The organism is Peribacillus sp. YIM B13472 (assembly GCF_042788005.1).
GTDB classification, from domain to species: domain Bacteria; phylum Bacillota; class Bacilli; order Bacillales; family DSM-1321; genus Peribacillus; species Peribacillus simplex_E.
Map to the genome: position 1 here is coordinate 1 of NZ_JBHZPG010000004.1, position 57671 is coordinate 57671.

Annotated in this window: 49 protein-coding genes and 1 pseudogene; 13 read left to right on the forward strand and 37 right to left on the reverse strand. The window is 40.2% G+C overall.

The window, feature by feature from the left end; all coding sequences use genetic code 11:
* Window positions 1-841 precede the first annotated feature (841 nt).
* On the forward strand, window positions 842-2293 hold the full coding sequence (locus ACFX4I_RS04420; protein WP_377419548.1) for a flavin monoamine oxidase family protein: 1452 nt from the start codon (window positions 842-844) through the stop codon (window positions 2291-2293).
* Window positions 2294-2385: 92 nt separating this feature from the next.
* Here the strand turns inward: ACFX4I_RS04420 and ACFX4I_RS04425 are convergent, their stop codons facing one another.
* Genes ACFX4I_RS04425 through ACFX4I_RS04435 form a run of 3 tightly spaced genes read right to left on the reverse strand, consistent with a single transcriptional unit; the run spans window position 2386 to window position 6015 of the window.
* The gene (locus tag ACFX4I_RS04425) at window positions 2386-3498 is read right to left on the reverse strand and encodes a Ger(x)C family spore germination protein (RefSeq protein ID WP_377419337.1); all 1113 of its coding nucleotides are present in this window, start codon (window positions 3496-3498) and stop codon (window positions 2386-2388) included.
* Window positions 3495-4589, reverse strand: a complete 1095-nt coding sequence (locus ACFX4I_RS04430; RefSeq protein ID WP_230302186.1) for a GerAB/ArcD/ProY family transporter — start codon at window positions 4587-4589, stop codon at window positions 3495-3497. Before ACFX4I_RS04430 ends, ACFX4I_RS04425 begins: the two co-directional genes overlap by 4 nt.
* Window positions 4561-6015 (reverse strand): spore germination protein, encoded by a 1455-nt coding sequence (locus ACFX4I_RS04435; RefSeq protein WP_377419339.1) that lies wholly within the window; start codon window positions 6013-6015, stop codon window positions 4561-4563. Before ACFX4I_RS04435 ends, ACFX4I_RS04430 begins: the two co-directional genes overlap by 29 nt.
* 196 nt (window positions 6016-6211) lie before the next feature.
* On the opposite strand from ACFX4I_RS04435, the gene ACFX4I_RS04440 reads away from it, so the two are divergent.
* Genes ACFX4I_RS04440 through ACFX4I_RS04455 form a run of 4 tightly spaced genes read left to right on the forward strand, consistent with a single transcriptional unit; the run spans window position 6212 to window position 10521 of the window.
* Window positions 6212-7738 (forward strand): spore germination protein, encoded by a 1527-nt coding sequence (locus ACFX4I_RS04440; protein ID WP_377419341.1) that lies wholly within the window; start codon window positions 6212-6214, stop codon window positions 7736-7738.
* Window positions 7739-7756: 18 nt separating this feature from the next.
* Entirely contained in the window at window positions 7757-8848 is a 1092-nt protein-coding gene (locus ACFX4I_RS04445; RefSeq protein WP_377419343.1) for a GerAB/ArcD/ProY family transporter, read from the forward strand.
* The gene (locus tag ACFX4I_RS04450; protein WP_230302182.1) at window positions 8845-9930 is read left to right on the forward strand and encodes a Ger(x)C family spore germination protein; all 1086 of its coding nucleotides are present in this window, start codon (window positions 8845-8847) and stop codon (window positions 9928-9930) included. Before ACFX4I_RS04445 ends, ACFX4I_RS04450 begins: the two co-directional genes overlap by 4 nt.
* A 39-nt stretch (window positions 9931-9969) precedes the next feature.
* On the forward strand, window positions 9970-10521 hold the full coding sequence (locus tag ACFX4I_RS04455) for a Rid family hydrolase (protein WP_230302181.1): 552 nt from the start codon (window positions 9970-9972) through the stop codon (window positions 10519-10521).
* 131 nt (window positions 10522-10652) lie between these two features.
* Here the strand turns inward: ACFX4I_RS04455 and cysI are convergent, their stop codons facing one another.
* Window positions 10653-12371, reverse strand: coding sequence for an assimilatory sulfite reductase (NADPH) hemoprotein subunit (gene cysI / locus ACFX4I_RS04460; RefSeq protein ID WP_377419345.1), 1719 nt, complete (start codon window positions 12369-12371; stop codon window positions 10653-10655).
* A gap of 26 nt (window positions 12372-12397) precedes the next feature.
* On the reverse strand, window positions 12398-14212 hold the full coding sequence (locus ACFX4I_RS04465; RefSeq protein WP_377419347.1) for an assimilatory sulfite reductase (NADPH) flavoprotein subunit: 1815 nt from the start codon (window positions 14210-14212) through the stop codon (window positions 12398-12400).
* A gap of 341 nt (window positions 14213-14553) precedes the next feature.
* Between ACFX4I_RS04465 and ACFX4I_RS04470 the strand changes: the two genes are divergently transcribed.
* Complete coding sequence (locus ACFX4I_RS04470; RefSeq protein ID WP_377419349.1) at window positions 14554-15462, forward strand: LysR family transcriptional regulator; 909 nt, start codon at window positions 14554-14556, stop codon at window positions 15460-15462.
* A gap of 212 nt (window positions 15463-15674) precedes the next feature.
* Window positions 15675-15989 (forward strand): iron-sulfur cluster biosynthesis family protein, encoded by a 315-nt coding sequence (locus ACFX4I_RS04475; protein WP_309519027.1) that lies wholly within the window; start codon window positions 15675-15677, stop codon window positions 15987-15989.
* Between the two features lie 234 nt (window positions 15990-16223).
* On the opposite strand, the gene sigH is transcribed toward ACFX4I_RS04475, so the two are convergent.
* From sigH to cuyA, 3 genes are all read right to left on the reverse strand, one after another.
* Window positions 16224-16874: an RNA polymerase sporulation sigma factor SigH gene (gene sigH / locus ACFX4I_RS04480; protein WP_377419352.1), complete on the reverse strand. Its 651-nt coding sequence runs from the start codon at window positions 16872-16874 to the stop codon at window positions 16224-16226.
* 636 nt (window positions 16875-17510) lie between these two features.
* Entirely contained in the window at window positions 17511-18014 is a 504-nt protein-coding gene (locus ACFX4I_RS04485; protein ID WP_377419354.1) for a DinB family protein, read from the reverse strand.
* Window positions 18015-18123: 109 nt separating this feature from the next.
* A complete protein-coding gene (gene cuyA, locus ACFX4I_RS04490; protein WP_377419356.1) occupies window positions 18124-19122 on the reverse strand; it encodes a D-cysteate sulfo-lyase in 999 nt (332 codons plus the stop codon).
* Window positions 19123-19472: 350 nt separating this feature from the next.
* Here cuyA and ACFX4I_RS04495 point away from each other — a divergent pair, with 350 nt between their 5' ends.
* Both ACFX4I_RS04495 and ACFX4I_RS04500 read left to right on the forward strand, forming a co-directional pair.
* The gene (locus ACFX4I_RS04495; protein ID WP_377419358.1) at window positions 19473-19886 is read left to right on the forward strand and encodes a GntR family transcriptional regulator; all 414 of its coding nucleotides are present in this window, start codon (window positions 19473-19475) and stop codon (window positions 19884-19886) included.
* Window positions 19865-20116 (forward strand): FCD domain-containing protein, encoded by a 252-nt coding sequence (locus ACFX4I_RS04500; protein ID WP_377419550.1) that lies wholly within the window; start codon window positions 19865-19867, stop codon window positions 20114-20116. Before ACFX4I_RS04495 ends, ACFX4I_RS04500 begins: the two co-directional genes overlap by 22 nt.
* Before the next feature lie 385 nt (window positions 20117-20501).
* On the opposite strand, the gene ACFX4I_RS04505 is transcribed toward ACFX4I_RS04500, so the two are convergent.
* The 12 genes from ACFX4I_RS04505 to ACFX4I_RS04560 form a co-directional block, all read right to left on the reverse strand.
* Window positions 20502-21461 carry a VOC family protein gene (locus tag ACFX4I_RS04505; protein WP_377419360.1) on the reverse strand — a complete coding sequence of 320 codons (960 nt, stop codon included), beginning with the start codon at window positions 21459-21461 and terminating at the stop codon, window positions 20502-20504.
* A gap of 39 nt (window positions 21462-21500) precedes the next feature.
* Window positions 21501-22289 (reverse strand): SDR family NAD(P)-dependent oxidoreductase, encoded by a 789-nt coding sequence (locus ACFX4I_RS04510; RefSeq protein ID WP_222619771.1) that lies wholly within the window; start codon window positions 22287-22289, stop codon window positions 21501-21503.
* 34 nt (window positions 22290-22323) lie between these two features.
* On the reverse strand, window positions 22324-22833 hold the full coding sequence (locus ACFX4I_RS04515; protein ID WP_034312295.1) for an aromatic-ring-hydroxylating dioxygenase subunit beta: 510 nt from the start codon (window positions 22831-22833) through the stop codon (window positions 22324-22326).
* A gap of 21 nt (window positions 22834-22854) precedes the next feature.
* The gene (locus ACFX4I_RS04520) at window positions 22855-24156 is read right to left on the reverse strand and encodes an aromatic ring-hydroxylating oxygenase subunit alpha (RefSeq protein ID WP_377419362.1); all 1302 of its coding nucleotides are present in this window, start codon (window positions 24154-24156) and stop codon (window positions 22855-22857) included.
* 37 nt (window positions 24157-24193) lie between these two features.
* Window positions 24194-24979, reverse strand: a complete 786-nt coding sequence (gene nadX / locus ACFX4I_RS04525; protein WP_377419364.1) for an aspartate dehydrogenase — start codon at window positions 24977-24979, stop codon at window positions 24194-24196.
* Between the two features lie 16 nt (window positions 24980-24995).
* Window positions 24996-26441 (reverse strand): aldehyde dehydrogenase family protein, encoded by a 1446-nt coding sequence (locus ACFX4I_RS04530; RefSeq protein ID WP_377419366.1) that lies wholly within the window; start codon window positions 26439-26441, stop codon window positions 24996-24998.
* A gap of 12 nt (window positions 26442-26453) precedes the next feature.
* Window positions 26454-28142, reverse strand: a complete 1689-nt coding sequence (locus ACFX4I_RS04535) for a thiamine pyrophosphate-binding protein (RefSeq protein ID WP_377419368.1) — start codon at window positions 28140-28142, stop codon at window positions 26454-26456.
* Window positions 28143-28172: 30 nt separating this feature from the next.
* The gene (locus ACFX4I_RS04540) at window positions 28173-28964 is read right to left on the reverse strand and encodes an SDR family oxidoreductase (protein ID WP_377419370.1); all 792 of its coding nucleotides are present in this window, start codon (window positions 28962-28964) and stop codon (window positions 28173-28175) included.
* A gap of 101 nt (window positions 28965-29065) precedes the next feature.
* Window positions 29066-30004, reverse strand: a complete 939-nt coding sequence (locus ACFX4I_RS04545) for a VOC family protein (RefSeq protein ID WP_377419372.1) — start codon at window positions 30002-30004, stop codon at window positions 29066-29068.
* A 123-nt stretch (window positions 30005-30127) separates the two neighbouring features.
* A complete protein-coding gene (locus ACFX4I_RS04550) occupies window positions 30128-30661 on the reverse strand; it encodes a cupin domain-containing protein (RefSeq protein WP_098371925.1) in 534 nt (177 codons plus the stop codon).
* A 270-nt stretch (window positions 30662-30931) separates the two neighbouring features.
* A complete protein-coding gene (locus tag ACFX4I_RS04555; RefSeq protein ID WP_137020733.1) occupies window positions 30932-31747 on the reverse strand; it encodes an IclR family transcriptional regulator in 816 nt (271 codons plus the stop codon).
* A 264-nt stretch (window positions 31748-32011) separates the two neighbouring features.
* On the reverse strand, window positions 32012-32152 hold the full coding sequence (locus ACFX4I_RS04560) for a hypothetical protein (RefSeq protein WP_230304276.1): 141 nt from the start codon (window positions 32150-32152) through the stop codon (window positions 32012-32014).
* A 751-nt stretch (window positions 32153-32903) separates the two neighbouring features.
* Between ACFX4I_RS04560 and ACFX4I_RS04565 the strand changes: the two genes are divergently transcribed.
* Both ACFX4I_RS04565 and yppF read left to right on the forward strand, forming a co-directional pair.
* Window positions 32904-34193 carry an MFS transporter gene (locus ACFX4I_RS04565; RefSeq protein ID WP_377419375.1) on the forward strand — a complete coding sequence of 430 codons (1290 nt, stop codon included), beginning with the start codon at window positions 32904-32906 and terminating at the stop codon, window positions 34191-34193.
* A 261-nt stretch (window positions 34194-34454) separates the two neighbouring features.
* Entirely contained in the window at window positions 34455-34637 is a 183-nt protein-coding gene (gene yppF / locus ACFX4I_RS04570) for a YppF family protein (RefSeq protein WP_377419377.1), read from the forward strand.
* Window positions 34638-34850: 213 nt separating this feature from the next.
* Here the strand turns inward: yppF and ACFX4I_RS04575 are convergent, their stop codons facing one another.
* Genes ACFX4I_RS04575 through ACFX4I_RS04600 form a run of 6 tightly spaced genes read right to left on the reverse strand, consistent with a single transcriptional unit; the run spans window position 34851 to window position 40920 of the window.
* A complete protein-coding gene (locus ACFX4I_RS04575; RefSeq protein WP_260286097.1) occupies window positions 34851-36176 on the reverse strand; it encodes a GntP family permease in 1326 nt (441 codons plus the stop codon).
* A gap of 55 nt (window positions 36177-36231) precedes the next feature.
* Window positions 36232-36954, reverse strand: coding sequence for a GntR family transcriptional regulator (locus tag ACFX4I_RS04580; protein ID WP_309519029.1), 723 nt, complete (start codon window positions 36952-36954; stop codon window positions 36232-36234).
* A gap of 17 nt (window positions 36955-36971) precedes the next feature.
* Entirely contained in the window at window positions 36972-37985 is a 1014-nt protein-coding gene (locus tag ACFX4I_RS04585) for a sugar kinase (RefSeq protein ID WP_377419379.1), read from the reverse strand.
* A complete protein-coding gene (dagF, locus tag ACFX4I_RS04590; protein ID WP_377419380.1) occupies window positions 37978-38733 on the reverse strand; it encodes a 2-dehydro-3-deoxy-phosphogluconate aldolase in 756 nt (251 codons plus the stop codon). The genes ACFX4I_RS04585 and dagF overlap by 8 nt, the downstream gene beginning before the upstream one ends.
* Before the next feature lie 2 nt (window positions 38734-38735).
* Window positions 38736-39839, reverse strand: coding sequence for a DgaE family pyridoxal phosphate-dependent ammonia lyase (locus ACFX4I_RS04595; protein WP_377419382.1), 1104 nt, complete (start codon window positions 39837-39839; stop codon window positions 38736-38738).
* Window positions 39817-40920, reverse strand: a complete 1104-nt coding sequence (locus ACFX4I_RS04600) for an amidohydrolase/deacetylase family metallohydrolase (protein WP_230303151.1) — start codon at window positions 40918-40920, stop codon at window positions 39817-39819. The genes ACFX4I_RS04595 and ACFX4I_RS04600 overlap by 23 nt, the downstream gene beginning before the upstream one ends.
* 757 nt (window positions 40921-41677) lie before the next feature.
* Here ACFX4I_RS04600 and ACFX4I_RS04605 point away from each other — a divergent pair.
* On the forward strand, window positions 41678-42181 hold the full coding sequence (locus ACFX4I_RS04605) for a hypothetical protein (protein WP_377419384.1): 504 nt from the start codon (window positions 41678-41680) through the stop codon (window positions 42179-42181).
* 168 nt (window positions 42182-42349) lie between these two features.
* Here the strand turns inward: ACFX4I_RS04605 and ACFX4I_RS04610 are convergent, their stop codons facing one another.
* Both ACFX4I_RS04610 and ACFX4I_RS04615 read right to left on the reverse strand, forming a co-directional pair.
* Window positions 42350-43939 (reverse strand): long-chain-fatty-acid--CoA ligase, encoded by a 1590-nt coding sequence (locus ACFX4I_RS04610; RefSeq protein WP_377419386.1) that lies wholly within the window; start codon window positions 43937-43939, stop codon window positions 42350-42352.
* Between the two features lie 323 nt (window positions 43940-44262).
* A complete protein-coding gene (locus ACFX4I_RS04615) occupies window positions 44263-44709 on the reverse strand; it encodes a MarR family winged helix-turn-helix transcriptional regulator (RefSeq protein WP_230303153.1) in 447 nt (148 codons plus the stop codon).
* 119 nt (window positions 44710-44828) lie between these two features.
* Here ACFX4I_RS04615 and ACFX4I_RS04620 point away from each other — a divergent pair, with 119 nt between their 5' ends.
* The gene (locus ACFX4I_RS04620) at window positions 44829-46016 is read left to right on the forward strand and encodes an MFS transporter (RefSeq protein ID WP_230303154.1); all 1188 of its coding nucleotides are present in this window, start codon (window positions 44829-44831) and stop codon (window positions 46014-46016) included.
* Between the two features lie 534 nt (window positions 46017-46550).
* Here the strand turns inward: ACFX4I_RS04620 and ACFX4I_RS04625 are convergent.
* The 9 genes and pseudogenes from ACFX4I_RS04625 to murQ all read right to left on the reverse strand — a co-directional run bounded on the left by ACFX4I_RS04625 (window position 46551) and on the right by murQ (window position 57500).
* The gene (locus ACFX4I_RS04625; RefSeq protein ID WP_309519118.1) at window positions 46551-47594 is read right to left on the reverse strand and encodes an oxidoreductase; all 1044 of its coding nucleotides are present in this window, start codon (window positions 47592-47594) and stop codon (window positions 46551-46553) included.
* A gap of 61 nt (window positions 47595-47655) precedes the next feature.
* The gene (locus tag ACFX4I_RS04630) at window positions 47656-48084 is read right to left on the reverse strand and encodes a DUF1801 domain-containing protein (RefSeq protein ID WP_377419389.1); all 429 of its coding nucleotides are present in this window, start codon (window positions 48082-48084) and stop codon (window positions 47656-47658) included.
* 358 nt (window positions 48085-48442) lie between these two features.
* Window positions 48443-49918 (reverse strand): N-acetylglucosamine-specific PTS transporter subunit IIBC, encoded by a 1476-nt coding sequence (nagE, locus tag ACFX4I_RS04635; protein WP_377419391.1) that lies wholly within the window; start codon window positions 49916-49918, stop codon window positions 48443-48445.
* A 188-nt stretch (window positions 49919-50106) separates the two neighbouring features.
* Entirely contained in the window at window positions 50107-51345 is a 1239-nt protein-coding gene (locus ACFX4I_RS04640) for an exo-beta-N-acetylmuramidase NamZ family protein (protein WP_377419393.1), read from the reverse strand.
* Between the two features lie 13 nt (window positions 51346-51358).
* A pseudogene (locus ACFX4I_RS04645) lies at window positions 51359-53107 on the reverse strand (glycoside hydrolase family 3 protein).
* Window positions 53108-53312: 205 nt separating this feature from the next.
* Window positions 53313-54323 carry a MupG family TIM beta-alpha barrel fold protein gene (locus ACFX4I_RS04650; RefSeq protein WP_377419395.1) on the reverse strand — a complete coding sequence of 337 codons (1011 nt, stop codon included), beginning with the start codon at window positions 54321-54323 and terminating at the stop codon, window positions 53313-53315.
* A complete protein-coding gene (locus ACFX4I_RS04655) occupies window positions 54320-55690 on the reverse strand; it encodes a PTS transporter subunit EIIC (protein WP_098371911.1) in 1371 nt (456 codons plus the stop codon). Before ACFX4I_RS04655 ends, ACFX4I_RS04650 begins: the two co-directional genes overlap by 4 nt.
* Before the next feature lie 32 nt (window positions 55691-55722).
* Window positions 55723-56580, reverse strand: coding sequence for a MurR/RpiR family transcriptional regulator (locus ACFX4I_RS04660; RefSeq protein WP_230303159.1), 858 nt, complete (start codon window positions 56578-56580; stop codon window positions 55723-55725).
* 11 nt (window positions 56581-56591) lie between these two features.
* Complete coding sequence (gene murQ, locus ACFX4I_RS04665; RefSeq protein WP_377419552.1) at window positions 56592-57500, reverse strand: N-acetylmuramic acid 6-phosphate etherase; 909 nt, start codon at window positions 57498-57500, stop codon at window positions 56592-56594.
* Between the last annotated feature and the right edge of the window lie 171 nt (window positions 57501-57671).

Below are 57671 nucleotides of genomic sequence, written 5' to 3' on the forward strand. Positions count from 1 at the left end.
GGGAAAAGCGCGTCTAGGGGAGACCCCGCAGGCGAAAGCCGAGGAGGCTCCCCGACCGCCCGCGGAAAGCGAGTGCCCTACGTTCCAATCAACGTCCAAATTGTACAAGCCATAAAAATAGACAAACTCGATTTTCATCGAGTTTGTCTACAGTCTGAAAACTCTATCATAGAATAGAGTTTTTTTTATATGTTCAGGAATTAGCACTTTTACGAATGATAATAATAGTGATATCCCCCACCAAGTATAAATAAATTAATTCATAGGTCAGGAGCCTAAAACCTTTTTTAACTAATCAACACTGTTCTATGCGCACTTGCTAAAATATATGAAACTATACTAACTCAAATTGTTATGCTAATTAGCGTTTGGTTTCAAAAGACAAAGAACGATAATTGCCTCAGTTATCCACTTTTTTATTGCTTAATCAACTTTTATTGATATATATAGATTGGTGCGTTTTTCCGAAATAAGGTTGCGAATAGCATTCTTCGTTATTTCATCCCATTGTTCAAAAAAGCTGAACACTGCTACTCTAATTTTCTAAATTAAATTCAGCTCCGTCATAAATCGTAGTTTTAGATAGTTAGCCTCCGAAAAAAATGGCATCAATCAGCTTATTCATCTTCTGAATCTTAAATTATCTAATAATCGAGTATTCCACATAAAGGATAAACCTAAAGGAATATGATAGCAATAATCAATCATGACAAATTATTGAAGATCCTTCATAAATGGTGACCCAATAGGAATAAGATAGCTTAAATCCCATATAGAAAGTGTAACAAGAGAGGAGAAAAACACTTTGTCCTTTTTCAAAGATCCGCTTTCACCCGATCAAATGCTTGCTGTTATCAGAAATGGCCTGGGGCCTTCCCAGATCCCCAAAAAAATCATTATCATTGGTGCCGGCATGTCTGGGTTGGTTGCAGCATCCCTTTTAAAACAAGCGGGGCATGATGTAACGATATTCGAAGCATCCGGGAGGGTCGGAGGGCGTGTTTTGACCATACGGGAACCATTTACAAACGGTTCCTACCTTGAAGCCGGTGCCATGCGCATCCCGAATTATCATTACTTAGTTGCTGAATACATCAAGAAGTATGGTTTACGAGTCAACACTTTTGTGAATGCGACCCCTAATGATCCCATTTATGCCAATGGAATCAAGACGACTGCTGCCATATATCAACGGAACCCGGATATACTGAGGTACCCTGTAGCTCCCCATGAAAGAGGCAAAACAGCTGAAGAATTACTCAACATGGCAATTAAGCCAGTGACTGACTTCATCATTCAAAACCCACGTAGAAATTGGGAAATAGTCATTAAAGAATTTGATAAATACTCCATGAGCTTCTTTTTGCAGTACAATCCTGTAGGGATTAGTCTATCCACGGGGGCGATTGAAAGCATCAAAGTCCTAATGGGTTTAGAAGGATTCCCTGAACTTTCTTTTCCGGCCATTCTTCGGGAGCTTATGCCGCTTTTTAATCCGGACATTAATTTTTATGCAATCGAGGGAGGAAACGACCGGCTACCTTATGCTTTTCTTCCGGAATTGAAGGATAATCTTAACTTCAGATATGAAGTGACAAAGATCGTCCAACATGATAATCAAGTTACCATCCATTCTAAACATACTCAAAGCAATAGACCCTTAACGGTCACCGGTGACCTTGCCATCGTAACTATCCCTCTTCAATTGCTGCAATTTATAGATATTGAACCCCGGAATTCCTTTTCCCATAATAAGTGGAAGGCAATAAGAGAACTCCATTATGCTGCTTCCACAAAAATTGGACTTCAGTTCACACATAGGTTTTGGGAAAAGGAAGGAATCTTCGGCGGTAAACTGACGACCGATTTACCCATTAGATTTTCTTATTACCCCAGCCAAACGAGTAACCAGAGTGAATCAGGCATCATCCTAGCAAGTTATACATGGGAAGATGATGCCACCTTATGGGATATTCTCCCAGAAAGAGATCGTTTACAACAAGCATTGAAAAATTTGGAAGTGGTCCATGGAAAACAAGTATATGATCATTTTTTATCAGGAGCTTCTTATAGCTGGACACTGAATCAGTATGCTTTCGGCGCTTTCTCCATGTTTAAACCTGGTCAGGAAACGGACTTGTTTCCATACATTCCAACCCCTGAAGGAAGGGTCCACTTCGCTGGTGAGCATACATCAACTGTACCAGCATGGATTGAAGGAGCCATTCAATCCGCCATAAGGGTTGCACATGAAGTGACGAATCTTCCTAGAACGTTCGATGGGCCCTTATAAATGAAGGGACTTTTCCTTATTTGACCATGACTCAACTAAAGAGCACTTGACAAAAAACCTTCCCTTTGGAAGGTTTTTCTTCTTTTGACCAATCACTTTATCCCTCCTTTTGAACCGAAGTCTATGACTCTTAAATCCACATCATAATTAATATCGGCTTTACTGAAAACTTCGTCCCATTTCTGCTTATTTTTCTCCCAAAACTTTGGATGCTGATTTTCCACATAACGATACAATCCTGCTACCCCTGTTTTATATTCATGCTGTAATTTGTATACGATTTTCTTGACATCCTTCTTAACTTCATCTTCGGCAACACGCTCAACCTCTTTTAAATAGGCTTCTTCAAATGAATTTTCCTTACCATACCAATCTTCCGAAAGTCTTGCTGTATACCCGACCTCAATATTGATCGTCAAATGATCTCCGTTCAATTCCGTCGTGATTTTCCTCCTTGTCCTATTGATCAATTCAACACTTAAGGGCTTGCCATGTTGGACCGTTTCGATTATTCCACCTTTCACCTTTCCGTTCAACCAATTTAAAGCGGCTATATCCTCAGCATTCATGACTCCGACCAACTTTGAATTGTTGATCACCCCTGCACCCTCCAATATTAATTTCCCTCCTCTAATATCAACGGCCTGAATGGCAAAGCTTCCATCTGATTGCAAACTTGAGGAAGCTTTTCCCATTGTTAAAGGCGGAAGGATCTTATTCGTTCTGTTATCATTATCTTTCAATTCATAGATTACATTCGAAGGGATTTCCCCATCGTCTCCTAGTCCCAAAATTTCTTTTGTCGGTCTCTTTGTTAAAAATACAAGACAGCTTCTCCTAGTGTTATTATCGCGAATTGCCTGATTAATGATCGCTTCCATCGGGATTTCCCTTAATAAATCTTCATTAATGAGCATGATACGCTGATGATTGGTTAAAACCGTATTGGTTATGAGCAAAGAATCCCTTATTGCTTCATGCATCGTTTTGGCACTGACGGTAACATTCTTATATTTTAGTTGAGCTTGATTCTCCTGAACACTGCTTCCTGGAGGTACCAGAATTTGCTGTGTTAACATGATTTCGTCTTTCTTTTTACTATTATCGATTCCCATTCCGACCACAAGGGATAAATCTTCAATATTTCGACTGTCCCAACAGCCTGTAAGTAAAGGAATAAGCAAGATTAACCATAATCTTTTCATCCGCTTCTTCCACTCCTTTTCAATTGAACGATTGCAAATGTAATAATTGGCAAGCCAAACAATATAAAGGGAAATACATAGCCCAGCAAATCGCTCATTTTAAAAATCTCGTTTGTATTTTTAGGGACTTTGGCGAGAAAAAAAACGATTGGAACCAAAACAATAAGGTTCGTTGAATATGAATTGTTGAAAATTTTCGTCAATCCTTCTGCTGCGAAGTAATAGTAAATTGCATGTGTACAAAAGAACTGAAGAATCCAGGTGATTAAGAGAAACAGCTCCAAACGCTCTATAAATATCCCTATTACTTCATACGATTGAATAAAAGAAATGGTAGGCCATGTAACAGCTTTGACTTCAGGAACAGTCAGTGTAGCGACTACCAGAACATATGTAATCACATATAATATCATCGGAATGAAAAAACCGATTAAAACGCCACTTTTTACCTTGTTTTGATTTTTAACGACGCCAAACAAAAAAATGAAAAGTTCAATTCCAAAAAAAGACAAAGTTCCGGAGCCCATTCCTTTCATCACAGGGAGAAATCCTTTTCCAAGAACAGGCTGCAGGTTTTTTATCTCGACTACTTTAATACTGAACAAATAAATGAACAAAACGATGACAATTGTCAGAGGTAGAAAGAAGACGCACACCTTTGCAATGGCTTTAATTTTGCCTGTCAATAGATGGACACTCGCTAAAATCAATGTGAGCATCACTATTTCAACCGGCGTTTCCTCCAACAAATAAAATCGGACCATTTCACTCATCGCAAGCACTTCAAAGCTAGCCACACTTATAAAGTAAAACACGACGATCAATCCAATAATTTTGGAGAGCCACTTTCCATATGCCTCCTCCATGTATGTGTAATAGCTTATAACCTGATGTTTTTTTAACAGTACAACCAATAGGCATATGAAAAGGGCAATAATGAACCCATTTAGAATCAAGACGATCCATCCATCGGATGAATTAACTTTTTCCGTTATCGCCCTTGGAAGCGTAAGCATCCCAACTCCTAACATAGCGCATGAAATGATCGAGGCCAATTCCCCACTAAGAATTTTGCCGTCTGCTTGGCTCAAGAAAGTTCTCCCCCTTTTTCCGCTTCGGTAACCGGAGGAACGCGTCCTTCCAAGTCTTTTTACCTATAAAATCCGTTGGTTGAAAATAAGGTTCTTGAAAGCTGGTCAATTTCGACAAATGGCTGATAACGATGATAAAGAATAAACTGGTTCCATATAGGCCTAGAACGGCGGAAAAAATCATCGCTCCGAACCTTAATGCCCTGAATGCCAGTCCAAAGCTATATTGTGGTACCGTAAAAGAGGTAATCGTCGTAATCGCAACGATTATGACCATGAGAGAACTCACGATATTGGCTTGAACGGCTGCTTGTCCAATAATGACACCACCAACCAACCCAACCGTTTGCCCAATGGGCGCTGGAAGCCGAATGCCTGCTTCACGAAGCAGTTCAATCGTCAATTCCATTATGATCGCTTCAACAAAAGGCGGAAACGGCACGTTCTCCCTTGTACCCGCGATCGTCATTGCTAGTTCCGTCGGCAGCAATCCAGGGTTGTACGAAACCAAGGAGATATAAATTCCTGAAAGAAAAACGGTAATAAATAAGGAAAAGTAACGAAGGACACGTAGAAAAGAACCCGCTACCCACCTTTCATAATAATCATCAGGTGACTGCAGCAGCATCGTAATCGTCGTAGGTGCCATCAACGCAAATGGTGAGCCGTCGACCATGATGACCACCCTTCCCTCCTGCAGTGCCGCCAATACTTTATCCGGACGCTCCGTATTCTGGATCTGTGGGAAAGGGCTAAATGATGTATCCTCAATTAATTCTTCAAGCATCCCCGAGTCTTGGAGATCGGTAGCTTTTACTCCATTTATCCGTTTATTCACTTCTTTTAGCAAAGAATCGCTTGCTTTTCCTTCATAATAGATCAATGCCACTTCCCGCTTTTCAAGCGTCCCTAACTTCTGTTTTTTGACGATAATGTTAGGATGGTTTGAATATTGCCTTATCAAGCCGATATTTTCTTGAAGACTTTCAATAAACCCTAGCTTCGGTCCACGGACAACCCTCTCTGTCGAAGGTTCACCAAGTGTCCTAATTTTCTCCTTTTTCAGATTCAAGACATAACCATTCGCCATTCCATCTATAAATAAAAGCGTTTTTCCATCAAAAATTTGCTCTTTGGCTTTTTCATAATTTTCAACATCCTGTTCCCTGACTGAACAGATTTTGGAAATGACCAGCTTCTCGATGGAAACCGGGTGCGTAGTTTCGACTTGCGCAGCTGATAAATCTAGGACTATATCATTGAATGCTGGATAATTCATCGTTCCATTGACAAAAACGAATAATCCTGAAATTTCATAACCGGGAATGAATATCTCTTTAAAAACGATATCAGCCTGCATATCCAATTCAGATTTCAATTTTTCCTTCTTTTCATCCAATTTTATATGCAAGGGTTTACTTACCATAGTGAACTCCTTTGGTTAAATGAGGTTTATTTTTAGCTTCCTCTTTTTTCAATTTTTTTATTCGAAAAGGAACTGGTGACAGTTTTTAGACCGAGGTTCTTTAGAATGTACGAGCATCCTTAACAATCCAAAATGGTTAATATGTAATTAAATTGCAAATGCTAGGATAACTAGCTTTAGTTTAGAGGTGACAGCATTGTTTGACCGCGGAAAGTTCAAAAAAAAAACCAATCAACCAAACGAAAAAAATGATGAATTAAATAAGGTTTCGGAAGTAAGGGATCTATTCAATACCCTTTCTTCATCCAATGATTTCATAAACCATCAAGGAACATATAATGGTGTAGGCTATTGGCTTTCTTTTTATCGCTCTTTAATTGATGCACAGGAACTTCATAAAAGTGTTCTTTCTGTCATACCCACTCTGGAAGCGATAAATTTGGAGCAAATTAAAGAGAACGTTCCTATAGCAAATACACTAATCACCAGTACCAAGGTTGTAATCGAAGAAAGGATCATGAGAGGCGAAATTGCACTTCGTTTAGATGCGAATCTTGATGAATGCCTATTAATCAATGTTGCGGCCCAACAAGGAAGGCAAGTTGATAAACCTGAACTTGAATTTGGAATCATAAGTGCTCAAGAAGCTTTTGTCGAGGATATTAATATTAATCTGAATCTAGTCAGAAAAAGGCTGCCTATCCCTGGATTGCAAGTAAGTGAAATGACTGTGGGGTCCTTGTCTAAAACGAAAGTGGCAGTGTTATCGATAGAAGGGATCGTTAATCAGGAAAATGTTGATAATGTTATCCAAAGGATCAATGACGTAGAGTTTGATGAAATATTGGACGGGTCACATCTCGCGCAAATGCTATATGATAATTCAAATACCTTATTTCCCCTTTTTCTAAATACGGAAAGGCCTGATCGCATCGCAAGTGCATTGGCTGAAGGTAAAGTAGCCTTGTTAATCGATAGGTCGTCCTCTGCACTTATTACTCCAACCATATTGTTGGAATACTTTATCACCATGGAAGATTATGATATGCCTTGGGTTCCGGCATCTGCTTTCCGTTTATTAAGGATATTCGCGGTCGCTTTTTCCATATTTGCAACACCCATTTATGTAGCCGTGCTGACCTATCATTATGAACTGATTCCTAAAGATTTGTTGGAAACGATCGTCACTTCAAGGAACTTAATACCTTTTCAGCCTTTGATCGAAGCGTTATTCTTAGAGATTTCCATTGAGTTATTACGGGAAGCGGCTGCCAGGCTGCCAACGAAGGTAGGTCAAACATTAGGTATCGTCGGCGGTATCGTTATCGGTCAAGCGGCCGTTGTAGCTGGTTTGACCAGTAATATCTTATTGATCATCGTTGCCCTATCGGCATTGGCATCATTTGTTACGCCAATTTATAAAATGGGTAATGCCATACGGCTACTGCGGTTCCCCTTTTTAGTGGGAGCCCAAATTTGGGGGTTGCTCGGCATTATCATAACGGCCGTGTTTTTGATGACCCACCTTATCAAATTAACGTCAATGGGACAGCCGTACCTTGAACCCATATATCCATTTCGCATCCAAGATTGGAAAGATAGCTTTGTTCGGCTTCCTTATAATCTTTTTAAATCCAGGCCTGAAAATTTACATCCTGATGATATGTCCAGACAGCCAACACCCAAAAAAGCAAGAATCAAAAAAAATGATTTTAATGAATGATTTAAATGAGGGTCCTATATGAACCAAGTAGAAGTTAATGAAAAGTATAAGGTATCCCCGTTCTATGTGTTTTTTTTAGTGCATTCCATGCAAACGGGAGTAGGCGTTTTAAGTTTTCAAAGAGTTTTAGCAAAGTCGGCGGGAACGGATGGCTGGATTTCGATACTACTTGCCGGACTGATCGTTCATATATTGATCTGGATCATATATAAAATATTCAGTATCGTCCCAGGTGATATCATTTCTGCCAATAATCATGCATTCGGAAAATGGATTGGGAATTTTTTCAGTCTATTATTCATTCTTTACTTTTTGATCCTTGGGATGGATATGATTATCAGCTATATAAATGTCATACATGTATGGATGTTTGCAGAGGCAGCTTCTTGGGCGTTTACAGTGGTTTTATTGCTTCTGATCTATTATATAAATACGGGAGGCTTCCGTACAATTACGGGAATTGCCTTTTTAAGCGTCATTTTGTCTTACTGGATTTTCTTTGTCCTATTCTATGCCATGAAATACTCTGATTTCACCAATTTGCTCCCTATGTTCGACCACAATCTATTGGATATACTGAAGGGAACCAGAAGTACTTCCTTAACTTTGCTTGGTTTTGAAATGATCGTGATGTTTTATCCGTTCATCAAAGATGCTAAAACTTCACAAAAATATGCTCATGGAGGGGCCTTAACAACAACCTTATTAACCGTATTCATTTATTTAGTTTCACTGATTTTTTATTCACAAAAACAGTTGGAACTGACTATATGGCCGACACTTACATTGACCAGCATTGTCGAATTGCCCTTTATTCAACGGTTTGAATATATAGAAATTTCTTGGTGGGCCATTATTGTCATACCCAACATGACCATCTGCTTGTGGGCTGCAAGCCGAGGTTTCAAGCGTTTATTCAATGTTCAGCAAAAGTATCCATTATGGGCGATGTCCATTATTATCCTGCTCACCAATATATTTGTTTTTGATGAAGATTCACTATATATATTGAATAAAATAATCAATCCATACGCCGTGCTCTTCCTTGCATTATATTTGCCTCTTCTTTTGGTCGTCATTTATATAAAGAAAAGGAGGAAACGTTTATGAGAAAATTCTTTCTTGTCATCTTGGCCTTTTCCCTCCTTTGCAGCTGTGCCCAGCCAAGAGTGGTTGATGAAGTCAATATGTCCCAAGCCATTGGCTACGATATACGGAAGGATAAAAAAATCGAAGGAATGTTCGTCATCCCTATTTTCCAACAGGACAAGATGGGGATGTATCAAATCTTAACTGGAACATCGACGACAACGAGTGATGTTCAGGCTACCGTATCCAAAAAAGCGGATAAGCCGGTGAAGCTTGGGCAGACACGCATCTTTTTATTTAGCGAGAAAATCGTACATGAAATAGGAATAACAGAACTGACCGATTATCTCTACCGTGAGCCTCAACTTGGAAACAGGGTCTTTTTGGCCATCGTTGAAGGAAAGGTCAAGGATGTAATAAATACGAAACCACCAAATACGAATGTAAATATTGGAATCTTTTTATCAGACTTGATCAATCAACAAATTGAAACAGGGAATGGACCGGATACAAACCTCCATCTTTTTTTAAGAAACTCCATGGAAGATGGCGGAGATTCGTTTCTACCTTTATTTAAAATAATTAATAAAGAAGTTGCAGTTTCAGGAGTGGCCTTGTTTCATGAAAATAAAATGGTCAGTAAAGTTCGAACGGATGATATGTTCATTTTCAAGACATTAGTTCAATTTCATAAACGGGGAATTTACAAATTCAAATTAAAAGACAAGCAGAAAAGTGATATCGTAGTGGAAAGTATCCGAAGTGGTTCAAATTATGAGGTATCTAACTCCGAGCGAAATCCGTCCATTACGATTAAGATCAAAATTAAAGGACAAATCAAGGAATCCATGCGAAGTGACAACCTTACCAATAGAAAGATGATAAAAAAAATTGAAAAGGAAATGGAAAATGATTTAACCAAGAATGCAAACCGTCTTATTAAAGATTTTCAGAAAAAATCCCTTGACCCGATTGGCTTAAAAGAAATATACCACGCCAAAAATAAAAAAATGACCTATGAACATTGGAAAAAGATTTATCCGAAGATGGACATTCATATAGAAACTACAGTTAATATCATCCAAACTGGGGTCTCTGAATAATAAATTTTCAGGAATTCTTTTCGATAAGGAGCTGACTTTATGAAAAAAAACATGAAATCAGTCATTACTACTTCAGTATTAGGTATAAGTTTAATCACAGGAATCACTTTTGCTTCCGCAGGTAACGATAAAAATGAATTGAACTCAGATAAAGTGACCTTCTTTGGCTCCACATCTTCTGCGATTTCCAGTTCAGTTGCTGTACCTCAAAGTTATAACCGGTTATTGTTTAGCGGAACAGTCCCTCCTCTTTTAAACAAGAATGGAAAAACCACTTATGAGAGATATGGCAATACAGAAAGGCAGGCAATCGGAATCTTAGAAAATTTAAAAGCAGATTTGAAAACTAAAGGACTTTCCCTCGCTGATGTAACCTATTTGCGTGTGTATGTCGCACCAGATCCAAACAAAGGAGATAAACCAGATTATCAAGGTTGGTTTGATGCCTATGCTTTGTTCTTTAATACAAAGGAAAATCCAGTAAAAACCGCTCGTTCTACAGTAGGGGTGCAAAGTCTGGTTTCGCCGGATTATCTTATTGAGATTGAAGCAGAGGTAGCCTATAAAAATAACAGCAAGTCAAAAAAATAGACGATGAGAGTGAATGGTCATGTTTCAATACCGGTGTTCCAGGCTTAGTTACCATTCTTATCATTGCACTCCGGAAAACTATTGAATACAAAAAGAGACAGGAAATTATACCTGTCTCTCGCTGCATTTAATCAATCATGAAAATTCATTCCATCCGTCACTTCTTTAACAATGCCCGCATTGATGACAAAGTCTCCGAAATGCTCTCCTTGCTGACGTTCTTTTGCATATCGGGAAAGAAGTACACGCAATTCTTTTAATATCTCTTCTTCACCGATGTTTTCACGGTACATTTTGCTTAATCGGCTTCCGTCGAAGGCAGCACCGAGATACATATTATATTTGCCAGGTGCCTTACCGATAAAACCAATTTCCCCGAGTGCATGCCGGGCACAGCCATTCGGGCAACCGGTCATGCGAATCGTGATTTCTTCGTTCCTTAAGCCGTTTTCATCAACGATCTCCTCGACTTTATCAAGCAGAACCGGCAAATAACGCTCTGCTTCGGCCATTGCCAACCCACATGTTGGAAGCGCCACACATGCAATCGAGCTGCGTCGGAGTGCCGAATGATGTGCACCATCCGTCAAACCGTATGTTTCAAGCAATTCGATGATCTTTTTCTTTTGCTGACTTGACACATCTGCAATGATAAGGTTTTGATTGGCCGTCAAACGGAAATCACCCGTATGGATCTTTGCGATTTCACGCAAACCGGTCATCAGCTTGTAATCATTGATATCGGCAATTCGGCCACCCTCGACAAATAGTGTAAAATGCCATTTTCCTTGCATGCCTTTTACCCATCCATAGCGGTCACCATTATTATCAAAATGATAAGTTCTCGCTTCCCCCAGATTCCATCCTAGACGATTTTCCAATTCAGCCTTTACCGCTTTTAGCCCAAGCCTGTCAACCGTATACTTGAACCGTGCATTTTTCCGTACGGAACGGTTTCCGTAATCTCGCTGAATCGTAATGATTTTTTCAGCCACATCCAGTATTTTGTCTGGCTGGCAAAAGCCGATTACTTTGGCTAGTTGAGGATATGTCGCCTTGTCACCGTGGGTCATTCCCATACCGCCGCCGATCGCCACATTAAAACCAACGAGTTTTCCATTTTCAACAATTGCGATGAAGCCAAGATCCTGGGAGTAAACATCAATGTCATTGGATGGAGGAACGGCTATGCCTATTTTAAACTTCCTTGGCAAATAAAGCTTACCATACATTGGTTCGACTTCCTCCACTTCAGGAGTACCAACCACTTTTTCTTCATCCAGCCAGATTTCATGGTACGCCCTTGTACGTGGCAAAAGATAATCACTCAATTTTTTCGACCATTCATATACTTCGGAATGAATTTCGGATTGAAATGGAATCGAATTGCACATTACGTTCCGGTTTACATCACCGCATGCAGCGATGGTATCCAGCATGGAAGCATGGATTTCCTGAATGGTTTTTTTCATATTCCATTTTAAAATACCATGCATTTGAAACGTCTGTCTTGTTGTCAATTTCAAGGTTCCGTTTCCATATTTCTGAGCAAGGTCATCCATAACAAGCCATTGGGAAGGCTGCGCCACCCCGCCGGGCATGCGGACACGCAACATAAACTGATAGGCAGGCTCAAGTTTTTGTTTCTGACGCTCATTGCGTAGATCCCGGTCATCCTGCAAATAACTGCCGTGATGTTTCATTAGTCGATTGTCATCATCCGGAATACCGGCACTAATCCGATCCTGCATCACTTTTCCAAGTGTACCTCGCAAATAATCGCTTTTCTCTTTAATTTGCTCAACATCACTAGGCGGTCCTTCTGGTGCTTTTAATAGTGTTTTCACCATGTTGTTATCTCCTTTTCATCCAAATTTCAGTACACATCACGTTGATAGCGTTTATTCTGTTGCATTTCGTCAAGATAAGCTTGCGCATCAGCATGGCTCATATTGCCTTCTTTTTCAATGATCTCAATAAGCGTATTATGGACGTCATGTGCCATGTTTTTCTCGTCACCGCAAATGTATACAGCTGCCCCTTCTTGAAGCCATTCGTATAATTCCCCGCTGTGCTCGCGCATCCGGTTTTGAACATATACTTTTTCATCAGTATCACGTGAAAAGGCAACATCCATTTTCGTAAGTACGCCTGTTTTCAACCACTTTTGCCATTCAGTCTGATAAAGGAAATCCGTCACGAAATGCTGATCGCCGAAAAAGAGCCACGTTTTCCCTTTCGCTTCCGATTCTTCGCGATCTTGGATAAACGATCTGAACGGAGCTATGCCCGTTCCCGGTCCAACCATGATTATTGGAGTGTCTGGGTTCTTCGGCTGCTTGAAATTCTGGTTATGCTGAATGTATACAGGCAGCATGTCCCCAGGCTGTAATCGGTCCGCACATAAAATGGAGCAGACACCGTTTCTTTCTCGTCCGTGACTTTCATACCGGACAGCTCCTATTGTCAAATGCACTTCATCCGGATATGCGGATAAGCTATTCGCAATCGAATATAGACGGGCTGGCATTTTCCGGAGTATCGATACGAACTCTTGCGCCGATTCACCCCATGAGCCAAAATCACGGACAAAATCAAGCAAATCACGGCCTTCACGATATTCTTTTAACTTTTCTTCATTACCAGGCTCTAAAAGCTCCTTTAAATCCTCGTTACCTGAAAGCTGGGCCGCTTGTTCAATGAGCGATTTTGTCAAAACCGTGATTTCAAAATCGGAGATGAGCGATTCCCTAAGCTGCCGAAGGTCTCCCTGCTTATTGACCTTCACGGTTTCTTCAGGGTCCCAATTGAGTTCCGTAAGAAGCATATCCACTAAATCCGAATCATTTTTCGGATAAACACCAAGGCTGTCACCCGGTTCGAATGTAAGACCTGAGCCCTCTAGAGATAACTCAAGATGATGTGTCTCTTTATTGGAGCCACGGCCGTTCAAGTTTATATTTTCAAGCACTTCCGCTTTAAACGGATTTGTTCTTGAATACGTTTGTTCACCTACTGAAGCCATCGTTGCGGGAACTGCAGCAACAGTACTGCCTTGCCCTTCATTTAAACTAGAAATGACTCCTTCCAGCCATTCGCTAGCAGGCTCATCATAATCAAGGTCGCAGTCCATTCGCGGAAATAACCGTGTTCCTCCTAGTTCCTCCAAGCGTTTATCGAATTGTTTTCCCGTTTCACAGAAAAACTCATATGAGCTATCCCCAAGCGCCAATACTGAAAAGCGGAGACCTTCGAGGCTTGGTGCCCTCCTGCCATGAAGATACTCATGGAAGGACAATGTATTATCCGGCGGATCACCTTCACCATGCGTGCTAACGGAAATAAGGAGATTTTGGACTTTTTTCAAATTGTTGACTTTAAAGTCACTCATGGATGAAAGGGTAACCTGAAAGCCATTACCCTCAAGCTTACTCGCCGCATTTTCTGCCAGCCCTTGAGCATTGCCCGACTGTGAACCATAAAGAATGGTCACCTCTTTTGATACTGTCTTTCCGCTGCTTTGAGCTTCCAATACCGGAGCTTCGGCTGAACTCATATTCGAAACTGACAAAGATGCAGTCAGATAACCGCTCAACCAAACTTTTTGTGTTTCTGTCAAGCTAGGCAGAAGGCTGTTAAGTAGCTCTGCCTGCTCATGATTAAAGGGACTGTTACTTACCTGAAGTTGCACGATTTCCACCTCACAAAGGGATATTAACTTATCTTAGTTGACTCTTAGGTATAACGATTGGGTTAAACATTTTTATTTCCATCCATAAAATCATTAACTCGTTTACTCCTATAGACGAAGTCGGTTTTGACTCCAAAAAAAATTGAAAATACAGTCATATAGATTCATAGCACGCTACAAATAAAAAATAAGGTTATATTATAAAGGACTTTAACCTTCCCCAGCTTATACTTTTCCTAAAATAAGTTTCTCATTAAAACTTTACTAGAAGGCGCATCATTAGTAAAATATATATAATTTATTATAACTATTAAGAATATTAATAATAAGGAGAAATTTCTATGTACTATGATGCTCTAAAAACATTTGTGACCCTTGTGGAAGTCAAGAATTTTACTAAAACAGCAGAAATGCTTCTTATGTCGCAACCAAGTGTAAGTTTGCATATAAAAAAATTAGAAGAAGAGTTCCAAACCAAATTATTTCTCCGTTCTCCTAAATTCCTAAAAGTCACCTTGACGGGAGAAATTCTTTACGACCGGGCCAAGCAAATGATCACAATCTATGAACAGACCAGACAAGACATTCAGGAACACGATAGTTCCATTAAGGGTGAATTGAAGATAGGGGCAAGTTTTACAATAGGAGAGTATATCCTTCCTTCTTTACTCATCGACCTTCAAGAGGACTATCCTGAACTTGAACTTCAAGTCGTAATCGGTAACACGGAAGAAATCGTTCAAGCCGTTCGGCTATACAAAGTGGATATTGGTTTAATCGAAGGCCAAACCAATGAAAAAGAGCTTTCTGTTCACCCCTTCATGCAAGATGAGCTATTCATTGTGTCTTCTAACAATCATGCACTCGCTAATAAAGACGAAGTGGAGATTACTGATTTACATGACCAAGCATGGGTAACTAGGGAAGTTGGATCTGGCACACGTGAATACCTTAACCACGTCATACGTTCAAATGGTTTGAAAATTAAATCGATACTCACCATAAGCAGTAATCAAGGAATTAAAGAAACACTTATAAAAAACGGCGTAGGGCTGGCTCTGCTTTCCCGAAGTGTCATTGAAAGGGATGTACAAAATAAAATTCTTTCTATTATTCAGGTAAAAAATGAATCCTTCAACAGAACGCTTTCGTACGTCTATTCCCCTATTATGAAAGATAAAAAGAATGTCAAGACTTTTATAACTGAATTAAACAAAAAATGGCCTATGAAAGCAAAGTCTATAGGCTAATCATTGCAAAGAAAGCTATTCCAAAGATGAGTTACAGACACATGGTGTTTGAACTTATTTGTGATTTTATTAAACAATCATAAGCCTGATGACCGGGAACATCGGCTTTATTATACTTAATAAACATTCTTATGCACATTAACTTATAAACAATTGGGTATACGAATAAATAGGGGATTGTATAGATAAAAAATAATATGGGAGCGGGTTTTATGAATATTGAGATTAAAGAAGCAGCGATTGAACAACTATTAAAAGTGAATTATAAAGAGAATGAAGGTGTTCGTATCGAAGCCATTTATGTTGGGAGCTGTTCAATTTATGTGGAACATGAATTGAACATTGATAATAAGAACGAAGATGATGAGAGATTCATAATTGCTGGAGTCCCCATATTAATTTCAAGTGAGTCTAAAAAGCATCTTCCGGATAAAGTCTTCCTCAATTACAGTGACGGACTTGGATACAAATTATATTCAGACGATGAAACATTGAGGTATAATCTCCAATTGAAAAGAGTGAATTAAAAAAATGAACATAGTAAAAAGCCCATGTTTTTCAGTTGGGCTTTTTTTGGTTATACTCAGAGAATTTTTTATCGGCATGTTACCTAGAGGGATTTTATTTTCCATAGGATAGCACTGCACTAACTGCTCCATTACCAGGAAAATGCTTTAACAAGTACTTTTATCTATTCTATTAATTGTTTAAATGTTATTTTACAAATTAATAATGACCGAAAGTTTAAAGAATGATTGTTATTATTCTTCCACTCTTCTGGACTCGAAGTACCGCTCCAACTTCCTTTTTACCCGCTGAAGTGCATTATCAATCGTCTTTTTTTGAACATTAAGTTCCTTTGATATTTCAAAATAAGTTTTTCCTTCCAAGTACAATTCCACAACACTACTTTCCAACTCACTAAGTACTTCCGTTAAAATCAGCTCAATATCGCAAATTTCTTCTGATTTTATTAAGATCGTGACTGGGTCATTTTGTCTCTGTTCAGGGATTAGATCAATTAGGGCCTGTTCCGACTCCCCTTGATAGATAGGCGTATAAAATGAAACATAATTATTTAAGGGAGAATGCTTTTGGCGAATAGCCGCTTTAACAGCCGTTATGATTTGTCTTGTAATGCACAGTTCCGCAAATGATCGGAAAGAGGACTTTTTGCCATTCTTGTAGTCTCGAATGGCCTTATATAGTCCAATCATTCCTTCCTGAGATACGTCTTCCTTATCTCCACCCGTTAAAAAATACTTCAAAGCATTTGATTGAACGACACATCTGTATTTTTTGATTAAAAAGTCCAGTGCATCTTCATCACCATTATGGATTTTCCCAACCAATATTTCATCTTCCATTTGAGTATAGTTTTCCATTCGTTTCTTCTCGATGATTACACTCATTTTTTTCCCCCACTCACTAAGTTGAGCACCGACATAAAGGTTGCATTATCACTTCAATGTGTTAAAGTTCATTCAATATTATAATATCTCAGAAATGACGATAATGATATTCGCAAATAACGACATTTTTCTACAAAATACTGATATTTATAAGTCCTGCTCTATAACTATATACTTTCAGTCAGCTTTAATTGTTTTGGTGAAGATCTCGTCATTATAGTAGTTTTGTTTAACTCCTAATCATTGACGGATATAATTATGCCGGTGGTTGTGGCAATTACGGTGGAGGTTCAGGAAATGGAGGCCTAATAATAGCATAATTATAAATAATAATATTAAAGAACTATTCTGCACTAATGGTTTAACATAGCCTAATCAAAAGGAAAAGACGGAATCTAACACATCTTTTACTTTTACTCCATTAGCTTTAATTGGAGAAACAAGTAGTATGCCATTTAAAACATCGCCTCTAAATTAGCTGGTTTCATTTAAACCCTTCATTGGCAAAATAAAAAAGCACCCTTCAAAGGATGCTTTAACATATCATTAACTCAGTTATTAAATTGAGAACTGGGATTTAATTATTCGCCAATGGCCCCTTTTGTTAAAGGTCGGAACTTAAGCATGCATAAGTAATTAAAGTGGTGGATTTTGCACACCTAGATGAATCCAATCTTCTTTTGGCGGTCCATAAACCCCAGAAGGTTTTATTCCTGCTTGACGCATTAGAACCGTAACTTGTCCGCGATGATGAACAATATGCTTGATTAGCCCCATAAGAATGGAAGCATTTGTTTCCTGTCTTCCAAAAGCTTCTTGTATTTGTTCCAGGGATTCGTCTGTCCATTGCTGTTCAATAATTTTGGCTGCGTGAGAACTTACATTTTTAAATGTGATAGCAATTTCCTGGGCTGAAGATGGAACGTTTTCCGAACTTTCTATCCTGTCTATCTTTAACCCGAAATGAACTAGATAATCTGGAATGTTCGTAGTGAAATGCCACGCAATTCTCCCTAAAGTGCGACCTTCGGGATAAACTTGTTGACCTAATGAATCATCAGTCAAACTATCCAAAACATTTTGAGTCAGTATGGCTTCTTTATTCCATTCTTTAATAAAATCCGAAATTGTTATATACATATAATACCTCCCCTATTCCGATAGATAATTACTTACTCAAAGCACATTATATAATGTGAAACACACATAAATTAACTGTGAGAAATTTCTTAACGAATTTCTCAAAATTTTATCCATGAAAGAGAGAAGTATTGGCGTATAACGATGAAGCTCCACCAGAATGAACAAATAGAATGTTATCCACAGGCTTAAAGGTCCCTTTTTGGATTAAATCGATGAGTCCCGCTGCCGCTTTACCCGTATATACCGGATCCAGCAAAATCCCTTCCGTTCTTGCCATAAGCTTGACGGCATCCACCATTTCAAGTGTAGGCAAAGCATAACCCGGTCCGACATACTCATCAAAACACGTAATATCCTCACGAGGAATTGAATTTGGAATGCCGATGTGCGTTAAAGTTTCTTTAACTAGCTGAAAAACTTTCTCTTCTTGTTCAGCTTTACCTCTGCTTACGTTTATTCCGATTACCGATACTCCACTTTGATTTCCATGAAATCCGGCCGCCAAACCAGCATGCATTCCCCCGCTGCCGCTTACACAAATAACTGCTTTCAAGTCAATGCCTTGCTCAAAGGACTGTGCCAAGATCTCCTGTGCGCATGCAACATATCCCGTTGCACCAATGACATTGGATCCCCCAACCGGAATGATGTAAGGCCGATGTCCTTTCTCTGATACCTCTTTAGCCACTTTCTGCATTTCTTGCATTAAGTCCGCTCCATTAGGGACAACTATAATTTGGTCAGCCCCCAATAAATGATAGAGAAAATAGTTACCGTTAAAATCCGGCTCTGAATTTCTTGAAAGTCCCTCTTCCAACACAAGGATGCATTTCATTTTCTCTTTAACCGCAGCAGCAAGTGTCAAGCGGCAATGATTGGATTGAATGCCTCCACATGTAATCAACGTATCTGCGCCTTTTTCCAATGCATCGGCAACAAGGAATTCCAGTTTTCTTGTTTTATTTCCCCCGGCAGTCAGACCAAGCATATCATCTCGTTTAACGTAAATGGATGGGCCCCCAAGAACTTCAGAAAAATGATCCAATCTCTCGACTGGTGTATATGTCGGTGTATATCGCTTTCTAGGAAATTGCGCTAAATTCATTTTAAAACTCCTCCTGTATCCTCTATGTATATTAAAGAAAAGAAAATATCAATCTGACGTTCTCTTTTCTTTAATATAAGCTTCGATTTCAATCATAGCATCTTTATGTAATCGAGCAACATGAATCTCCCTTCTTGCATGATTATCTGTAAAAAGAATTAATTGTTTCATAGATCATTTAAACTTATATGAACTAAAACTCTAAATTATTTGTTGTGCCAAAACAGGAACCGACCCGCCCCATTGAATTGTATAAATAATCAAAAGTCTGAAGCATTGAAATGACTACAATCGTTTTTTAAGATAAAATAAATATACTTGTATATAATTGGATTTTAGAAAAGAGCAACATGGAAACCAATCACTATCAATATATTCCAGAACAAATAGAACATTATTCTTCTAAGCCCTTAAGGGAAGCTATATTTTTTGTTATAAAAAATGCGATCATTGAAGGGATATTTTTGCACGGAGACCGTTTAACGGAGGATGATATTGCCCAGCAATTCAATTGTAGCCGTACACCGGATCGTGAAGCTTTGAGGAAATTAGAACAGGAAAATTTGCTTCAGGTGAAACCTGGTATAGGGATGGTCATATCCAATGTGGATATTGAACTTTTACAGCAGGAATTGGAAATCAGGAAAATGCTTGAAAACTATTCTATACAAATAGCTTGTGAAGGAATTACGGAAGAGGAATTAAAAAACTGGAATGGGCAACGGATAAACAGCAACAGGCAATTAGTAGTAATGACCGAATAGCGGCAAGTCGTGCAAACATTGAATTTCACCGCTTATTATATTCCTACTCGAGAAATACCTTTCTCCAAAAAACTACGGATTCATTATGGCTTTCTTTTCGAATTTCCTTTTTATCCGCCCGTAATGAAGATGTTACAATGGTTGATAAATCTTGGTATGAGGCACGAAACAACGAGCACTTACAGGTAATCCATGCCATTCGTGACAAAGATGCAGAAAAAGCAATATAGGTCAATACGATCCATATCCCAAAAAACTATGACTATTACCTTGATAACATAAAACGTGTATCACAATTAACTTAACATAAAAGGGAGCCTAAATGTTTTTAACAATATTAATATTCTGAATTATTCGTCAATGATTTTTTTCGTATGATGTTAAATTTTTCACTTTTATTCGAACCGTACAAGGCCATGGTTGAAGTCCCCTTCCCGACCATTGCCTTGTATGCTTTTTACGGTTTCGCTTCTAGGTAGTTAATCAGCTGATTAGGTGGGAAAATGGCTAGGTTTTTCGATTGAATGACCGCTGGGGTTCTTATTCCTAATTATGTAAGTTCCAATTGCCCAGACAATTCATCCAAACACCTTTTGATGATCAATGGTTACTTGTTTACTCTTCGTAACGTTCCAGCAATTCAATAATCACATTAAAGGTCGCTTTTGTATCCATATAGGCATACCGGCCTTTTCCGTTAAAAAAGTTTCCTGTCTGTATGACCGGATAGCCCATTTCTTCCAGCATCTTCATTTTAGCCTCCATGTCTTTAACGACAAAAGAGATGTGGTGAACACCCTCACCATATGTTTCAAGATGATCTTTCCACGTACTGGGTGATTCGCCCGGCTCGATCAATTCAATTTGAATTAACGGAGTATCGATGAACATATATTTTGATTTTCCTTCAGTGGGCTTCCCTTTGTAAATCACGTTTGTAATATCGGATGAACCAGAATGGATGATGGGAGGTTTTTCAATACCCAACAACTTACAATATGCATCTGCAGCCGCATCAAGGTCTTTGACAACAAACGCAAGCTGTTCCACTTTGTTAGTCCCTAGTAGCGGCTGAATGCTGTCATCTTCCGGTCTTTCCCATGCCGTTACTCTTGGCTCCGCACTTTCAAGCAGTTCAACTAACGTTTTGTGATCATCTAGTGTATCCACATATACATATCGGCCTTCACTTGAAGTGAATTCACCCGTTTGCAAAGCTGGGTAACCATTTTTCTCCATGATTGGCAGCCTCTTTTGGATAGAGTCCACATCAAAAGCTATATGGTGGATCCCTTCACCTACTTCATCCAGGAACTCACGCATCGTTCCTGGATTTTTATCGGGTTCTATTAGTTCAAATTGGACGGTCGGCGTATTCAGGAAAGCCAGTTTGGATTTCGATTCCGTTGGTACACCTCTAAAAGTGACTTTCGAAACAGAACTGTCACCAGTTAGAAATGGTTCTGCCTTCTTAATGCCCAGCAGTCTTGTGAAAGCTAGATTAGCAGCTTCAATATCTTTTACAACAAATGCGAGTTGATTAATATTCCTATTGCCCAATAGTGATTCAGCCATACTAATAAACCTACTTCCATAGTTTATTTTATTATGAACTCAACCCAGTCCGCGAACGGACAATCCTCCATCACTGGAGATGACTTCACCGGTAATTGCACGCGCTGCGTCAGATGCCAACAGGACATATGCAGCTACATGATCTTCGGGCAGCTGTGCAAGCTGTAGAGGGTTTCTTTTTTTTATGCTATTTGCCTTCGTTTCATTATCCACGATTTTAACGAATGGACGTAGGGGAGGAATGACCGATAATGCGGTCAGAGTGCCACCAGGCGCTACAGCATTCACCCTGATGTTAGGAGCGAGTTCAAAGGCAAGTTGGCGCATCAGCCCTATTTGGGCATGCTTGCTTGCTGTGTACCACACCCCGCCGCCATCCGGATAAAAACTGGCACCGGATACGGTGAAAATAATATTGCCATTCGATTTTTGCAGTTCTTCAAGAGCGGCTTTAGCACCGAAGAAGGATCCTTTAACGTTAATATCAATCAGAAAATCATATGCATCGGATAGTGCATCGGGAGTTACGTCTGCAAATTTAGCAAATCCATCAAAGACTCCTGCATTGGCAACGAAAACATCCAGCTTTCCAAATTGCTCGACAGTGGCCTGGACAGCCCTCTCATTGTCTTCATATTTGCTTACATCGCCTTGGTTAATGAGAATCTCTTCACCAAATTCCGCTTTCATTTTCTTTAGCGTTTCTATCGAGCGGCCGATGATGCTGACTTTTGCCCCTTCTTGTATGAAACGTCTAGTGACAGCCTCCCCGATACCTGAATTGCCACCGGTAATCAACACTACTTTATCCTTTAACGCCATTGCCATTGTAACCAGCCTCCTCTTTTTAACCAAGTCAATATTATACGAAGATAGCAAGATTTCTGGTATTTATCGTTGATTGATCAACAATGAATATTCGTTTGGAAAGTTTCCATTTACCTTCTTCGAAAATGAATTCATCATTTCGTTCCCCCGAAATCAGATCATGTTGAATATCCGTGCTGCGGCTTCGATAGATAAGCAGATAGCTCTTGACGACTGCCTTTTCACCTTCAACATAGTCTTTAACACGTACATTTGAAACAAAACGCCGTGTTCTTGATGGCGGTATTTCCGCCCAAGCATAATCCGTTTTCAAACGATCCACGCGCAGTTTAAGCAGCTCAATATCATCATTAAATGTAAACATGTCCGTTGAATAATCCGGGCGTTCCACCCCTTCTTTATTAACACGTACAGGCATTTGATAACGTAAGCTCGAATGCATTAAATCGAACCAATCATCAAATTCAATATCATCCAGTAATTGAGCTTCATCATACAGCCACTGTTCAAATTGACATTTGAGCAACATTTTCTCCACATTCATTTCCGTTCCCCCTCCCGCTTATCATTTCGTCATCAATTCAAGCCAGTACTTGTAAAAATTCCTTTGGCTCGCTTCAGTGAATTTATCATCGTAAGCAACACCAGGACCTATAAAATCAACTGGTTTTCGATGAAGACCCATTGTATAATTGTAGGTTAGATTCTTTAGGAAAGGCATTGGGCCTTGGGCTGCTTCAGTTATATCAGTAAAAACTTCCGTATCATCCTGTTCGAAAATACCGGATGGACTAAAGGTCAAGATAAATGAATCTCTTGATCTATCTTTCCAATCTTGGGAGGCGTTCTTTTCCACGAGCATCCAAGCAATCACTTCCATTTTATTGTGACCGATTGGCCGCCACATTCTTATTGAAGTGTTGGAGATGAATTGGTCTTTGATTTTTGTATGGGATATTAAAAATGATAGGTTAGGGAAGACATTCCCAATCATATTCTTTAAGTTTGATAACACTCCATATTGTTCTTCTGACAAATTAGTTTTAAATTCATCTTTCAATTCTTCCGGGAAAGCGAATTCAGGGTTAGGTGTCCCTAAGTTCAGTCCATGCCCGTTTTCCGTATGGATTTGAAAACCGCGCTTTGAATAGGTAGCATTGGGCACCATGCCCAGTTTGGCAATGGATCCGTGTGTGACCATCGTGTGATAGGAATCACCAACAAAGTTATCGGAACCAACTTTCCAATTTGAATTAACAACGAACCTTTGCGGAACCCCGATTACTTCCATTTCTGCACGACCTACGAGTATATCCAAATACCATTTAATGTCTCCAAGAAACTCTTCAAGCGGTTCTGCATCTTCATTCCAAGTTCCAAATAAAAGACCTTTATAGGATTCAAGCTTCACTTTGTGAAGGCCCATTTCCGCCCGGTCAAGGTTGCCCCCATATATGTCCTTTTGTAATGGCACCCCTACGAGCTCACCAGTGTTTTTGAAATTAAACCCATGGTAAGGACACGTAAATAATGACTTGTTCCCTTTATCTGCACGGCATAGTTTCATTCCGCGATGTGTACACATATTATAAAATGCCCTGATATCCCCTTCAGCATCACGAGTGATGATGAGCGAGTAGCCAGCCAGTTCACGTGTCATGAAGTCTCCTTTGTTTGGTACTTCAGAATCATGACCGATAAAAACCCATGTTTTCAAAAACACTTTTTCATGTTCTATATCATAAACCTTTGGGTCTCCAAGGAGGTATGCAGGTATAGCGCCTTCCTCTGGTTTAACCGTTTCGTTCAGATAGTTAATAACTTGCTGTTTCGACATTTCTTCTAAGGATTTATCAGTTTTAAGCATACTTTTTCTCTCCCTTCAAGCTTTACATCATAGGCCTTTACCCGATTTGAACGCTCTTCTCCTTATTTTGCAGAGTAGCCAAAACACTTAATGCCGCTAGATAACTCGTTTTTGGATTATTTGGCATCGGATCATTTTCCACTTCCAGTTTCAGTTTCCCGAACGAACCTGACGCTTCTATCAGGTGATTGTTTTTTAACACATTTGGATCGGCAATGATTTTCACTTTCGTCTTTTCAGATCCAAGACCAGCCATGGACAGTACAATCGCCACATTAATGTTTCTCGGAAACTGTTTGATCGCTTCTGCAGCAGATCCTTCAAATAATACCGTTTCTTCTGTCACTGTAGAACCTGCAGGCAATGCGTTTGGCGGTTTTCTTGTAGTGATGCAAACAGATTCAAGGCCATTCACCGCTTTTGCCGACTTAAGTACATCGAGACCTCCAATCGCACCAGACGGAAGGAGAATATTCACGTTATTCATTTTACAAATCTGATTCGATTGTTCTTCAAATGCAGAATTCGCCATCACGCCTATGCTGCTCAGCAAGAGATCCTTCCCGTTTTTAAGCACTTTCAACGCATACTCTTCAGCTGCTTCAATCGTTGCAGCCTCTATGACTAAATCTACATCTGATTTAAGGAGTTCGTCGACATCACGATATGGCTGTGTCCTGAATTCTTCAGCTAGTTGTGCCGCGATTTCTTCACGGCGGGCATAAATCGCAACGATTTTCCCACCTGGAAGAAGCCCGTCGTTATTTATTGCCTGAAGCAGAAATTTCCCGATATTACCGCACCCGATTAAACCTAACTTCATGTAGTTTCATCCTTCCTCAATCAGCAAACCCGTATGAGTCCGCAAAGAATTCCAGCCCGCAATGTCTTGTTTCCCGGGAAACACCACTTTCTTTCAAGCCTGGGAAATCCAGAGCCAAGTCGCTGAAAACGGTATGATTATTATGGAAAACCGCACCAGCTTCAAGGCGATCTGCCATTTCGACAGCGATATCTTCATTCTCGGTCCAAACAGAAGCACGCAAGGCAAACTCACTATCATTCGCTAATTTTACAGCTTCATCAATATCTTTGAAAGGTAAAATTGGAATGATGGGTCCGAATTGTTCCACCCGAACCAATTCGCTCTTCTGATCGACGCCAGTAATAATGGAAGGAAGCATATAATAACCTTTATCCCAAGTTTCCGGATTCAGCTGTATGCCGGTTGTGATAATATTCCCTCCTGCCTTAGCGGTACGTTCGATCAAGCCATTAACAAAGTCATATTGCGCTTTATTATTCAATGGACCCATAGTTACATCAGGCTGAATGCCATCACCAATTACCATCCGGCTAAACTCTTTGGTCAGCTTTTCCACAACCTCATCATAACGTGATTCTTGGACATACACTCTTTTTACTGCAGAACAGACCTGACCCGCTGCCCGTAAAATCCCCATCCTCAAACGTTTGATGGCCGCTTCATCCAAATTGGCATCTTCCAAAATGATGGCAGGATCATTGCCGCCAAGTTCCATATATACTTTTTGCAAATTTCCAGCTGATTTCTGCATGATATCTTTTCCGGTTTCAGTACTTCCGACAAACGCCAATGTCCGTACACGTGAATCGGAACATAGTTTGTCGCCGATTGCTTTTCCTGATCCCGATACTATATTGATGACTCCTGGAGGAAAATGTTCAGCAACTACTTTTAAACAGGTCATTATCGTTAAAGGACAATTCGTTGCAGGTTTTACGACAACGGCATTGCCTGCCAAAACAGCAGGTATGACCCGTTTAAATGTTAATATCATCGGAGAATTCCACGGTGTGATTATAGCCGTGACTCCTCTTGCCCTTCTTCGGATCTGGACTTTTTGATTTCCAGGGAGCACTTCAGGCTTCCACCAATCAAGTAACTCTGCTGCACAGCCCTTCATGACTTCAACACAGCGCAGTAAATCCTTTTTAGCTTCAACAAGTGTTTTGCCATTTTCACGTACAAACACTGTAACATTTTCCTCGATAACTTTTGAGAGTTCTTCTGCCGCAGTGTTCATTCGTTTAGCCCGTTCCCCGATATCAGAGCGAGACCACGTTTCATAAGCATTTTCTGCCGCTTCAATCGCGTCATTCACGATTTCTTCAGAGCATTTTGCCACCTGGCCAACTACTTCCGATGTAATTGCCGGATTTACTACATCGACTTTTTCCGGTAATTCTATCCATTCTCCATTAACTAGATATTTTCCTGAAACAAATGGGTATGTCGAAATCATTGTCAATCCTCCTTATAGTTTTTTGGGCTTGAATGCTTCTGCAGCTCCTGGCGGTCCGCCAAATGGCTTGGCCATTGGCCCCACAGCTTCCATATCAACAACGATCATTGAAGGTTTACGTCTTTCCTTTGCCTTTTTCAGTTCGGATATGAATTCATCTCCAGAACCAATACGCACTGCATCAAAATGCATGGACTCAGCAAGTTTCACAAAATCAGGACTCAATAAATCAACGGCTACCTGCCGACCATATGCGGCTGTTTGAATATTGCGAAGAACCCCATAGCCTGAGTCATCAAACAATACGATGATAATTGGTAAGTTTTCTTCGGCTGCAGTAACCATTTCCCCGACATTCACCATAAACCCACCATCTCCAGCCATAAGAACGACGGTTTTATCTTGACACCCCATTTGGGCACCGATTGCTGTTGGAAGACCTTGACCAATTCCGCCGCCTGATGCATGAATGGATGTTCTCGGTTCATAGATTTCAAATAAACGGCTGCCCCAGACGTTTGCCTGTACGGTTACATCACGAACCAGAATGGTATCGACTGGTAATATTTCCCTCATACCATCCACAAATTGCTCATAAGGTCCAAGCGTTTCCCTGAGTTGAGCGCGCACTTCATTTCTAAGCGAAAGAACTTCTTGTAAATAAGAAGGTTCCGCATGAATTGAATGTTCTTCGAGCTTTTGAATGATGGCAGCCAGCATATCTTTTGCATCGCCAACCAAACCTAACGAAGCTTTATAGTTCCGGTTAATGGCCTGCCAATCCGCATCGATCGCTATATGTTCTTGTGGCACCGGCACTTTCCAGTTGGATGTTTCATTCCCCCTAAACCTTACACCTACGCTAATCAATAAATCTGCATTTCTTAAAAACTCTTTTGTTGTTTCATATGCCGCAAAATGTCCTATGCATTGTTCATGGTTTTCTGGAATCGCCCCTTTTCCTGACTGACTTGTTATAACCGCTGCACCAAGGAGTTCCGCTAATTTTTGCAACTCTTGCGAAGCATTGGCACTGATGACTCCACCACCAGCCCATATTACAGGACGGCGTGCGCCTACCATTTTTTGCACGGCTTGTTCAGGAATAAATGGCAATGAATTTGTTTCAGATGTTGAAGCCCGCATCCCTTCGAGTGAAAGATCTTCTATGATCGCTGATTGAAAGTCAATGGGGATTTCCAATGTAACAGGACCCGTTGGTGCAGTTAAAGCTTCTTGGATCGCCTTCCTTACTACTGCTGCAGATTGGTCAGGGTTTCTAAGCCTCACTGCATTTTTACAAGCTCCGCTCATCATTGAAAGCTGGTCTTTACACTCATGTATGTATCCTTTACCTGTACCAAGATAAGAAGAAGCCACCTCACCGGTAAGATGAAGAAGGGGGACACCAGCCGCCCATGCTTCCACTAATGAACCAGCAGCATTTCCTGCCCCTGTTCCGGTACTTGTAATCACTACACCCAATTTCCCAGTGGCGCGGGCATATCCATCAGCCATATTTACGGCACCGCTCTCACCGCGTGAACAAATGAGTTTGATGCTCCCTTCTCTAAGAATTGCATCATAGATTGGCATATTGTGAATACTGACAATCCCGAAAGCAGCTTCCACTCCTGCTTGAACAAGCTCCTTTACGATGGAATCGGCGGTCGTAAACTCTATTTTTTCTTGTATTTTCATCGCGTTACCCTACCTTTTTTAGTAATATATTTATAGTGCCTTTCCGATCGCTCCTGCCGTCTCAATCGTCGAACCCGCTACATAACTTGCTTTGTCTGAAGCAAGGAAAACAATGACACTGGCCACTTCTTCCGCTTCACCTACGCGGCCAAGAGGGATATTCCGTTTTTTCGCAAGGTCTCTGTAATACTCTTCAGGGTCCATATCAGGTGCATTTTTCAATCTTCTTCGCTCCCATTGATCCGTCCGGATCAATCCAAGACTCACTGAATTAACCAATATATTGTCAAAAGCCAATTCCTGGGACAAGGTTTTGCTTAAATTAAGGAGACCAGCCCTTGCTGCTGCAGTAGCTACCATATGACGTTCAGGTTCTTTAGCCAGCGTTGCATTAATATTAATAATCCGCCCTCCTCCCCTTTTCACTAAATGGGGATGTGAAGCACGAACGGCATATATGATGGCAAAGAACTTTAACTGAATCTGTTCTTCCCACTGTTCATCCGTTATGTCAAAAAAGTGACCCATCACGCTTTGACCGGCTGCATTCACCAATATATCGATTCCGCCAAACCTCTCAGCGGTACCATTAACGAAAGAATCCACATCCGATTTTGAGGTGACATCACATGTTGATGCAAATACATCTGCCTTATCACCAAATGAGAGCAATTGACTTTGTGCACTTTCCATACGTTCAGCACTTCTGCCGCATATAGCCACTTTCGCTCCCTCAGCTAAAAACATTTCTGCTGTTTTTAATCCCACGCCCGACGTGCCGCCCATTATGACAGCTACTTTTCCTTGCAATCCTAAATCCACTCTCGTCACTCCTTTTCAAAGCCATTTTCCTTAAACGCTGTCCTTTAATATACAAGAAGATAACTACGTGCAAGAATCATGGGAGGAAATAATAATCCTCCTCATTTTTCCGCCATGACTGAATCATCTATCTGAGAATCAACCCAGCCCGGGTCAGGATCTCCTCCCATTGCTTTGCGGGCTTCAGGTTTTGGCGGCCCTGCAACCCCCCACTGATCCATTAAATGCGGAACCCGTTTCCATACACGTGCTCTCCACTCAGATTCATCTTCGATCGTTTCCAGATAACATGTATACTCCATAACAAAACCGCCTGGGTCTTGAAAATAACAGAAAATATTGTCTCCAGGCCCATGACGTCCAGGCCCCCAAAGTTCTGACAAGCCTGCTTTTCTCACATTGCTTATTCCCCGCATCAGTTCATCCACGGAATCGACTTCGTATGCGATATGATTGACTGACGCATGTTCATCTTGATTGAAGGCAATGGAGTGATGTTTCCTGTTGCACCTTAGAAAAGACATTTGGTGCTCACTCCAATCAGTAACTTTAAAACCAAGTACATTCGTATAAAACTCAACGATCATATCTAAGTTCTTTGTGTTCATTACAACATGGTTCAGTTTCACTGGATCAACATTTTTCTTGCTCCAAATAGACGTTTGTACTTCCACCCAAGCCGAGAGCTCAATCACGCGGTTTTCCGGATCAATAAACCGCAGGCCATAACCGGCACCTGCTTCATCCAAATATCCAGGCGGTTCAATAATTCGAACGCCCTTCGATTGTAATATGCCCGCTGCACGATCCACCGCATTTTTATCGACCATGCCAAAAGCTATATGATGCAAACCTCGTTTTTCTCCCTTGTGAAGGCTTAAAATATGATGTTCCGGTCCAGCCCCGCGGAAATAAACCGTATTCTCCTCTTCCGGAACATCCACTCTATCCAGTCCCCAAACCTTTTCATAAAACTCTGCTTGATCGTCGAAATTCGGAGTTATCATGCTTATATGTCGTAAATGAGTAATCCCAAGCATTTTTTATACCTCCCATAATTTAGATTGCCCTTTAGATAATTTGCATTGGACATATTTAACAGTCTAATCGAAAAGGGCGCCTCATTAATTTTCATAATGCAGGTGCCCTTTTCGGATAAATGATCAGTCTTTAATGATGGCCTCTCTTTCTTTAGAACGTTGTTTACGAAGTTCTTCCAGTTCACTGCCTTCAGGATATGTCGGTAAGTTAGGCTTCACTGCCCCTAACATCACGAGCATGCGCGCTTCTACATCCCCGTCATTCCTAATTCCCCGATAAACCCCTGGTGGGCTGCTGATGCAGTCTCTCGCACTTAATTTAATTTCATGCACTTCACTGTAGCTATCCTCTTGAATTAATGCCGTGACTTCACCCTCTAGAATGAAAAACACTTCTTCAACATCGTCGTGAAGGTGCAAAGGACCGATACATCCCGGAGGCAGCACCATTGTACTTAAAGTGAAATGTTCACCTGCAATTACATTCGTATCGTTATTGGCAGTCGCACCACGTCCGATATATCTCATCTGTGCGCGTCGATAAGCGGGATCGATTTCTTCTTGGAACTTCAAGACATCCCAATCAAGCGAACGGTCTTTCAATCGGGCAACATATTTTTTTTCAAAATCCTTCACTGAAAATGCTTCTTTTGTCATTTTAAAATTCCTCCCTTATTTGTTGTTTCTAAACTACATTATGTTTCATAAGCAAAACATTGTTTTGTCTATGAATTAAGTCTAAAATGAAAACGGTTCATTGTCAACGAGTTTTTAGAATATTTAAAACTATTTTATAATCCGAACGCTCAGCACTATGGGATAAACTTGTAACGATTTGCTTTTCTTAACACAAAAAGTGTGGATTCCCTATTGGGAGATCCACACTTTCGAAAGAGGTTATTCATTTATTAATAGATTTTAAATCGTTCAGACATCTTCGTGTTGATAAGGCTTAACCCCGCTATATCCCATATAAACGGATAACTGCCGAGAAACTTCCAACAGTTTCGGCAAGGCAATTTTATCGATGAAATCCTCCTGGTAAGCAGACTCTGTTGCCACGACATTCAAGGCAGCCAATACTTTCCCAGTCCTGTCAAAAATCGGGGCGGCAACGGAACGGATGCCAGGGTGGAATTCCCCGCTTGTCATCGAATAACCATTTTGCCGAATCGATTCCAGCTGTTTTTGAAATTCACCAGGCGCGGTGAGTGTTTTGTCTGTATAAGGAGTTAGGTTTGAGATTTTGAACATTTGCATCAGCATTTCTTTCGGTTGATATGCCAAAAGTAATTTTCCATTGGCCAAAGCATGTGCCGGCAGCCGCAAACCTATGTTCACATTGACAGCGGATACGCCTCTAATCGGGGCACTTCCAACATAAACAACTTCCTGTCCATCCAAAATGGACAGATGGCAGGAGGCTCCGATTTCATCACGCAAGGTCTCCATATATGGTTGGACAATTTCCTGGAATTTCAAGCTATTCAAATAGCTGAATCCCAATTCAAGAACTTTAGGAGTTAAACTATAACGTTTGGTATGTTCATCCTGAGACAAGTAACCAATATTTTGTAATGTGAATAATAAACGATATGGTACTGTTCTGCTTACTCCGAGTTGTTTTGCTATTTCTGAAAGAGACAAGCTCGGCTGTACTTCATTAAAGAGCTTAATGATTTCCAAGCCTCTAACCAATGAATTAGCACTATATTTCTCTTTCTCTTTTTCTTCGCTTGCCATTCGAGTATTCCCCCCGTTGTGAATAAATCTCATTTTCTCCTGACTATAACCCATTCAGTAAAGCTTTCTTCATACCTAGAAAGAAGAACTTGCAGTATATGTACATTTTTTTCTGATAGTTCATTTGGTTAATGTTTTTGATGCATACTTCAATGGTTGCCTGTTTTCTTTTGCTTCCTTAACTAGACAGGAACTTTGGCGCCAGTAGCTGCGCACTGCCCTCTGCTTTACAAGTTCATCCGATCATATTTCGATGGATTTTAATCAATTCAGAAGTTTCCGTTTACTTTCTTTCATGCTAACAACAGCTGGTCCGCGAGTCACATCAGATATAATCAACGCTTTCACCGCTTCCGGAAAACGGCTAGTAAAAGCCGAGAGCGATAACCAAGCTGGTGTCTTCAAGCGCTATTCCTTATCCCTATTTCTGATAATGAATTGGGCAGTACTGCAAATTGGCAACCATTTCTACCTCACAATCCATTACTCTTCATGTATAAATAGAATAGTGTATATGTGTCAATTAAAGCATATTTACATATATAAAACTATTTGGAAGGCCTAGCTTAATTGACGTTTCGATAGAAAAGCTCGTTGTTATATAACCAAATATAACCAATCATACAATTAAAAACAAATAAATAATTTTAATACATCGATATTCTCTGCCAAATCACGTAATTTTCCAAAATTAAGTATTTCATATACAAAACAATATAAATGAATTATAGATTTTCCTGATTTTAAATTCAATATCAACAAGTCAGAATTTTTAATAATTTGAAAATAATTTGTTTTTTTGACACAAAGAATTAAATTTACTTCCATTATAAGTCCTGGCTTGATAGAGATCCATCTACTCAATAGGATGATAAAGAGTTCGTCTTTTCCCTGAAAGCGCTTATAAGATTGTTTATTCCAAAAATAAAAAATTGTCAAAATATTAAATTGACAATCAAATTATTTTAATTTATCGTTAAGAAAGTAAAACTTTGTTTTCCTTACAAAACACTTCTGTTCCTTTTTATCTATCAAAATTTTAAAGAAAGGCGGGAAAAATCAAAACTAGTACCTTTCTAAAGAGATAACCGTAAAACACTTATTCTCAAATGTAAGTGTTTTAAGGAATGCTAAAAAGCGATAAGGAGATGGTATTATGTTAAATGGGCAAAAAAGATGGTTGTATATTGCCGTTCCAATTTTTTTCTTTTGGTTTTTCGGACAAATTGATAAAGTTGGCATTTCCATCATTCAAACAGATCCGGAATTCCTGCAGGCACTCGGTATAACAGGCGATGACAAAAATGCAAAGATCGGTCTTCTATCATTTGTATTCACCATTGCTTATGGAGTTTCAAATCTTTTTTGGGGCTTCATCATTGATAAATTAGGTGCACGTAAAACAGCCATCGCCGGTTTATTCGTTTGGACAATCACGATGATCACGTCAGGCCTGGCAAATTCATATGAAATATTTTTAATTAGCAGGATCATTCTTGGTTTTGGTGAAGGGATGATGATTCCGGTTTCCGGAAAGCTAATTTCTAACTGGTTTAATAAACGCGAATTGGGGAGGGCCCAGGCATCTTGGCTTACCGGAAACTATTTAGGACCGGCAATGGGAGCCGTTGTTTTGGTGCTCGTGATATCTTTACTCCACTGGCAAGCAGCTTTCTTTATGCTTGCAGCTTTCAACTTATTTATAAATATCCCGATGTTCATCTTTATGACGAGGAATACGCCAGAAGAGCACCCCCGGATAAGTAAGGAGGAATTGGCTTTCATTCGCCAAACGGATGATGAAGTGACAGAAACCGCCCGCTCCGAGAACAAGAGTTTCGCTCAAGATTATCGTTTCTGGATTGTTTGGTTCGGCATGCTCGTATGCTCCTTCTTATTTTTCGGAATCAGCATTTGGCTTCCTACCTACCTCATTGAGGCAAAAGGATTCGAAAAGGAAGGAATGTCGAGCATTACTTCACTTTCCTGGCTATTCGCTTTAGGATTTGTCTTGGCATGCGGTTTTCTGGCTGACAAAACCAGACGTCCAAGTTTGATGGCCACGATTCTATTTTCATTGACAGCTGTCTTTTTGACTGTAGCTGTCTTCATCCCCAATCCTATTTTGGCAGGACTATGTATGGGACTGGCAATGGGATGTCAAGGAGGTGTGTTCCATCTAAGTAATATGCTCATGGTAAAATACTCAACACCTGAAACCGCAGGACGAGCCGCTGGTCTAATTGGATTCACTAATATCATGGGCGGCTTTTCGAGCTATATCATGGGATGGCTTCGTGACTTGTCTGGCGGGGACTTCAGTTCATCGATCGCCATGCTGATTTTTACAGCCTTCTTAGGTTTGGCAGCTTATTTATTCTCCATTAAAAGAGAATCCGCAGAACTGCGCTTATCACCTTTACCTGTACAAAAGATACAAGCATGAAGTCGTCGCAAAATCAGTTTTATCACCTAAATCAACAAAAAAACCCTTGAATTATCAAGGGTTTTTTGTGCCGACTTAACAGCAAGTGGTAAAATACCGTTCTTTTTGCATTTCCTGTTAAAATTTTCCACCACCTACTCCGAATCACTCCTTTATTTGTATAAATATGTCGATAGTTAAAATATTCAAAAAATGATATTTTTTTGAATACCCATGTTATATTGTTAATGAAAAAAAATACTTGTCAAGTAAGGTGAGTGTGTGAATATAGAAGTTTTAATTCTCCATTATATTCAGGAAAAACGTCAAAAGCCTAACCATGCCAATGAATTATTGGATTATATTCAGAATGAATATGTAAACGGGAAGCTGTCAATCTTGCAATATAGAAGTCTCTGTCAGGACTTATATATTCGAGGAGCCAAACAAACGTCTCCTGGATGAAACTACACCCTTGTCACTAGTCATACCACTTCCAATTGTGAATGAATTTAGTTTCTGTTTTTTCCTCAACGACCAATCTTTAAGAGTAAAGCCGGTCATTTTCTCCCTCCCCAGTATGTTCATAACTAAATAAAAGCCTCCGTGATCTGTCACCCCAAGACAGTTCACGGAGGTAAATGCTACTTAATCAGGCATTGCAATAATTTTCTTTAATTAAATGAATATATCGAAAATTAAAACCAAACCGAATGCCACGAAGGAAAGTAAGGTTTCCATGACTGTCCAAGTTTTGAAAGTTTCTTTAACGGTTAATCCCATGTATTCTTTTACTAACCAGAAACCGGCGTCATTAACATGGGAGAACATAAGTGAGCCTGCTCCCGTGGCAATAACGAGTAACTCAAGATTAACACCCGTCATATTGGCAACGACCGGTGAAACGATTCCTGCTGCCGTGGTCAAAGCGACGGTTGCAGAACCCGTGGCAATCCGAATCAATCCGGCCACAAGGAATGCAAGAACGATCGGTGATAAAGAAATTTCTTCAGACATGGAAGCGATTGCAGTCCCTACGCCACTATCAATTAAAATTTGCTTGAATCCTCCACCAGCACCGATAATAAGGATTATGGAGGCTAATGGCAATAAGCATTCTTCCGTCAACTTTTTAATTAGCGATTTGTCCATTCCCTGTCTGTAGCCCAAGAAATAGTAAGCAGCAAAACAGGAGATTAATAGGGCAATCACCGGACTTCCGATAAACAATAAGAATTTTTCAATGGAGCCCGGTAGCGGCAAATAAGGCGCCAATACAGTTAAAACCATCAACAATACAGGCAAAAGTATGATGAAGAACGAAACTCCTGTCCCTGGTAATCCACTTGACTTTGTTACCACCCGGATCAATTCCGGTTCACCAACAGGAATAACCCGTTTTTGAACCCATTTTGCGAATAGAGGTCCGGCAATTACAGCAGTCGGGAATGCGATGATCAATGAGTACAGAAGTACGTGTCCCATGTTTGCATTATAGATCCCAATAGCTGTCATGGCTCCCGGATGCGGAGGTACCAGCCCATGTACGATCGATAAACCAGCAAGTACTGGAATACCAATTAACAAGATGTTCACTTTGGTTGATTTCCGAATGGAAATGACCAAAGGCAGCAATATTACTAAACCAACCTCGAAAAATACCGGAATGCCTATGATGAAACCAGATAAAAGCATGGCCCATGGCAGGTTCTTCACGCCGAATTTATTAATGAAAAAGTCAGCAACCTGCATACCGGCTCCAGAGTCGGACATCATCTTTCCTAAGATGGTCCCTAATGCCAATATTCCAATAAGGTGACCAAGGACCGCTCCGACACCCGTTTCATATGCTCCTACAATCTTGTCCATCGGCAGTCCAGAAAAAACCGCTAAAAATAAACTGGCTACAGTCAAGCTAATGAATGCATGCCATTTCCACCATGATACCCCCAAAATAACAATTACGATAGCTATCAGCGTGATTCCTAATAAATATAGATCCATATGTTCTCCCCACCCTATTGGAATCGCTTACAAACAAACCAATACAATAATTGGATTATTGTACCGGCTCATTATATGTCACAATGTAGTTCTGTTTAGCCGTGTTGTAATACCCTTCACTGTATTCCATAACATTTCCGTCCCCATCACTGGAAATCCGAATCCTTTTTAGTACAGGACTATTGTTTTCGATTTTCAGTGTTTCGCAAATGTGATCCGGAGCGATAGCAACGGCAAACTCATCTCTGAATGTTTCAAGTTTGACGTTTTGATCTTCCAAAAAGCGGTACAAAGAATTGATTTGGACCACTTTCATATCTTCTTCGTTCATATCGAGTGAAACATAATGTGTAAAGTAAATATAAGGTTCATTGTCCAATAAATATATCCGTTCGATACTTATGCAATGGTCACCAAATAAAGAATGCAGCTTAGAGTCTGAAGAAAGGTCAACATGACTTATGTTTAACACCTTTTTTAAAATGGAGTGCCCTTCCTCCACCAACAGCTCTGTGAAACGCTTTCCTTTGGAAAGTTTGACAATGGAACCATTAGCTATGACCCTAGTGCCTTTGCCGCTTTTCTTTTCAACATACCCCTCTTGCACGAGTTCTTTGATTGCATTACGTACAGTGACCTTACTTACGTTAAATTCTTCTTCCAAAAGAGGCTCAGAGGGAATGTTTGTGTCGATGGCATAAACCCCATGTAAAATACGATCCTTTAATATTTCTTTTATCTGTAAATACATCGGTCCATTTTTTCTGTTCACATTCATTCCTAATCTCCTGCCTTTTATCTCTTAATATCTTCCATTTTACCTTCCATTGCCGAGAGTATCTCCTTTTCGGTTGCCAAAGGAGTATCTCCAACGACAGTACATGCCAGCATTCCTGAAACAGCCGCAAACCGAACTGTCTTTTCAGGGGAATATCCTCGTAATTCGCCATGTAAGATTCCGCTGGTGTAAGCATCGCCTGAACCTATTCTATCATATACGGAAAATGATAGGATATCGGAAAAGCAAAATGTTTCTTCCTTATATATATACCCCTTCAATGTATGGCTATTATCACTGTTGATTGAACGATGTGTCCCTGCTATCGACTGGATATTGAATTTCTTTGCCACCTCAGGGATCAGCTCGATTAGCTGCTCTTCCCTTGTGGAGCCCTCAGACTTCATTCCTAAAATATATAGGGCGTCTTTCTCATTCATCATGACGATATCAGCCAAAGAAAGCATTTCTTCATAATGAGGCTTTGCGTCAGCATAACCTCCCTCCCATAAAGAGGGGCGGTAGTTGCAATCAAAACAGACTGTACCGCCTTTTTCTTTGACTTTCCTAGCCAGCACCTTCATACTTTCCCGTACATTTCCCGCCATTGCAAGCGTGATTCCGCAAAAATGGATGATATCCGTACTTTCCGAAATCATATCCATGTCATAATCGGATAAGGAGGCCGTATTAAAACTGCTTTCCAGGCGATTGGAATATGTGACACGGCTCGCCCGCTGTCCAAAACCATTTTCCAAAAAGTACATCCCCAAGTATTTTCCACCTCTAGAGATGAAGTTCCTTCCAATTCCTAATTGCTGCAAAGATGAAATCGCGGAATCCCCAAGGGGGTTATCCGGTAACTTTGTCACAAGATACCCCTCATGCCCTAGCTTTGTCATCGCAGAAGCAACGTTTACCCCCGTGCCTGAAAAGGAGTATTGCAGAGTGTTGGCCTGTGATAGCAATTCATGCCCTGGTACCTGCAAACGCATCATTACTTCCCCGAATGCCACAATCCTTTTAGGCATATTTTTCAACCATTTTTTTTGTTATGGCCAATAATTTCCGTACATCCTCTCCATTCGTTTTTCCAGTTTCTTCATCGATAATGGAAGAATATACATGGGGAATGACTTTAGGCACTTTTGCTTCTAATGCGATTTCTAGTATGGTCTCGAAATTACTTAAATCGATTCCACCTGTTGGTTCCAATGCAAACCCCTCTTCACCACAAGCTTTTGCCACAGCACGATATTCATCTTCATGCTTCAGGCCTTTCATCGGGAAGTATTTCAGAGCATTTCCTCCCATATCGCGAACCAGCGCAATGGCAGCTTTGATAGGCACAATGGCAGTTTCACTTGCACCTGCACTTACTGGACCAGTGGAGATATTCACATAACCTACTTTCCCAGTTGGAGAAACAAGTGAATTTATCCAGCTGTCCTTCTCACCTAAATTGGCCCTCGTAGCACCTACAGCAGGAAAAACCTGGTTAATATGACTGCCTGGATAGTATTTTGCTATTTCTGCGACAACCGCTGCCTGTCTATTATCGCCCGCACCCAATCCTATTGAAACGGCCTCATCAATGGCTTCCCCGTATTCTTTCATTGCTGTAACACCAGCTTCCACAGTTGGATAATCCTTTGAGAGTACACCAACCAATACATGGCCTTCCGCTGCTTCAAAGACTTCCACTGCATTTTCTACACTATTTGCAAGTACATTTAAGGCTACACGATCATTCAATAACCGTTTGTTTATGTTTGTCATCCTTATTTTCCTCCTAATATGGTTCTTAATTGTGCTTCAATGACATGTATATCATCACCTTGCAATGGACGCGGATCTATATCGAAAAAGCCTTGCCGTATCCCATAATCACGTGTGTAAATGGCGATATCCCCATTTTTGAGCTGCTCGTTCACTTCCTTCGCCGTTGTTTCCGTTATTAAAGGATCAATGGAAATACGTGCTCTATATATGGCACGGCCGGCTTCATCCTGAACTATTGTTACTTTTACGCCCTCAATGGATTCAAGTGATGTGAGAACTTGTAAACTAGCTTTTTCTTTTTCGCTATTATCCGTCTTGACGAAATACTCATCCAATGCCTGAAGCAACCCAAAGGTAGTTTCCTTTCCAACCTTCATGCTCCTTCCGATACAGTGCAATTGAACCTTTACCCATTCGATATATTTATTTCTGCCAGCAACGATACCGGATGTGGGTCCTTCAATGGCTTTTGATCCACTATAAATGGCCAAGTCGGAGAATTGTACATATTTTTCCAAATACTCTTCCGCTGCTGCATCGACAATCAGAGGAATATTATTCGTTTTGGCCACTTCCCACGCTTCTTCGACCGATATCATATTTTTCTGAACAGCATGATGCGATTTCACGTATAAAATGGCAGAAGTATTTTCATTTATGGCATCCGCAATATGTTCTGCCTTCCCTTCGTTTGCATAACCAACTTCAACCAATTTTCCGCCACCAAGGTAAATCATGGTTTCAACCGGTGCACCATACTGAACGTTATGGCCTTTCAGCATGATGATTTCATTCTTTTGAATGAGATCTTGATGAAGCCTTTCGCTTTTCCTTCTGTTTCCTTCAGTAACGATCGCCGCTACTGAAAGCGCAATTCCACTTGATGCCGAGTTTACGACCACCGCTGCTTCAGAATGAAGCAAATTCGCTATATGCTGGCCTGACTTATCGACTAAATCAGAAATTTCAACATAATTTTGCCCACCTTTTTTCATCGCGTCCATCACTGTGTCAGTTGGGGCAGAGACTCCCAAAATGCTCATTCTTCCGCTTGCATTTATGACTCTTTTCAAACCGTATTTAGCATTCAATGAATTCTCCATTTATAACCACTCCTTTTACGACAACTCTTTTTTCTGCCATCCTTTTTTCTCCTTCGGAATCCATTAAAAGGGTCGGCTCATTCTTAATCGAGAATAAAGTCAAGTTCGCAATATCCCCAGCTGAAATCCTGCCAAGCTCGGGTTTATGCAACCAAGCTGCTGCATTGACCGTAACGGCATCTATTACTTCCTTTAATGGATAACCCAGATACAAAAATTTTGTTAGCACATTTGCCATATTAAAAACTGGCCCATTCTCTCTGTTTTTCCGATATATATCCGTACTGATCGTATTGAAGCGTATTCCCCGCTTTTTCGCCATTTCTGCAGTTTTAAAAGAAAAGCTTGCCGTTCCATGACCTACATCCAAATGGACACCACGTTCAATCGCCTTACTGAACTCAGGCAGCGGCTCTTCTCTTTCATCAAATAAATTATTCGCTTTACCATTTAAGAAATGTGTAATAATGTCCTTTTCCTCAAGTAATTCAAGGACTTCTTTAATATCAGGCGGCCCTGAACCGATATGGACCATTAAAGGTAAACCAGTTTCAGCCGAGAACTTCCTAGCGATTTTTAATGGCCCGACACCATTTGGACCAACCACGCTTTTACTTATTCTCGCTTTAAGTCCAACGACAAAATCCCCGTACTTGGAAATTGCCTTCCTTAATTCCGCTTCGTCCAGCCATGAAATATCCGATAACTCATCAATCCTTTTCAAGCCAATCCGCGAAATATTCAGAAAGGCGAAAACATTCGTTTTGGAATTTTCACAGCTGTTAACGAGATCAGATATCCTATCTGCTCCCGTGCTTCCCGCATCAATGACCGCTGTTACACCAGTTTTATATCCAATCTCATCAACCTCATCACCATAAGGATCGAATTCCGGGAAAGCATGTACATGCATATCAATCCATCCGCTGGAAACAAAAACTTTTTGATTATAATCTATTATCTTATCCCCTGTTGCAGTTCCGGGAAGTGCGATTTCTTTAATCATCCCATTTTCCAGTATGATATCCGCTGCATTTCCCTCTAACATCTTTACATTCTTCAGAACTAACGTATCTGTCATTTCCCTCATCCTTTTCGGTACATCCTATCGATTGTAAGTACTTTGTATACGGTTACACTGAATTGTGTGAGAATTCATTTCATTTCTCTTTACAAAAATAGATTATCATATTTTGTCGAACTAATCAATATAACGTTATAATGTTTTATTTAAATTTACAGAATTTTTATAAGATCAAGGCTATTTTTTCTTTGTGCTTCTTAGTTTCTTCATATAATATAATCTCATTAAGTTTTTTAAAATTTTTCATACTACCCATGAAAAAAAGGCGGGAAGAAAAACAATCTGTTTTTCTTCCCGCCTTTTTTCACGAATTCACAAAATCCATTGATGAAAGTTTTTACTCTAATTATCTGGAAATAATGATTTTTTTATAAAAACTAACACTAAGTCAGAATTAAGACTAATGGAATTAAAGGGTTTGAACGGTTCCCCCAGACACCGCTAAAAGACCCCTTTTGTCTCCAAACTGAATAATTAGATCCTTTTTTTCTTTTTATTCAACCATATAATTAATCCAATTATCGCTATAAATAAAATTAATAGGTCTATGTTGTACATAGAAAATAAACTTCGATCAGCTATTATTACTGAGGACATCCTGATTATAAAACCTAGACATATAGAAATAAGTACAATCATTACTGTTTTAAAACTTTTTTCCTTAGTTTCCATATTTATCTTGACCTCCTGCATATAGTTATATAGTATGATATTATACCAAATTTTCAAAAAAATATAAGGGAGTGTTATGAAAATGAAGAAAAAGTCCTTATTTTCAATACTATTAATCAGTTTATTAGTATTCTCACATGTCCCCAATACATTGGCCGAAGAGAAAAATGAAACAATACCTTCATCAACAGTCAACCCCATTGTGGAAGTCAAATTAATTAGTGATGATGTTATACAAATACAACCAACAGCAAGCATCATTGAAATGAGCAAACCTATTGCTCATCAGGCTAAACTAACAAATACCCAATTAGGAAAGATGGTAAAGGCTCATCAAAAGGGAACAACATGGTTAAGCATCGTAAGTACTCTTGTGTTTGCAGGTGGCCCAACCGCACCAGCAGGAGTAGCTACTGCACTGGCATCAGCACTTGCTGGCAGTCCTAATAGTTTAATAGCAGCCTATTATTCCAGAAAACACGCTTATCATGAATCAGTCTATGCTAGTGGTAAAAAACCAAGTTTATCTAAAATAACGTATATATATTACACTAAGTCAAATCTTTCATTTAGAAGCCCTCGTTAATTAATCCTTCCTGCTCCTAATATTACAGAGGAAATGTTGCTTTCCATAATATAAAAACCAAGAATGCTTATTTAAAAGCATTCTTGGTCTTGTTAATTTCCGTACTTCATTCTTTTTTCCTTTTCATGACATTCACTTAATATATATATCCCGTTCCTATGAAAGCCGTTAATTTACCTTTTTCGATCCTTTCCAATGGATTTCCCTCAATCGGTATTTTTGTAGCTTACCTGTTGCCGTTTTCGGTAAAGACTCTACGAATTCAACTTTTGTCGGTGCTTTAAAGTGAGCCATTTTTGAGCGGCAAAAGGTAATGATCTCATTTTCAGTCACTTTTGCATTTGGCTGCAGCACAATGATTGCCTTAGGCGTTTCTCCCCATTTATCGTCTGGAATGGCAATGACCGCAGCCTCCAAAACATCTGGATGTTTATACAATACCCCTTCCACCTCTGTTGAAGAAATATTTTCCCCGCCGGAAATGATTAAATCCTTAGCCCTGTCTTGTATCTCAATATACCCATCAGGATAGGTAACTGCCAGATCCCCGGTATGAAACCAGCCATCCCTAATTGCTTCGGCCGTCTTTTCCGGATCCTTATAATATCCTTCCATTACAACATTGCCGCGAGTAATGATTTCCCCCAGTTCCTTTCCATCCCAAGCGACTTCTTTCCCTTCTTTATTGACTACCATCGTTTCCCCATTGAAAACCAATTCAATCCCTTGTCTTGCCTTTATTATTGCTTGTTCGTCCGCCGATTTAGCTTCAAACTCATCCTTCCACTCATTATATAGGATGAATGGGGAAGTTTCTGTTAATCCATATACGTGGATCATATTCAAACCAAGGATTTCTTGTGCCTTTTGTATAAGCGTTGCTGCTGGAGGAGCACCTGCTGTTGCCATCCTTGGACGCACTTTGATATTTGTTTCTTTTGCTTTAGGATCATTCACTAGCATATTGACGACAGTAGGTGCTCCACATAACAATGTAATATTATGATGAGCGAATAATTTGAGAATAAGAGGGGGATCCACTTTCCTTAAACATACATGAGTCCCGCCAGTAGCCGTTACCGACCATACACCTCCCCAGCCATTAGCGTGAAACATTGGCAGGGTATGTAAGTATACATCATCATGCTTCACTCCCAGGTGATAAATGAAATTAGCGGCGTTCATGTAATTCCCGCGATGGGTTAACATTACCCCTTTTGGTTTTGAAGTCGTTCCACTCGTATAATTTATAGTTAAAAGTTGATTTTCATCGATTGTAACCTCTGGCAGTGCTTCATCAATTGCATGCAAAATGAAATTCTCATAGTCTACTCCTGGTAATGTGGTTACATGTCCTTCAACAGACACGATAATGATTTTTTCCAATGATAGTCTAGTAATAATCTTTTCGATCGGAGCGGTAAATTCTTCATCGACTATCAACATTTTTGAATCGCTATGTTTAATGATATATTCCAAATCCTCTGCAGCAAGCCTATAATTCAATGGAACCATTACTGCTCCCATTTGACAAATGCCATAAAAACATTCCAACATATAATGCGTATTTGGCAACATTACTGCAATATGGTCGCCTTTTTCAATTCCCGAAGAATATAGTGCTTTGGAAAGTTGATCGGCCCGCTGCCCGAATTCCTTGTATGTAAACTCTTTCTCTTCATCGATGACTGCCACTTTATGAGGATAATATTTTACGGCCCTGCGCTTCCAATCCATTGGGGTTAATGGGGAAAACATTTTTACCATCTCCTTTTTTTGAGATTCTCTGCTTACAGCACACTTCCTCTGCCTGGTTCGTCATGATGAGTCATTGAGAAAAAATTTCTTAACCCTTTTGATATATATTCATTTTCCAAACGTCATATCTTCTTTAATGGATTTCTTACATCATTTAAAGAATCATTGAATGACCCCTAACCTTTATACTCAGGGGATGCACATTCGAATATTTTTTAATTATTCTGATAATTCATCTCCTAAAAACAGTGGAATTCACTGTTTTAATAAATATATAGAGCTTCTTCTATCTATTATAAAGGAGATTGTACAAGTCAGGAAGACTATATTTTTTTCTCTATGCGTGACGACACATGTTCGGTCAGTTTCCCAACGATTTGTTTAAGCCGTTCCGTTTCATCTTCATTTAGGACGCTATAATAGTCACGAAAGATTTTGGCAAAACTCTTATTGATGGAATGGCAGGCTTCCCTTCCATTTTCCGTGGATTGAATAAAAACGACCCGCCGATCATCCTCACTGTGTACCCTCTCAATCATTTTCTTCCGTTCAAGCCGGTCAATTAGTGCAGTTCCTGCTGCAGGTTTGATCTTCAAATGATTCGAAACATCTTTAACCGCTATGGATTCATTCAAGACTATTAATTGCAATGCACGATACTGTACAGAAGTTAAATCATATTTAACCAATAACGGTTCCACCAATTCCTGTGAGAGGCTGCTTAGTTCCTTGATTTCTAGATGTAAATTATACAATTCACTTGAATTCATGTTTGACAATCCTTTCTTATTGACACTATCTATCTAAAACTATAACATAATTAACGTATCAAAAAATTAACCATGCGAATTAAATTGGTTATTGATTTTTAAAGAGAGAGAGGCTGTCCATGTCAGCAGAACAACGCAAAAAGATCATTATCCTCATGATCAATATGTTTATAGCAATAGGAAGTTTCGGTATCATCATTCCCATTTTACCAGCATACCTGGCCTCCATTAATCAAGGCGGAACCGCCGCTGGCCTAATGATTGCCATTTTCGCAGGTGCACAACTTATTTTTTCGCCAATTGCCGGAAAATGGACTGACCAATTCGGGCGCAGAAAAATGATTATTTATGGATTGGTTGGTTTGACATTATCCATGTTTATTTTTTATGCAGTCAATTCCATTTGGTTATTATATGCTTCACGTATCATTGGCGGGATCGGGGCAGCTTTGCTTATCCCCGCAATTTTTGCTTATGTAGCCGATATCACTACATTTGATCAACGCGCTAAAGGCAATAGTTTAGTATCTGCCGCCATGTCCCTGGGAATTGTAGTCGGTCCAGGAATTGGAGGTTTTTTAGCTGACTTTGGCTTGAAGTTTCCCTTTTTGATTTCTGCGCTGGTATCCCTATCAGCTGTGGTATTTTCGATTTTTGTTTTAAAAGAAAGCGAAACGGCACAGGTTACTCAATCCATGGATGCAAAAACTGAAACGATGGTTCGGAAGATTGCTTTATCCGTGAAAATGCCCTATTTCATCCCACTCATCATTACACTTGTAATGAGCTTTGGGTTAATGGCATATGAATCTGTCATTGGTCTTTATCTTGATAATCAATTCAATTCAAGTCCTAAGGACATCGCCGTCATGGTTACAGCCACCGGTATCGTCAGTGTAATAGTACAACTGTTTGTCGTCGACCGGATTGTACAGCGTTTCGGGGAAGTGAATGTGCTGAATATCTTTATCAGTGTAGCAGCCATCGGTTTCCTCCTATCACTTTTTGCTTCAAGCTACCTAATTTTCTTTTTAATTTCACTGATCATCTTCCTTTCCACATCCATCTTACGTCCAGTTCTAAACACACTGATTTCCAAGATGGCAGGAAATGAGCAGGGCTTTGCAATGGGTATGAATAATGCATATATGAGCATCGGAAATGTGCTCGGACCTACACTTGCCGGAATGATGTATGATGTCCACATTACCTATCCGTTCATGTTGGGTCTTATCCTCTTATTCATTACTTTGATGATTACCATGGCTTGGCAAAAGCGATCTCTTCATGCAAAGGCATTATCCTAGAGCTTAAAAGGCATTTCAAGTTTTATACCTTAACGAAACCCCCGAGCAGCAGCCATTATTCGGGGGTTTTCATTATGATTTTCATATCAATTTAAATCCTCCAAAACAGTATATCCACCAGTAAAACTTTCAAATTTGGCGAGTCGAAACTCACGAGCGTCATACTTCAATCTCTCGAATGTTCGTTCCAATTTCATGCGAAACAGCTCTAAACTAACGTAACATTTGAATTCACGAGTATTTGCTTCAAATTCACGAGTAAATGGATGAATTTCACGAGTATTTGCTCCAATTTCACGAGTAAATGTTACGAATTCACGAGTAAACGCTCAATCTCTCGCGTATCGCTCCAATTTCATGCGGAAACAGCTCAAAATCTTACGTAACATTCGAATTCACGAGTATTTGCTTCTTTTATTCCTTAAAGTTAATGATTTTATTTGACCAAAATAAAAAGCGACCTTATTTTTTGAGAATAAGGCCGCTTATCATTCAGTTTTTCTCATTTATATTGTTATAAGAGGAAAATGAATTTCATTTAATATATACGGCTTTCTTCCCTTTACTGCTTTCAAAAGCCGCATCAATGATTTTAATGACCGATAACCCTTCTTGGGCGGTTACTGGAGCTTTTTTCCCGCTCAATATACTATCGGCAATTGCCTGGTAATACGTTAAATAAGTACCATGCAGTGTTTCAATCGTTTCATGTATCTCATTTTCTCCTTCAACCGTAACCAGCTTACCATAAAATTTGGGATCATCTGCACCCCAAGAGTCATCCAGCGGTTTTTTTCCCTCACTTAGGGCCGCCTCTTGGCAATCAAGACCGTACTTGATAAATGATCCTTTACTTCCATGCACCTGATACCGCGGTCCATTATTCGGAACGATTGAGCCTGAATGTAAGATAACTCTCAGCTTTTCATATCCTAATATCACATGGAAATAATCATCCGTTTCTGCATTTTCTTTTTGGGAAAATACATCTGCCCAAACGAATTGCGGCAATCCAAACAAATGCAGTGCTTGATCGATGAGATGTGATCCTAAATCATAAAGCATGCCTGATCCCGGGCCTGGTTTTTCCCTCCATCTATCCCTGACCACAGGCCTGTATCGATCATAATGGACTTGGTATGTATTGATTTCCCCAAGCACTCCATCATCCATAAGTTTTTTCACGGTCAAAAAGTCATTATCCCATCTCCGATTATGATAGACACTTAATAGCAGATCCTTTTCCTCGGCAATCTTAATTAGCTCCTCTGCCTCCCAAGCTTCCACTACCATCGGCTTTTCGAGGATGACATGCTTCCCGGCTAACAAGCTTTGCTTGGCCATTTCATAATGCAAACCACTCGGTGTCGTAATAACAGCCAAATCAATGGACGCGTCTTCAAGAATTTCCTCTAAGCTGCTTACCACTTCCACATCTTTCAAATCTTTTTGGACTTTTTCCTTATTGGAGCTGACAACTTTCGCTATTTGAAACTGCTCTAAAACACTTAGTAATGGAGCGTGAAATGTAGCTCCTGACAATCCGTACCCAACTATGCCCACTTTAATTTTTCTCATTTTTCGTTCCCACTCGCTTTCTTGTTCCTCTTTTACAATTATAAACTGATCATCCGTTCTGCTATTTTTCATTGTCCGGGTACTTATCTCTCAAAAACTTGACAGACTGATTAATCAATTCTTTCAATACATTAATATCGATATCTGTCACTTTATTGATGTACACACACCCTTTTCCGGAAGTGTGTTTTCCAAATGCCTGTAACAATTCTTCCCTTTTTTTATCCCCTGGAGAGAAATATAAACTGATTTTTGCTTTTCGAGGGGAAAAGCCTACCAGGGGGGCATCTCCTTCGTGACCTGATTCATATTTATAATGATAGATACCGAACCCAATGATGCTCGGTCCCCACATCTTTGCCTCATAACCTGTCGTTTTGGTGAAAACATCCAACAATTCATATGCATCTTCACGCTTTTTGGGATTATCGACGTTCTCAATGAACTCAATGACACTACTGTCAGTTTCTTTGGTTTTTTGTTTATACATGACCGGAACCTCCCCATACTAAAAGTTTCAGAAATGCAAAAAATATCCCTTGCTCAAACCTTAGTACACTATATGATAAGTGTCTTTAGATTGACGTGTATGTATACAGCCTTCATTACCGCTGATTTCCTAATCATTCAAATGATTGGCTGACGAGCCTCTTTACTAATTCTCCAAGCTTCATGGCAAATCCTTCATTCAATACCCTTATATATTATAGAACATTGATTCGTTTTATTCTATTTTAAGAGCAGAGTTAATAAAGGTAAATCTTATTCGCGTTTATACTCGGTACTTGATCATAAAAATCTCTACGATCAGAAAATAAAATCCTGATCGTAGATTTTTAGTGTATCAGCTATTGCCGCCGGATCTTTTCAATTTCATCAGCTATGAATTGTACTTGTGTCCCTACGATGACTTGAATGCTTTTGGGACCCACGATATTGATTCCAGCAACCCCTGTTGATTTGATTTTATTCTGATCGACAGCTCCCATATTCTCCACCTCAACCCTTAATCGGGTAACGCAGTTATCTACAGAAGTTACGTTAGCGTCTCCGCCTAACCCCTCATAAATAGCGGAAGCCATTCCAAAGAATTTACTCTCTTCATTCCCGCCATGACTGCTGTCTGCTTCCGCAATCACTCCTCCGCCATCAAGCTCATCTTCTGTATCATCTTCTCTGCCGGGAGTCATTAAATTGAACCTTTTTATCAAGAATCTGAATAAGAAATAGTAAATGACAGCAAAAGCCAGTCCTTGAAGAAGTAGCATATAAGGTTCATTTGCCAATGGCAATCTTGAACTTAAAACAAAGTCAATGAATCCTGCACTAAACCCGAACCCTGCTGTCCATTGGAATGTCGCGGCAATAGCCAACGATATTCCTGTTAATAAAGCATGCACAACAAATAGGGCTGGTGCAACAAACATGAATGCAAATTCCAACGGTTCAGTAACACCTGTGAAAAATGAAGCGAAACCGGCTGCAAGCATTAAAGAGGCCACTTGTTTTTTCTTCCGTGATTTTGCCGAATGGTACATGGCAAGAGCAGCAGCCGGTAATCCGAACATCATGACGGGAAAGAATCCGGCTTGATACATGCCTGTGGTCCCTTTTATTCCTGTTCCAGCCCAGAATTTACCGATATCGTTTAGTCCTATTACATCGAACCAGAATACGGAGTTTAACGCATGATGTAAACCTGTTGGTATCAAAAGCCGATTGAAAAATCCATAGAGTCCTGCTCCAGCTGCACCTAATTCACTTATTCCTTCCCCAAATATAACTAACCAGGAATAGATGAGTGGCCATACGAAGAATAATATAAGCGAAACGAGTAACATGGCAACCGCAGTAAGGATCGGGACAAGGCGTTTACCGCTAAAGAAAGCGAGTGCATCCGGCAGCTCGACCTTACTGAACCGATTATACATAGCTGCCGCTATAAGGCCCGAGAGGATTCCGACAAATGCATTTTCTATTTTCTCAAATGCTGGATTTACATCTTTTGCATCAATTCCTTGCAGCATCGCTACCGAGTCCGTGGAAAGCAATGTCGTTACGACTAGATAGGCTACCAGCCCGCTCAAAGCGGCGGCTCCATCTTTTCCTTTCGACATCCCCAATGCAACTCCAACAGCAAACAAGATAGCGATATTATCAATGATCGAAGAACCTGCTTTAATTAAGAAAGCTGCTAACGGACTTCCCGCTCCCCATCCTGCAGGATCTATCCAATAACCGATCCCCATTAATATGGCGGCTGCCGGCAATACGGCTACTGGCAGCATCAAGGAACGTCCAATTTTTTGAAGATATTTCTTCATTCCGCTTTCCTCCTGACAATTACTGATTTAGGGCAAACCCCATATTCTATTAGACAACGGTTCCTTCCATTTTAGAACTTCATTTCATTTATAAATTTGGCTTTATTCAGGAATAAAGTCTTAGCGATTTTCTCCTCCTTCGAAAGTTCATAAAAAAAAGAAAAGCCCAACCGGACTTTTCTTTTCACTTATTTATAGAGCAAGTAATTTTTGCGAACCTTTTTAAAAGCATCCTGCTTTGCTTGATATTCTTTCATGATTTCATTTACTGATGAACCTTCTTCAATTCTTGACATTACCCATCCATTGCCAATCAATAAATTGAAATTGTTGGCTGCAAGGAATTCGAAATCTCCAGGATATAGATCCTGAATGGTCTTGATGATGTGAAGTCCGGTAGGGACAGCCTTGAATTCCTCTCTATCCGTTATATAAATTTCCACTCCGTGGCTAAGTTTACCTGCATGTTTTGAAAATGTAGGTGTAAAGGAGGCTGCCCTGAATTTTACGCCAGGTAATCTTAATGCATTTAATTTCCCAGCAAGCTCATCGCTGTTTATATACGGAGCACCAATCAACTCGAATGGTTTAGTCGTTCCTCTGCCTTCCGAGACATTCGTTCCCTCGATCAAGCCTGTAGCTGGATATACGAACGTTGTGGAAACTGTCGGCATATTCGGTGACGGCAAGACAAAAGGGAGACCAGTTTCGTCATAATCCATATCTCGCTTCCAGCCTTTCATCTTGATGACCTTTAAATCTGCACCAATTTTAAATTCCTTATTGAACAACGTCGCGAGTTCCCCAACAGTCATCCCGTGCTTAAGAGGTATTGGGTACAAACCAACAAACGATGAGAATTCAGGTTCAAGTACAGGCCCATCTACCGACTCCCCGCCTTGTGGGTTGGGCCGGTCCAGCACGATAAAGGGGATATCATTTTCTTTGGCTGCTTCCATTGCATAAGCCATCGTGTAGATATAAGTGTAATAGCGTGTTCCGACATCCTGGATATCAAAAACAAGGACCTCAACATCCTTTAACATTTCAGGCGTCGGTTTTTTCGTTTTGCCATATAAGCTATAAACGGGCAACCCTGTTTTTTCATCAATATAATATTCAACGCTTGCACCAGCTTGCGCATCTCCACGCACTCCATGTTCAGGACCAAATAACGCTGTCAAATTAATATCCGGATCATCATTAAGTAGATCGACGATGCTGGTTAATTTAGAATCGATGCCAGTTGGATTCGTAATCAAGCCGACTTTCTTTCCGCTTAACACGTCCTTTTCTTCTTTTAAAAGAACTTCAATACCGGGACTGACCTTTTGTTTTTTCTTCTCTTTAACAGCGGTTACACTTTTTGAGGAAACGATGCCGAAAGTCAACAGACAAATGGTAAATAGGGTTATCATTCTTTTCAAATTGCATCCCTCCCTATTTTTTAATGGGTCTTCCAGATTTTATATCTAATCCATATCCAAATTTATAAAGGCTTTCATTGGGCTTGGTTACTGATGGTATATCGACCGGCAACGTGCCTTTAGGTCTTGATTCTCCGGCCAGACTCATTGATGAATCGGACTTTGTCATAACTGGTTCCTATATTGTCAAAAACGCGCCCTAGGGAAGGCTGTTGCCCACTTCGACGAATCTTGAATGCTATCATCTATCACTCCATCATTCTTGATCTGAAAATGACTTTCCTGAAAAACTCATACCCGTTATTTGGACTTTCTTGATTTTCTTTTTATCAGCTAATTCGCCGATGCTCCTGGACATGGATTCAATTTGGTCATCAAAAGGAGCAAGAATTAAAACTTTATCATTTTTCTTAGGTTTGAAAGGCAATGTTTTGTCTTCATTTTTCAAAAGAGTGATGGCTTCTTCCGCGATTTTCCTTTCTTTTTTCAAATGATCTTCATTCCCGACCACTTTAAGCGCGGTTTCAATTTTTTTATCGATCGGAGTATCATCAGGGTTTAATATCCCTCTCTTCACTTTCAGTTCAAGTATCCTCGTTACAGATTGATTGACTTGACCTAGAGGAATTTCCCCACTTTCCACTGCTGCCTTCACTGCATTGAATACAGTGGTTATATTCTTTTCCATTTGAAGCGAATTAACCTGTGCAGGCATCAGTGCAATATCAACGCCAGATTTCATGGCAAGGACTACAGCTTCTTCCTGTCCGAAGTTGTCCGCTATGGCTTTCATATTCAAAGCATCTGTAACCACAACACCGTCAAAACCCATTTCTTTACGTAATAGATCCGTGATGACCTTTTGTGACAACGTTGCAGGAACCATAATTTCTTGACCGTCTTTTTTACTGATATACTTAGTGTCATCGAATGCAGGAAATTGAACATGTGCAGTCATCATCATGTCAACTCCAGCATCGATGGCCCTTTGGAAAGGAACCAACTCGATGGAACGCAAACGTTCTTTATCATGAGAAACAAGGGGGAGACCATAATGACTATCGACTGCTGTATCTCCGTGGCCGGGGAAATGCTTGGTCGTCGCTATCATATTCTGATTTTGCAATCCTTTTATCGTCTGGATGCCAAGCTTTGATACAAGTTCCGGATCAGAACTGAAGGATCGAACGCCAATAACAGGATTTCCGGGATTATTATTGACATCGACAGACGGTCCGAAATTGACATTTATGCCAAGTGACGACAGTTCCTTGCCAATGATTTCTCCAGATTGATAAGCGTAACTCTCATTTCTGGCTGCACCAAGTGCCATATTACCAGGAAGGTTCGTTCCAGTTTGAAGGCGAGTTACGATTCCTCCTTCCTGATCGATCGTTATGAACAGCGGTAGGTCCTGGCTTGCCATCTGCAAACCATCTGTTAGCCGAACCGTTTGTTCGGTATCGACTACATTCTCAGCAAACAGAATCACACCTCCCAAATGATATTTTTTGATGATGCTTGCAACTTCTGAGTTCATTTCAATAAACCCGGTCGCCTTCGCTTCTCCTTGTTTTTGCCAATTACGAAAATCCGGCATTAGCATTTGACCGACTTTTTCATCGATTGTCATGTTTTCTACGATTTCCTGAATATTCGATAAAGATTTTTCATTCTCTGATCCCTTTGCTGTCGCATTCCCTCCCAGAATGGATAAAAGAAAGAATAATGCGATTCCAGCAGGGGTACATATCCTTTTTATCAATTAGGCTTCCTCCCTTGTATACTTTTTAGTTCCGATAGCAACAATTCCATATCCACTTTCAAGAAGGGGTAACAATGAATGGAAATGAACTATATAGATCCTATAAAGAAATCAAGGCAGCATTGGAAAACCCAGCAGCCGCCTCTTTTAACAAGCCTTCATGATATATATCGATTTACCCCCTGTAAATTGATTCAATTGGTCACTCAATGATAAGGTTTATCGTTTGACCAGGCTTTAGAAGGGACAGCAAGGGAATATCTTCTTCTATAACTCGACCTATCACATTAACTCGGTGATTTGCCCCTAGGTCTCTCTTGCAAATTTGGACCTCTCCCCGATATCTTCCGTAAGCATCATTGTCCATCGTTATGGACCCAAGACTGCGTGCAACTGTATTACTCTGCTCAACATTTGCTGTAACCCGGGTATTCTGCAGCCGGAAAACATCTGGAGAAACATCTGGCCTCAATTTATACTGACCGCTTTGCAAGATACGGGTTTCCATTCTAACAGTTAGAATATTTAGATTTTTATAAGCAGTTAGATTCTCAAGCAGATTATTCTCCGTTCCTTGATCTCCAACGTAAACTCCTTCCACATGCTGAATCAGCTCTATACCGGCAGCGTAAGGATTCATCAACCTGTGTTTTTCAAGTGTTGGGAGTCCCTCATGAAGAGGACCGCGTTTACTTCCTGCACCCGGGATGAAAGCAAAGATCGGTATGCCATATTTCTTGAACATTCGATTTTGTTCATGAAAGAACTCTTCCTCAAGGCCCGTTTCAGGCCTTGGATAAAAGTTGTGCCAAGCTATCAGACTTTCCGGTTCCACACCGCCCCCAAGCACGGCTAAAAGTTCTTCTTCATTCAATGTACTTGCATTTAGTGAGAGTGAAAACACCTTAGATAAAGATATGACCGTTTCTTTATCAAACCCATCATCAAGGCGAATACCTTTAATACCTAATGGCCATAAATCCGTAAATTTGCTAATCCCCAAATGATCAAGCGTGTTTAATGAGACATCTGCATGGATTTCCATTCCATAGGCCTCTGAAAGCTTTAAAAGCGTGATCATCCTCTTCACGAGATCACCCTTTTCTTCAGGAATATGCAGCGAGGTAAATGCTTTTTTAACTCCCAGGTTAGCAGCATGGATGATTTGTGTTTCTGCATGCGGGTCTTGTAGATAAAAAGAAATTCCGATCACTTGAATTCAACCGCCATTTCATCTTTGAATCCAAACAAATACGTAAAAATAAATCCTGCTATATAGGAAATGAACAACCCAGCGAGGAACAGTCCGATTTGGTTTGGATGAACTAAAAAGGTAAGCGGCAGTCCGGACACACCGATGGACGACGTTGCGATTCCGAATTGAGCTTGGAAGGCTCCACCTACTCCTGCACCTAAACATGCAGTTAAGAAAGGCCTGCCCAATGGCAGGGTCACTCCAAATATAAGGGGTTCACCGATACCTAGCATCCCGGAAGGAAGGCCCCCTCCGATTGCTCGCTTCAAACTTGCTTTCTTCGTTTTCATATAGATGGCAAATGCCGCTCCAACTTGCCCCGCACCACCCATCGCCAAAATGGGAAGCAGTGGATCATCACCAATCGAATTGATCAATTCTAGATGGACAGGCGTTAAACCTTGATGTAAACCAGTAATGACGAGAGGGAGGAAGGCCGCACCAAGCACGAATCCAGCTACGACACCACCGAAATCCAAAACATTCAATAACCCAGTTGTAATGGCATCCGATAAAAACCCTCCTACCGGCATAAATACAATGTAAGTGACAATCCCAGTAATGAGTAAAGCGATGGTTGGCGTCAAAATGATATCCAGTGATTGAGGAATGAATTTCCTGACCTGTTTTTCCACCAAGGCTATGAAAATAGCTGCAAAGAGGACTCCTATCAACCCACCGCGGCCAGGGAGCAAATTTTCACCGAACAATGAAATGTCGCCGACGGCCGGGTTAATGACCAAGATACCTGCAAGTGCACCAAGTGCAGGTGATCCACCGTATTCTTTTGCTGCATTGGTCCCAACCAAAATCCCCAAGTAAGCAAACAGTCCCGATCCGATAACGGTTAAAATGATGGCTAATTGCGATTCTGCTGCAAGCCAGCCCGCTTGAACGATTGCTTTTGTAATACCGGTAATCAAACCTGATGCCACTAAGGCGGGAATTAAAGGGATGAAAATACTTGCAATCCTGCGTAAAAAAAGTTTAAACGGTTTTGCGTTTTTCCTATCAATCTCTGATTTATTCTTCGAGGCTACTTCTTTTAAGTTCAAATCGCCAGAGGATTCCTCCAGAAGCTTTTCAAATTCTGTATGAACCTTGTTCACCACGCCTGGCCCGAGGACGATTTGTATCGTTTCCTCTTCTATGACGCCAAAAACGCCTTCCGTATTTTTTATATCTTCCATTTTTACTTTCGAACGATCGATTGGCAGTACCCTGAGTCTGGTCATACAATGTGCAGCATCGGCAACATTAGATGCCCCACCCAATTTCCCCAATAACTCTTCTGCTAAAATGGCGTACTTATCCCCCTTACCCATTCAATAGCCCCCTTTGTCAAATCTCGTATGAATCATTTATATCGATCTGTCATCGATTTAATGGCAGACCTGGTGTTATCAATATATTGGACAGTCTCTTCATATTGTTCTGAAGCCATCCCCAAAAACAAAATGTCAATCATATATAATTGCGCCAATCGTGAGGATGTTGCTGCACTTCGAAAAGGTGCTTCATTCGAATAGGATGTATACAGTGTGGCGTCACACAAGGATGATACCGTTGTTTGGCCATAATGAGTCAGCCCGATTGTCTTGACCCCACGTTCTTTTGCCAGCTTCAATATATTGACAACTTCAGGTGTTTCCCCTGAAAATGAAATGGCAAAAACGATGTCATTTTCATCAGCATTTGCAATCAGGGTTGCAACTAAATGCATATCCGTAAAAGCCGTTGCCCCTTTATTGACGCGAAGTAATTTTTGCTGAGCGTCAGCAGCAACTATATTCGAAGCACCCACACCGCAAAAGTGGACGTTTTTAGCATTCAGCATCAGTTTTATCGCATGTTTGAGATTATCGTGATCGATTATTTCAGATGTGTCCCTAATGGTCTGAATCGAATTACTCGTTGTTTTCTCCACAATCCGATACAGTGATTCGGAAGGCTCGATATCCCGATAACCCTGTTCAACTGTCTTCATCAAATCTCCAGCAATCCTTATTTTCAAATCTTGAAACCCTTTTATTCCAAGCGATTTACACAACCTGATAACAGCGGCCCCGCTAGTTTGGGCAGACGTACTTAATTCCTGTACAGTGCTGTTCACAACTTCATGAGGATTCTGTAGAATATATTCTGCTAGTTTTTGTTCTGATTGCGGCAGCTTGCTCAACATCGTCTGTATGATGGATAATCCTCCTGTAGCCATTGCTTCCCTCCTTAATCTTCATAAATCGAGATGGCTTTTCTGACATCTCCATCCGCATTCTCCAGTAACTCCATTGCTTTTTCATAATCTGTTCCCGTTTTTATCATGACAATCGCTGGTTTAACTTGATTATTTGCCTTTTCAAGCGTATTCAAAGCTTGATCATAGTCAGCATTCGTTACAGTTTCTAAGATGCTTATTGCGCGGTCCTTCAGTTTTTGATTACTGACATTAACATCGACCATCAGATTTTCATAGACTTTTCCCAACCTGATCATGGTTGCAGTTGAGATCATATTGAGAACCATTTTATGTGCGGTTGCCGCTTTCATTCTCGTGGATCCTGTTAACACTTCCGGTCCGACCACCACTTCGATCCCTATATCAGCTGCTTCCGTGATGCTCGCATTTTTATTGCATGATAATGCCACCGCTTTAGCGCCAACTTTTCTTGCATAACGTAAAGCACCCCTCACATAAGGGGTACGGCCGCTTGCCGCGATGCCAATAACCGTATCATTAGCTGTAAGTTCCACGTCAATCAGATCACATTCCCCAAACTCTTCTTTATCCTCTGCTCCTTCAACAGCCCGAACAAACGCCTTTTCCCCTCCTGCGATTATTCCCAGCACCCTATCAGGTGGTGTGCTGAAAGTCGGGGGACATTCCACGGCATCCAGAACACCGAGTCTTCCACTCGTTCCTGCCCCGATGTATATGAGTCTCCCTCCTTTTTTTAACGATTCGCAAGCCCATTCAACCACCGTTTCAATCTCTGGCAATACCTCCTGAACCGCTGCGGCCACTTTAAAATCTTCCTTATTGATTGCAGAAATGACTTCCATCGTATTTACACTGTCGATATTCATCGTCTTTTCGTTCCGTAATTCAGTCGTTAATGAACGTAAGTGTTCTTCCATAGACAATTAAATCCTCCCATAAACAATTACTTAAATATAATTTCATTTTTTAATAGAAAATAATGAAATTGTATTTCATATTATATTCAATGATAGCGTTTTCATTACTTGGATACAAGATATTTTTGAAAAATTTGTTAATTAGAATTTTCCTTTCCTCAAAACCCCACT

Coding starts and splice junctions, on each gene's coding strand:
- ACFX4I_RS04425 (WP_377419337.1), bottom strand. CDS start 3,498: ATGAAAAGATTATGGTTAATCTTGCTTATTCCTTTACTTACAGGCTGT.
- sigH (WP_377419352.1), bottom strand. CDS start 16,874: ATGAGTGTAATCATCGAGAAGAAACGAATGGAAAACTATACTCAAATG.
- ACFX4I_RS04510 (WP_222619771.1), bottom strand. CDS start 22,289: ATGGCAATGGCGTTAAAGGATAAAGTAGTGTTGATTACCGGTGGCAAT.
- nagE (WP_377419391.1), bottom strand. CDS start 49,918: ATGAAGAAATATCTTCAAAAAATTGGACGTTCCTTGATGCTGCCAGTA.
- ACFX4I_RS04475 (WP_309519027.1), top strand. CDS start 15,675: ATGAATATTGAGATTAAAGAAGCAGCGATTGAACAACTATTAAAAGTG.
- ACFX4I_RS04505 (WP_377419360.1), bottom strand. CDS start 21,461: ATGGCTGAATCACTATTGGGCAATAGGAATATTAATCAACTCGCATTT.
- ACFX4I_RS04565 (WP_377419375.1), top strand. CDS start 32,904: ATGTTAAATGGGCAAAAAAGATGGTTGTATATTGCCGTTCCAATTTTT.
- ACFX4I_RS04445 (WP_377419343.1), top strand. CDS start 7,757: ATGAACCAAGTAGAAGTTAATGAAAAGTATAAGGTATCCCCGTTCTAT.
- ACFX4I_RS04485 (WP_377419354.1), bottom strand. CDS start 18,014: ATGTATATAACAATTTCGGATTTTATTAAAGAATGGAATAAAGAAGCC.
- ACFX4I_RS04630 (WP_377419389.1), bottom strand. CDS start 48,084: ATGTATAAACAAAAAACCAAAGAAACTGACAGTAGTGTCATTGAGTTC.
- ACFX4I_RS04545 (WP_377419372.1), bottom strand. CDS start 30,004: ATGCTTGGGATTACTCATTTACGACATATAAGCATGATAACTCCGAAT.
- ACFX4I_RS04575 (WP_260286097.1), bottom strand. CDS start 36,176: ATGGATCTATATTTATTAGGAATCACGCTGATAGCTATCGTAATTGTT.
- ACFX4I_RS04555 (WP_137020733.1), bottom strand. CDS start 31,747: ATGGCAAGCGAAGAAAAAGAGAAAGAGAAATATAGTGCTAATTCATTG.
- ACFX4I_RS04515 (WP_034312295.1), bottom strand. CDS start 22,833: ATGAATGTGGAGAAAATGTTGCTCAAATGTCAATTTGAACAGTGGCTG.
- ACFX4I_RS04470 (WP_377419349.1), top strand. CDS start 14,554: ATGTACTATGATGCTCTAAAAACATTTGTGACCCTTGTGGAAGTCAAG.
- ACFX4I_RS04580 (WP_309519029.1), bottom strand. CDS start 36,954: ATGAATGTGAACAGAAAAAATGGACCGATGTATTTACAGATAAAAGAA.
- ACFX4I_RS04620 (WP_230303154.1), top strand. CDS start 44,829: ATGTCAGCAGAACAACGCAAAAAGATCATTATCCTCATGATCAATATG.
- ACFX4I_RS04585 (WP_377419379.1), bottom strand. CDS start 37,985: ATGCCTAAAAGGATTGTGGCATTCGGGGAAGTAATGATGCGTTTGCAG.
- ACFX4I_RS04550 (WP_098371925.1), bottom strand. CDS start 30,661: ATGACAAAAGAAGCATTTTCAGTGAAGGATTTTGAAAAAAAATATGTT.
- murQ (WP_377419552.1), bottom strand. CDS start 57,500: ATGGAAGAACACTTACGTTCATTAACGACTGAATTACGGAACGAAAAG.
- nadX (WP_377419364.1), bottom strand. CDS start 24,979: ATGAAGTTAGGTTTAATCGGGTGCGGTAATATCGGGAAATTTCTGCTT.
- ACFX4I_RS04495 (WP_377419358.1), top strand. CDS start 19,473: ATGGAAACCAATCACTATCAATATATTCCAGAACAAATAGAACATTAT.
- ACFX4I_RS04420 (WP_377419548.1), top strand. CDS start 842: ATGCTTGCTGTTATCAGAAATGGCCTGGGGCCTTCCCAGATCCCCAAA.
- ACFX4I_RS04605 (WP_377419384.1), top strand. CDS start 41,678: ATGAAGAAAAAGTCCTTATTTTCAATACTATTAATCAGTTTATTAGTA.
- ACFX4I_RS04455 (WP_230302181.1), top strand. CDS start 9,970: ATGAAAAAAAACATGAAATCAGTCATTACTACTTCAGTATTAGGTATA.
- ACFX4I_RS04535 (WP_377419368.1), bottom strand. CDS start 28,142: ATGAAAATACAAGAAAAAATAGAGTTTACGACCGCCGATTCCATCGTA.
- ACFX4I_RS04600 (WP_230303151.1), bottom strand. CDS start 40,920: ATGACAGATACGTTAGTTCTGAAGAATGTAAAGATGTTAGAGGGAAAT.
- ACFX4I_RS04615 (WP_230303153.1), bottom strand. CDS start 44,709: ATGAATTCAAGTGAATTGTATAATTTACATCTAGAAATCAAGGAACTA.
- ACFX4I_RS04655 (WP_098371911.1), bottom strand. CDS start 55,690: ATGGGTAAGGGGGATAAGTACGCCATTTTAGCAGAAGAGTTATTGGGG.
- cysI (WP_377419345.1), bottom strand. CDS start 12,371: ATGGTGAAAACACTATTAAAAGCACCAGAAGGACCGCCTAGTGATGTT.
- ACFX4I_RS04435 (WP_377419339.1), bottom strand. CDS start 6,015: ATGGTAAGTAAACCCTTGCATATAAAATTGGATGAAAAGAAGGAAAAA.
- ACFX4I_RS04625 (WP_309519118.1), bottom strand. CDS start 47,594: ATGAGAAAAATTAAAGTGGGCATAGTTGGGTACGGATTGTCAGGAGCT.
- ACFX4I_RS04530 (WP_377419366.1), bottom strand. CDS start 26,441: ATGATTTCGACATACCCATTTGTTTCAGGAAAATATCTAGTTAATGGA.
- cuyA (WP_377419356.1), bottom strand. CDS start 19,122: ATGAATTTAGCGCAATTTCCTAGAAAGCGATATACACCGACATATACA.
- ACFX4I_RS04660 (WP_230303159.1), bottom strand. CDS start 56,580: ATGGCTACAGGAGGATTATCCATCATACAGACGATGTTGAGCAAGCTG.
- ACFX4I_RS04520 (WP_377419362.1), bottom strand. CDS start 24,156: ATGCTTAAAACTGATAAATCCTTAGAAGAAATGTCGAAACAGCAAGTT.
- ACFX4I_RS04610 (WP_377419386.1), bottom strand. CDS start 43,939: ATGTTTTCCCCATTAACCCCAATGGATTGGAAGCGCAGGGCCGTAAAA.
- ACFX4I_RS04450 (WP_230302182.1), top strand. CDS start 8,845: ATGAGAAAATTCTTTCTTGTCATCTTGGCCTTTTCCCTCCTTTGCAGC.
- ACFX4I_RS04595 (WP_377419382.1), bottom strand. CDS start 39,839: ATGGAGAATTCATTGAATGCTAAATACGGTTTGAAAAGAGTCATAAAT.
- dagF (WP_377419380.1), bottom strand. CDS start 38,733: ATGACAAACATAAACAAACGGTTATTGAATGATCGTGTAGCCTTAAAT.